Annotated in this window: 48 protein-coding genes and 1 riboswitch (1 of these 49 running past the window's edge); of the genes, 24 read left to right on the top strand and 24 right to left on the bottom strand. The window is 68.8% G+C overall.

Annotated elements, in window-relative coordinates; translation table 11 throughout:
- Window positions 1-118: the final stretch of a DUF2242 domain-containing protein gene (locus H0X91_RS15420; RefSeq protein WP_196433123.1), read on the top strand. Its footprint begins 1,070 nt before the window's first position; only the last 118 of its 1,188 coding nucleotides appear in the window; its start codon lies beyond the left edge, outside the window; the stop codon is at window positions 116-118.
- A gap of 250 nt (window positions 119-368) precedes the next feature.
- Here H0X91_RS15420 and H0X91_RS15415 read toward each other — a convergent pair whose 3' ends face one another.
- Window positions 369-1,289, bottom strand: coding sequence for a pyridoxal-phosphate dependent enzyme (locus H0X91_RS15415; RefSeq protein ID WP_062910853.1), 921 nt, complete (start codon window positions 1,287-1,289; stop codon window positions 369-371).
- A gap of 160 nt (window positions 1,290-1,449) precedes the next feature.
- On the opposite strand from H0X91_RS15415, the gene H0X91_RS15410 reads away from it, so the two are divergent.
- Window positions 1,450-2,361, top strand: a complete 912-nt coding sequence (locus H0X91_RS15410) for a LysR family transcriptional regulator (protein ID WP_006481804.1) — start codon at window positions 1,450-1,452, stop codon at window positions 2,359-2,361.
- Window positions 2,362-3,114: 753 nt separating this feature from the next.
- Window positions 3,115-4,320: an MFS transporter gene (locus H0X91_RS15405; protein ID WP_006497639.1), complete on the top strand. Its 1,206-nt coding sequence runs from the start codon at window positions 3,115-3,117 to the stop codon at window positions 4,318-4,320.
- Window positions 4,321-4,426: 106 nt separating this feature from the next.
- Here the strand turns inward: H0X91_RS15405 and H0X91_RS15400 are convergent, their stop codons facing one another.
- The 3 genes from H0X91_RS15400 to H0X91_RS15390 are packed head-to-tail and all read right to left on the bottom strand — an operon-like array spanning window position 4,427 to window position 8,086.
- Window positions 4,427-5,449, bottom strand: coding sequence for a histone deacetylase family protein (locus H0X91_RS15400; RefSeq protein ID WP_006481821.1), 1,023 nt, complete (start codon window positions 5,447-5,449; stop codon window positions 4,427-4,429).
- 23 nt (window positions 5,450-5,472) lie between these two features.
- Window positions 5,473-6,744 carry a Zn-dependent hydrolase gene (locus H0X91_RS15395; RefSeq protein WP_034201844.1) on the bottom strand — a complete coding sequence of 424 codons (1,272 nt, stop codon included), beginning with the start codon at window positions 6,742-6,744 and terminating at the stop codon, window positions 5,473-5,475.
- Window positions 6,745-6,775: 31 nt separating this feature from the next.
- Window positions 6,776-8,086, bottom strand: a complete 1,311-nt coding sequence (locus H0X91_RS15390; protein WP_006481843.1) for an MFS transporter — start codon at window positions 8,084-8,086, stop codon at window positions 6,776-6,778.
- A gap of 190 nt (window positions 8,087-8,276) precedes the next feature.
- Here H0X91_RS15390 and H0X91_RS15385 point away from each other — a divergent pair, with 190 nt between their 5' ends.
- Window positions 8,277-9,233 (top strand): LysR family transcriptional regulator, encoded by a 957-nt coding sequence (locus tag H0X91_RS15385; protein WP_006481805.1) that lies wholly within the window; start codon window positions 8,277-8,279, stop codon window positions 9,231-9,233.
- A 58-nt stretch (window positions 9,234-9,291) separates the two neighbouring features.
- Here H0X91_RS15385 and H0X91_RS15380 read toward each other — a convergent pair whose 3' ends face one another.
- The 4 genes from H0X91_RS15380 to speB all read right to left on the bottom strand — a co-directional run bounded on the left by H0X91_RS15380 (window position 9,292) and on the right by speB (window position 13,879).
- Window positions 9,292-10,362: a porin gene (locus H0X91_RS15380; protein WP_060263115.1), complete on the bottom strand. Its 1,071-nt coding sequence runs from the start codon at window positions 10,360-10,362 to the stop codon at window positions 9,292-9,294.
- 156 nt (window positions 10,363-10,518) lie between these two features.
- The gene (locus tag H0X91_RS15375; protein ID WP_062910854.1) at window positions 10,519-11,949 is read right to left on the bottom strand and encodes a purine-cytosine permease family protein; all 1,431 of its coding nucleotides are present in this window, start codon (window positions 11,947-11,949) and stop codon (window positions 10,519-10,521) included.
- A 504-nt stretch (window positions 11,950-12,453) separates the two neighbouring features.
- Entirely contained in the window at window positions 12,454-12,918 is a 465-nt protein-coding gene (locus H0X91_RS15370; protein ID WP_006481835.1) for a GNAT family N-acetyltransferase, read from the bottom strand.
- Window positions 12,911-13,879: an agmatinase gene (gene speB, locus H0X91_RS15365; protein WP_006481752.1), complete on the bottom strand. Its 969-nt coding sequence runs from the start codon at window positions 13,877-13,879 to the stop codon at window positions 12,911-12,913. Before speB ends, H0X91_RS15370 begins: the two co-directional genes overlap by 8 nt.
- A gap of 128 nt (window positions 13,880-14,007) precedes the next feature.
- On the opposite strand from speB, the gene H0X91_RS15360 reads away from it, so the two are divergent.
- On the top strand, window positions 14,008-14,925 hold the full coding sequence (locus H0X91_RS15360; protein WP_062910855.1) for a LysR family transcriptional regulator: 918 nt from the start codon (window positions 14,008-14,010) through the stop codon (window positions 14,923-14,925).
- Window positions 14,926-14,952: 27 nt separating this feature from the next.
- On the opposite strand, the gene H0X91_RS15355 is transcribed toward H0X91_RS15360, so the two are convergent.
- The 7 genes from H0X91_RS15355 to H0X91_RS15325 all read right to left on the bottom strand — a co-directional run bounded on the left by H0X91_RS15355 (window position 14,953) and on the right by H0X91_RS15325 (window position 22,968).
- Entirely contained in the window at window positions 14,953-15,582 is a 630-nt protein-coding gene (locus tag H0X91_RS15355; RefSeq protein ID WP_034200781.1) for an NAD(P)H-binding protein, read from the bottom strand.
- A gap of 317 nt (window positions 15,583-15,899) precedes the next feature.
- Window positions 15,900-17,291 carry a dihydrolipoyl dehydrogenase gene (gene lpdA / locus H0X91_RS15350; protein ID WP_062910856.1) on the bottom strand — a complete coding sequence of 464 codons (1,392 nt, stop codon included), beginning with the start codon at window positions 17,289-17,291 and terminating at the stop codon, window positions 15,900-15,902.
- A 4-nt stretch (window positions 17,292-17,295) separates the two neighbouring features.
- A complete protein-coding gene (locus tag H0X91_RS15345) occupies window positions 17,296-18,609 on the bottom strand; it encodes a dihydrolipoamide acetyltransferase family protein (RefSeq protein ID WP_062910857.1) in 1,314 nt (437 codons plus the stop codon).
- Window position 18,610: 1 nt separating this feature from the next.
- The gene (locus H0X91_RS15340; RefSeq protein WP_011545040.1) at window positions 18,611-19,651 is read right to left on the bottom strand and encodes an alpha-ketoacid dehydrogenase subunit beta; all 1,041 of its coding nucleotides are present in this window, start codon (window positions 19,649-19,651) and stop codon (window positions 18,611-18,613) included.
- Between the two features lie 2 nt (window positions 19,652-19,653).
- Complete coding sequence (locus H0X91_RS15335; protein WP_006476388.1) at window positions 19,654-20,886, bottom strand: 3-methyl-2-oxobutanoate dehydrogenase (2-methylpropanoyl-transferring) subunit alpha; 1,233 nt, start codon at window positions 20,884-20,886, stop codon at window positions 19,654-19,656.
- A gap of 406 nt (window positions 20,887-21,292) precedes the next feature.
- Window positions 21,293-21,919, bottom strand: coding sequence for a flavin reductase family protein (locus H0X91_RS15330; RefSeq protein WP_006497648.1), 627 nt, complete (start codon window positions 21,917-21,919; stop codon window positions 21,293-21,295).
- A 149-nt stretch (window positions 21,920-22,068) separates the two neighbouring features.
- Window positions 22,069-22,968, bottom strand: coding sequence for a LysR family transcriptional regulator (locus H0X91_RS15325; protein ID WP_006481749.1), 900 nt, complete (start codon window positions 22,966-22,968; stop codon window positions 22,069-22,071).
- A 156-nt stretch (window positions 22,969-23,124) separates the two neighbouring features.
- Here H0X91_RS15325 and H0X91_RS15320 point away from each other — a divergent pair, with 156 nt between their 5' ends.
- From H0X91_RS15320 to H0X91_RS15270, 11 genes are all read left to right on the top strand, one after another.
- Complete coding sequence (locus tag H0X91_RS15320; protein ID WP_196433122.1) at window positions 23,125-24,246, top strand: alkene reductase; 1,122 nt, start codon at window positions 23,125-23,127, stop codon at window positions 24,244-24,246.
- A gap of 57 nt (window positions 24,247-24,303) precedes the next feature.
- On the top strand, window positions 24,304-24,732 hold the full coding sequence (locus H0X91_RS15315) for a DoxX family protein (RefSeq protein ID WP_006481794.1): 429 nt from the start codon (window positions 24,304-24,306) through the stop codon (window positions 24,730-24,732).
- Between the two features lie 103 nt (window positions 24,733-24,835).
- Window positions 24,836-25,840 carry a quinone oxidoreductase family protein gene (locus H0X91_RS15310; protein ID WP_062910859.1) on the top strand — a complete coding sequence of 335 codons (1,005 nt, stop codon included), beginning with the start codon at window positions 24,836-24,838 and terminating at the stop codon, window positions 25,838-25,840.
- Between the two features lie 154 nt (window positions 25,841-25,994).
- A complete protein-coding gene (locus tag H0X91_RS15305; protein WP_230877955.1) occupies window positions 25,995-26,981 on the top strand; it encodes an SDR family oxidoreductase in 987 nt (328 codons plus the stop codon).
- Window positions 26,982-27,763: 782 nt separating this feature from the next.
- Window positions 27,764-28,789 (top strand): LacI family DNA-binding transcriptional regulator, encoded by a 1,026-nt coding sequence (locus H0X91_RS15300; RefSeq protein ID WP_034200788.1) that lies wholly within the window; start codon window positions 27,764-27,766, stop codon window positions 28,787-28,789.
- 74 nt (window positions 28,790-28,863) lie between these two features.
- The gene (locus tag H0X91_RS15295) at window positions 28,864-29,892 is read left to right on the top strand and encodes an ABC transporter substrate-binding protein (protein WP_006481822.1); all 1,029 of its coding nucleotides are present in this window, start codon (window positions 28,864-28,866) and stop codon (window positions 29,890-29,892) included.
- A gap of 17 nt (window positions 29,893-29,909) precedes the next feature.
- The gene (locus H0X91_RS15290) at window positions 29,910-30,734 is read left to right on the top strand and encodes an ABC transporter permease (protein WP_006497654.1); all 825 of its coding nucleotides are present in this window, start codon (window positions 29,910-29,912) and stop codon (window positions 30,732-30,734) included.
- Between the two features lie 10 nt (window positions 30,735-30,744).
- Window positions 30,745-31,647 (top strand): ABC transporter permease, encoded by a 903-nt coding sequence (locus tag H0X91_RS15285; RefSeq protein WP_006481771.1) that lies wholly within the window; start codon window positions 30,745-30,747, stop codon window positions 31,645-31,647.
- Window positions 31,648-31,660: 13 nt separating this feature from the next.
- Window positions 31,661-32,692: an ABC transporter ATP-binding protein gene (locus H0X91_RS15280; RefSeq protein WP_062910861.1), complete on the top strand. Its 1,032-nt coding sequence runs from the start codon at window positions 31,661-31,663 to the stop codon at window positions 32,690-32,692.
- An 84-nt stretch (window positions 32,693-32,776) separates the two neighbouring features.
- A complete protein-coding gene (locus tag H0X91_RS15275; RefSeq protein WP_062910862.1) occupies window positions 32,777-33,601 on the top strand; it encodes a phosphodiesterase in 825 nt (274 codons plus the stop codon).
- Window positions 33,602-33,775: 174 nt separating this feature from the next.
- Window positions 33,776-34,975 (top strand): MFS transporter, encoded by a 1,200-nt coding sequence (locus H0X91_RS15270; protein ID WP_012492453.1) that lies wholly within the window; start codon window positions 33,776-33,778, stop codon window positions 34,973-34,975.
- 21 nt (window positions 34,976-34,996) lie between these two features.
- On the opposite strand, the gene H0X91_RS15265 is transcribed toward H0X91_RS15270, so the two are convergent.
- Window positions 34,997-36,172, bottom strand: coding sequence for an EamA family transporter (locus H0X91_RS15265; protein ID WP_048989211.1), 1,176 nt, complete (start codon window positions 36,170-36,172; stop codon window positions 34,997-34,999).
- 491 nt (window positions 36,173-36,663) lie between these two features.
- Between H0X91_RS15265 and H0X91_RS15260 the strand changes: the two genes are divergently transcribed.
- Both H0X91_RS15260 and H0X91_RS15255 read left to right on the top strand, forming a co-directional pair.
- The gene (locus tag H0X91_RS15260) at window positions 36,664-37,017 is read left to right on the top strand and encodes a type II toxin-antitoxin system RelE/ParE family toxin (protein WP_062910863.1); all 354 of its coding nucleotides are present in this window, start codon (window positions 36,664-36,666) and stop codon (window positions 37,015-37,017) included.
- Window positions 37,014-37,295: a helix-turn-helix domain-containing protein gene (locus H0X91_RS15255; protein ID WP_006483720.1), complete on the top strand. Its 282-nt coding sequence runs from the start codon at window positions 37,014-37,016 to the stop codon at window positions 37,293-37,295. The genes H0X91_RS15260 and H0X91_RS15255 overlap by 4 nt, the downstream gene beginning before the upstream one ends.
- Before the next feature lie 34 nt (window positions 37,296-37,329).
- Here the strand turns inward: H0X91_RS15255 and H0X91_RS15250 are convergent, their stop codons facing one another.
- The 3 genes from H0X91_RS15250 to H0X91_RS15240 all read right to left on the bottom strand — a co-directional run bounded on the left by H0X91_RS15250 (window position 37,330) and on the right by H0X91_RS15240 (window position 39,114).
- The gene (locus H0X91_RS15250) at window positions 37,330-38,118 is read right to left on the bottom strand and encodes a molybdopterin-dependent oxidoreductase (protein ID WP_062910865.1); all 789 of its coding nucleotides are present in this window, start codon (window positions 38,116-38,118) and stop codon (window positions 37,330-37,332) included.
- Between the two features lie 29 nt (window positions 38,119-38,147).
- Complete coding sequence (locus tag H0X91_RS15245) at window positions 38,148-38,780, bottom strand: cytochrome b/b6 domain-containing protein (RefSeq protein ID WP_062910866.1); 633 nt, start codon at window positions 38,778-38,780, stop codon at window positions 38,148-38,150.
- Window positions 38,781-38,856: 76 nt separating this feature from the next.
- Window positions 38,857-39,114 (bottom strand): pentapeptide MXKDX repeat protein, encoded by a 258-nt coding sequence (locus H0X91_RS15240; RefSeq protein WP_006483713.1) that lies wholly within the window; start codon window positions 39,112-39,114, stop codon window positions 38,857-38,859.
- 270 nt (window positions 39,115-39,384) lie between these two features.
- Window positions 39,385-39,501: riboswitch (TPP riboswitch) on the top strand.
- A gap of 75 nt (window positions 39,502-39,576) precedes the next feature.
- On the opposite strand from H0X91_RS15240, the gene thiC reads away from it, so the two are divergent.
- The 4 genes from thiC (at window position 39,577) to H0X91_RS15220 (ending at window position 43,513) form a co-directional block, all read left to right on the top strand.
- Window positions 39,577-41,508, top strand: coding sequence for a phosphomethylpyrimidine synthase ThiC (thiC, locus tag H0X91_RS15235; protein WP_006483722.1), 1,932 nt, complete (start codon window positions 39,577-39,579; stop codon window positions 41,506-41,508).
- A 245-nt stretch (window positions 41,509-41,753) separates the two neighbouring features.
- Window positions 41,754-41,966, top strand: a complete 213-nt coding sequence (locus tag H0X91_RS15230) for a glycine zipper 2TM domain-containing protein (protein ID WP_011545020.1) — start codon at window positions 41,754-41,756, stop codon at window positions 41,964-41,966.
- A gap of 155 nt (window positions 41,967-42,121) precedes the next feature.
- Entirely contained in the window at window positions 42,122-42,436 is a 315-nt protein-coding gene (locus tag H0X91_RS15225) for a hypothetical protein (protein WP_442859779.1), read from the top strand.
- Window positions 42,437-42,586: 150 nt separating this feature from the next.
- Window positions 42,587-43,513, top strand: coding sequence for a DMT family transporter (locus H0X91_RS15220; protein ID WP_062910867.1), 927 nt, complete (start codon window positions 42,587-42,589; stop codon window positions 43,511-43,513).
- Window positions 43,514-43,554: 41 nt separating this feature from the next.
- Here the strand turns inward: H0X91_RS15220 and H0X91_RS15215 are convergent, their stop codons facing one another.
- Window positions 43,555-43,776, bottom strand: a complete 222-nt coding sequence (locus H0X91_RS15215) for a hypothetical protein (protein ID WP_062910868.1) — start codon at window positions 43,774-43,776, stop codon at window positions 43,555-43,557.
- Between the two features lie 243 nt (window positions 43,777-44,019).
- Between H0X91_RS15215 and H0X91_RS15210 the strand changes: the two genes are divergently transcribed.
- Window positions 44,020-45,300 carry a sensor domain-containing phosphodiesterase gene (locus H0X91_RS15210; protein ID WP_006483719.1) on the top strand — a complete coding sequence of 427 codons (1,281 nt, stop codon included), beginning with the start codon at window positions 44,020-44,022 and terminating at the stop codon, window positions 45,298-45,300.
- A gap of 60 nt (window positions 45,301-45,360) precedes the next feature.
- Here H0X91_RS15210 and arfB read toward each other — a convergent pair whose 3' ends face one another.
- From arfB to recC, 4 genes are read right to left on the bottom strand one after another with little or no spacing between them, the layout of a single operon-like run.
- On the bottom strand, window positions 45,361-45,765 hold the full coding sequence (gene arfB / locus H0X91_RS15205; protein ID WP_006483724.1) for an alternative ribosome rescue aminoacyl-tRNA hydrolase ArfB: 405 nt from the start codon (window positions 45,763-45,765) through the stop codon (window positions 45,361-45,363).
- The gene (locus H0X91_RS15200; RefSeq protein WP_196433121.1) at window positions 45,762-48,071 is read right to left on the bottom strand and encodes an AAA family ATPase; all 2,310 of its coding nucleotides are present in this window, start codon (window positions 48,069-48,071) and stop codon (window positions 45,762-45,764) included. Before H0X91_RS15200 ends, arfB begins: the two co-directional genes overlap by 4 nt.
- Complete coding sequence (recB, locus tag H0X91_RS15195; RefSeq protein ID WP_196433120.1) at window positions 48,068-51,775, bottom strand: exodeoxyribonuclease V subunit beta; 3,708 nt, start codon at window positions 51,773-51,775, stop codon at window positions 48,068-48,070. Before recB ends, H0X91_RS15200 begins: the two co-directional genes overlap by 4 nt.
- A complete protein-coding gene (recC, locus tag H0X91_RS15190; protein ID WP_080331438.1) occupies window positions 51,772-55,110 on the bottom strand; it encodes an exodeoxyribonuclease V subunit gamma in 3,339 nt (1,112 codons plus the stop codon). The genes recB and recC overlap by 4 nt, the downstream gene beginning before the upstream one ends.
- Window positions 55,111-55,291: 181 nt before the next feature.
- Here recC and H0X91_RS15185 point away from each other — a divergent pair, with 181 nt between their 5' ends.
- A complete protein-coding gene (locus H0X91_RS15185) occupies window positions 55,292-57,583 on the top strand; it encodes an FUSC family protein (protein ID WP_006493074.1) in 2,292 nt (763 codons plus the stop codon).
- Window positions 57,584-57,671: the final 88 nt, after the last annotated feature.

Raw genomic sequence — 57,671 nt, 5'->3', positions numbered from 1 at the left:
ATCGGCACCCGCCTCCGCGTCCGCACCGGCACCATCGAGCGCATCGCCTGCGCCGGCTGCCGCCAACCCGGTCGCATCGTCCACACCGTCCGGCGCGAGCGCACCCGCCGCGAACTGACTACGCGCCCCAACCGTCGCGCCTGCCCATAGGCGGCGGAGCGCGCCGGTACGTCCCCCGCCGCATCCTTCCCGGGAGTCGTTTCCGCCTATCCAGCCGTGCGCAGGCCGACACGTGGCCGCGCGAGATTGACGGGCACGCAACGTCGACGCGTCGCGGTTGACCACGCACGCCCAAACCCGCCGCCACCAAACGCGAAATCTCGGGCGACCCGCCGTCTCGCGACTGCATTGCTTGCCGGCGCCCTCACCTACCGCAACGTCGCGCGCAGCGTCTGCAGATGCTCGACGGTCGCGGTCACGCCGCCGCAGACGATCACGGCGAGGTCGGACGCCGACGCAAGCACCGGCACCGGCCGCTCCAGCGCGGCCAACGCCGCGCCGCACGCGGGCTCGACGACGATCCGGTGTTCATCGACAAACCGCAGCGACGCGGCCACCGCGTCGGCATCGGACACGACGACCGGATGGATCGCGTGACGCGTCGCCCATTCGACCGCCGCGTCACACGGCCGCTTCGCGCCCAACGACGTCGCGATGCTCGCGATGGCCGGCAATTCGACTGGACGCCCCTGCGCGACCGAGCGCGCATAGCAGTCGGCGCCTGCCGTTTCAGCCGCGACGACGGGCACGTCGTGCCAGCCGTTGCGCACCAGCCCTTCCAGCACGCCGCACAGCAGACCGCCGCCGCCGACCGCGAGCACGATCGCGTCGGGCTTCGGGCCGACGGCCGCCATCTCGTCGATCATCGTCGCGTGCCCCTGCCACAGCACGCGGTCGTCGAACGGATGCACGAACACGTCGTGCTCGTCGAGCGTCGACTGCGCGAACGCATTCGCCTCGGCCCAGCTTGCCCCGTGCACGACGAGTTCCGCGCCTTCGACGCGGATCAGTTCGCGCGCCCGGGCCGACGCGCTTTCCGGTACGACGACGCGCACCGGCACGCCGAGCTCGCGGCCGCAATACGCGACCGCGATGCCCGCGTTCCCGCCCGACGACGACACGAACCGCCGGGCGCCGTCTGCATGACGCGCCTCGCAGACGGCGCCGATGCCGCGCAGCTTGAACGAGCCCGACGGCTGCAACGCATCGAGCTTCAGCCGGATGGTTTTGCCGAGCCGGCGGGACGCGATGTGCGAACGGATATAGGGGGTCGGGATATGAAGCGGCATGGGACGGAACGCAGTGGGAAAGAAGGAAACGCATGCGGCGCACGACGAAGCGCGGGAGCAACGAAGGTCATCGTACGGCAGGCCGGTCATGCTTTCCAATACCATCGAATGGTGTCTGCTATGCTTCACAGGCATATCTACCCGACCGCATCGACACCACATGCGCCAGATCGAACTGCGTCACCTGCGCTACTTCGTCGCCGTCGCCCAGGCCGGCAGCGTGATGGCCGGCGCCCGCGCGGCCGGCATCGTGCAGCCCGCGCTGTCGCGGCAGATCCGCGAGCTCGAGGATGCGATCGGCACGCCGCTGCTGATCCGTCGCGCGACCGGCGTCACGCTCACGGCGGCCGGCACGAGCTTCCTGCAGGATGCGACCGGCCTGCTCGCCATGCTGCAGGACAGCCGCGAACGCGCGTTGCGCAGCGCGGCCGGCCAGCTCGGCGAACTGCGGCTCGGCGCGCTGCCGAACTGCCTGCCGTTGCCGATCGTCGCGAACGTCCTCAAGACGTTTCGCGATGCGTGCCCGGACGTGAAACTGTCGATCGCGCCGATGCTGTCGGCCGAACAGGCGAGCGCGCTGATGCGCGGTCAGCTCGACGCCGGGATCATGGCGTGGCGTCGCGAGGAAGCGCCGCACCTGACGGGTGTGCGGCTGCTGAGCGACCGCTTCGTGCTCGCGATGCCCGCGCCGCCGGGCGGCCGCTTCGTCGCGCCGCGCACGCTGGCCGATGTCGCCGACGCCCCGTTCGTGTGGTTCGATGCGCAGCGCTCCGCCGCGCACCACCGGTTCCTGATGACGCAGTGCCAGCAGGCCGGTTTCACGCCGCGCATCGCGCAGGTCGGCAGCGACATCCCGACGCTGATCGGCCTCGTCGCGGCCGGCATGGGCTGCGCGTTCGTGCCGGAAAGCGCGTCGCCGACCTGCCCGCGCACGGTCCGGCTCGTCGCGCTCGACGAGCTTGCGAGCCGCTTCGACATCGAGTTCGTGTTCGACGGCGCGGCGGCGGCGCCGTCGCCCGTCGTCGCGCGGTTTCTCGCGGCGGTCCGCGATGCGGCCGGCGAACCGGGCTGAACGCGGGCCAGACGCAGCGGCGCAGAATCGGTCGATGCGACTGGCGCCGCCAAACGCGACGTACGGAAAATCCGCTCCGCGATCTCGTCGGTTTCGATGCTTTTGCACACGGAATGACACCGCCGTGTCATCGAAGAATCTTTCAGAACACCGACAGCCGACGCGACGACATCGCAATCTTCAAATTGACACCAAAAACGGCCGTTTAACACCGGTTCGAATCGTCATGGCCCGAAATATACTGCGCGCGCATCCAACCCTCGTGCCAAAGAGAGGATGCGTTTCCGCCCCGGCCATGGTCCCCCTGTGGTCGGGGCTTTTTTGTCGATGCGCGTTGTAGCGAAGCGTTTCCGGCCATTTCGCGACGCGGGCTGCACGCCATCCTCTATCTCGAAGCCATGCGTGCCGACCACGCAGCCGCATGTCGCCGCCCCAGCCGCCGGACGCCTTCCCGAGCGTCGCGCAGGCCAACTCGCCCGGCGACGACGAAGCGCCCGAGCCACCGCTGCCTGTCCGGAAATCGCGGTCTCATGCTTGACGAAGATCTTTCGAAAAATCCCCGCCGTTCGCCTGTCCCGCCGAAGCCCCGCTCACGCGTCACGCCACGCGCATCGCGCCGCCGCTGCATTGTTGACATGAAATCAAGATAATTTCGTCCGGATGCGGCTTTTTCCGCAAAAGTAATGCAGGCACACTTCGCGCTGTCCTCAATGGCTTCGTGCCGTTGTTCCCCGCTTACAAGGAGCCCACTGCGTGAACACCACGACTTCCTCTCCGTCCCGCCCCGGCGGCAGCGCCACGCTGCCGCTGCTGGCGCTCGCCGCCGGCGCGTTCGGCATCGGCACGACCGAGTTCTCGCCGATGGGCCTGCTGCCCGTGATCGCCGACGGCGTGCACGTATCGATTCCGCAAGCCGGCATGCTGATCAGCGCGTATGCGATCGGCGTGATGGTCGGCGCGCCGCTGATGACGCTGCTGCTCGCGCGCTGGTCGCGCCGCTCCGCGCTGATCGCGCTGATGTCGATCTTCACGATCGGCAACCTGCTGTCGGCCGTCGCACCGGACTACACGACGCTGCTGCTCGCCCGCCTCGTGACGAGCCTCAACCACGGCGCGTTCTTCGGGCTCGGCTCGGTGGTCGCGGCAAGCCTCGTGCCGCGCGAAAAGCAGGCCAGCGCGGTCGCGACGATGTTCATGGGCCTGACGATCGCGAACGTCGGCGGCGTGCCGGCCGCGACCTGGCTCGGCCAGATCATCGGCTGGCGCATGTCGTTCGCGGCGACTGCCGGCCTTGGCCTGATCGCGATCGCCGGCCTGTTCGCCGCGCTGCCGAAGGGTGAAGCCGGCAAGATGCCCGACCTGCGTGCCGAGCTGTCCGTGCTGACGCGCCCGGTCGTGCTCGGCGCGCTCGGGACGACGGTGCTCGGCGCCGGCGCGATGTTCACGCTCTATACGTACGTCGCACCGACGCTCGAACACTTGACGGGCGCGACGCCCGGCTTCGTGACCGCGATGCTGGTGCTGATCGGCGTCGGCTTCTCGATCGGCAACATCGCGGGCGGCCGTCTGGCCGACCGCTCGCTCGACGGCACGCTGATCGGCTTCCTGTTGCTGCTGATCGCGACGATGGCCGCGTTCCCGCTGCTCGCCACCACCCATGCGGGCGCCGGCGTCACGCTGCTGGTCTGGGGGATCGCGACGTTCGCGGTCGTGCCGCCGCTGCAGATGCGCGTGATGCGCGCGGCCCACGAAGCGCCGGGCCTCGCGTCGGCCGTCAACATCGGCGCGTTCAACCTCGGCAACGCGGTCGGCGCCGCCGCCGGCGGGGCAGCGATCTCGGCCGGGTTCGGCTACGCGGCGGTGCCGCTCGTCGGCGCGCTGATCGCCGCCGCCGGGCTCGCACTCGTGATGCTGCAGGTCACGCAGCGCCGCCGCTCGCCGGCCGCCGCGAATTCATAAGGGCACGCAACGCCCGGACTGCCCGGGCTCGTTCCGCATGCATTTTTACGGCCGCGCAATGCGGCCGTTGTCATTTTCAGCGTGCAATCCGGTTCCGACGGTTCAGTCAGCGCCCCGCGGCAAACCCGCCGAAAAACGCGCGCGCGTTCGCGTCGAGACTCGCGAGGTGATAACCGCCCTCCTGCACGATCACCGTCGGCAACCCGAGCGCGCCGATCGCACCGCCGAGCCGTCCGAACCCGTCGGTCGTGACCGCTACCTGCGACTGCGGGTCGTCCTTGTAGATGTCGAAGCCGAGCGCGAGCACGAGCGCATCGGGCTGGAACCGGTCGAGCGCGCGCAGCGCGTCGTCGAGCCGCTCGAAGAACGCCGACTCGGGCGCGCCGTGCGGCATCGGCAGGTTGAGGTTGAAGCCGTCGCCGGCGCCCGCCCCCGTCTCTTCCTCGTAACCGGCGACGACCGGGTAGAAGTTGGTCGGGTCGCCGTGGATCGACACGTACAGCACATCGTCGCGGCCGTAGAAAATCTCCTGCACGCCCTGCCCGTGATGCATGTCGGTATCGAGGATCGCGACGCGGCGATGGCGGCCGAGCAGCGCCTGCGCGGCAATCGCCGCGTTGTTCAGGTAGCAGAAGCCGCCCGCCGCGTCGCGGCGCGCATGATGGCCGGGCGGCCGGCACAGCGCATAGGCTTCGCGGGCGCCGTCGTTGACGTCGGCCGCGGCCGCCAGCGCGCCCTGCGCGGACCAGTACGCCGCGCGCCACGTGTTCGCGCCCACCGGGCAACTGCCGTCGGCGAGATAACGCGCGGCTTTCGCGAGCACGCCGCGCAGCGGGTTCGGATCGCGCACGAACACGTTCGACATCACTTCGTCGCCCCAGTCGTCGGGCATCTGCTTCCAGTCGCGGTGCGCGTCCTCGAGAAAGCGCAGGTAGTTCATGTCGTGCACGGCCGCGATCGGCGCGGTGCCGCGGTCGGCCGGCTCGCGCACGTCGAAGTCGAGCGACCGGACGGCCGCGACGAGCCGCGCCGCGCGCTCGGGCACTTCCTGCGGTTCGCGCATCTGGCCGCGCGACAGGTAGCTGCGCGGATGGTGCAGCAGTTGTTCGGGATGGAAATAGGTTTTCATGGGGTCCTCGTCGATTCGCCGGATCAGGCGCCGTGCGCGGCAGCCGCCGCGTCGACGCGCGCCGCGATGCCGGCCCGCGCCAGCACCGCATGGAGCAGCACGTTCGTGCCGCGCGTCACGTCGTCGGGCAACGCATCCTCGGCTTCGTTGTGCGACAGGCCGTCGACGCACGGAATGAACACCATCGCGGTCGGGAAGCGGCGTGCGAGCAGGATCGCGTCGTGGCCGGCGCCGCTCACGATCCGTTCGTGCGTGTAGCCGAATGCGGCCGCCGCCTGCGCGACCAGCCCGACGCAAGCGCGGTCGAACGGCGTCGCCGGGCTGCGCCAGCAGGTTTCGACCGCCACCTGCACGCCGCGCGCGGCGGCGACGCGTGCGCAGGCGTCGCGCAGGTCGCGCTCCATCGCATCGACTTCCGCATCGTCGTGATGACGCAGGTCGACCGTGAACGTCAGGTCGCCGGCAATCGTGTTGCGCGACGCATTGCGGATGCCGACCTGGCCGATCGTCGCGAGCCCGCGCGGCGCATAAGCGGCGACGATCCGTTCGAGTTCGAGCGCGATCTGCGCGCTCGCGAAATACGCGTCCTTGCGATACGGCATCGGCGTCGTGCCCGCGTGCGCGGCCACGCCCGTCACCGTCACGTCGAGCCAGCGGATCGCCTGGCCGCCCGTGACGATGCCGATCGTCGTGCCGTTCGCCTCGAGCACGGGGCCCTGTTCGATATGCGCCTCGAAATACGCGTCGACCGCACCGCCCGTCGCACGCGTGCCGCGATAGCCGCACGCGTCGAGCGCCGCGCCGAGCGTGACGCCGTCGGCGTCCTGCTTCGCGAGCGCGTCGTCGAGCGGCAACGCGCCCGTGAACACCGCCGAACCGAGCATCGCGGGCGCGAAGCGCGCCCCTTCCTCGTTGGTCCACGACACGATCTCGAGCGGCTTGTCGGTCCCGATGCCGGCGTCGTTCAGCGTGCGCACGAGTTCGAGCGCGGCGAGCACGCCATAGACGCCGTCGAAGCGGCCGCCTTCGGGCTGCGTGTCGAGATGGCTGCCGATCAGCACCGGCGCGGCGTGCGCATCGGCGCCGTCACGCCGGGCGAACAGGTTGCCGACCGTGTCGACGCTCACCGTCATCCCCGCGTCGCGGCACCATTGCGCGAACAGGTCGCGCCCGCGCCGGTCGTCATCGGTGAGGGCGAGACGCCGCACGCCGCCGCGCGGCGTCGCGCCGACGCGCGCCATGTCGGCCAGGCTCTGCCACAGGCGGGCGCCGTCGATTTCCAGCAGATCGTTCATATGCATTCCGGATCAATTCGTTCGTTGAGGGTCAATGCGAGCCGAGCGCTTCGGCGGCAGCCGGCTGCGCGGCGCGGCGCGCATCGAGCGCGACGATGCAGAGCAGCGAAATGCCGGCGAGACACGTGTAGAACACCGCGAGCGGCCACCACTGGCCCGCGAAGCGATGCGCGAGCCACGTGCCGACGAGCGGCGTCAGGCCACCCGCGATCGCGCCGCAAATCTGATAGGCGAGCGAGATCGCCGAATAACGCACGTGCGCGGGAAACACGTCGCTGACGAAGCCCGCGATCACCGAATAGAAGCCCGCCATGCACACCACGGCGAGCGCGATGCCGGCGACCAGCGACGCGGACGTGCCGCCCTGCACGAGCATGAACATCGGATACGGCGACAGCATCGCGAGCAGCGCCGCGAGCTTGAGGAAGCGCGCGCCGCCGATACGCTCGGCGATCCAGGCCGCGAGCGGCTGCGCGAAGAACTGGATGATCGCGACCGCGAACAGGCTGTCGAGGATCAGCGAACGCGAGACGCCGACGTACTGCGTCGTGTACGCGATCATGAACGTGTTCGTGAAATAGACGCCCGCGATGCCGATCGTGTTCGCGCCGATGCAGAGCAGCACGAGCCCCGACGCGGAACGGAACACTTCCGCGACCGGCAGCTTCACCGTGCGGTTGGCTTCCTTCACCCGCGCGAATTCCGGCGACTCGTTCACGCCGAGCCGGATCAGGATGCCGACCACGAGCAGCACCGAACTCGCGAGAAACGGCAGGCGCCAGCCCCATGCGAGGAAATCGGCCTTGTCCATCGACGTGACCGCGCGGAACGCGATCAACGACAAGATCAACCCGGCCGGACTGCCGAGCTGCGCGAACGACGCGAAAAACGTGCGGCGCCCCTGCGGCGCATGCTCGCCCGCCATCAGCACCGCGCCGCCCCATTCGCCGCCGACCGCGATCCCCTGCACGACGCGCAGCGCGACGAGCAACACCGGCGCGAGGATGCCGACCTTCGAATAATCGGGCAGCAGCCCGACGCACACGGTCGCGACGCCCATCATCATCAGCGTCGTCATCAGCGCCTTCTTGCGGCCGATGCGGTCGCCGAGATGGCCGAAGATCACGCCGCCGAGCGGACGCGCGAAGAAACCGACCGCGAACGTCGCGAACGACGCCATCGTGCTGACGAAGCGGTCATGCGACGGGAAATACAGTTCGCCGAACACGAGCGCGGCGGCGGTCGCGTAGATGTAGAAGTCGTACCACTCGATCATCGTGCCGATGAACGCGGCCGTCGCGGCGCGTCCCGGCTGGCGGGCGGAAGGAAGGGACTGGGTCATGCGGGCTCCTGACGCGCGCCGCGGCGGGGCGGCGCGCAATATCGTGATGACGGCCGTCTGTCGCGGCCTCGCGCCGCACGCTGCGGCGCCCCTCCTTTATCGGTGACCGCAAATCATTAGTCAAATTTCAAGTTATTATTCGCCGTATAAATTCAACTAATGCCCTACCCGCCGCCCGTCCGGAGACCCGATGCGCCCCGACCTCGCCCCGTTCCTGAACGACCGTCTCGACTGGAACCTGCTGCGCACTTACCTGGTGATCATGCAGGAGCGCAGCGTGAGCCGCGCGGCCGCCCGCCTGCACGTCACGCAGCCGGCCGTGAGCCAGGCGTTGCGGCGGCTCGAGGAGACGCTCGAGCGCCGGCTGATCGAGCGGCGCGGCGCGCACTTCGCGCCGACGCCGGCGGGCGAGGCCGTGTACCGGATCGCGAGCGACATCTACGGCGGCATCTCGCGCCTCGAAACCGAAATCGACGACAGCACGGCCGATCTGACCGGTTCGATCCGGCTGCTGACGGTGAGCCGCATCGAATCGCCCGTCTACGACGAGTTCCTCGCGGATTTCCATCGCGCGTATCCGCGTATCGACCTGCAGATCGAGGTGATGCGTTCGTCGGACATCCTGTCGTCGCTGCTGCAGAAGACGGCCACGGCCGGGCTCGGCCTGTGCCGCACGCCGCACGACAAGCTGGAAATGCGCTGCTTCCTGCGCCAGCGCTATGCGATCTACTGCGGCCGCCATCACCGGTTGTTCGGGCAGACGCAGTTACGGATGGACGACCTGCTCGCGGAGAATTTCGTGTCGTTCACGAGCGACCAGATCGGCGACAGCCTGTCGCCACTCACCGTGTTCCGCGACCAGAAGGGTTTCACGGGGCGCATCGTCGCGTCGTCGCCGAGCCTGGAGGAAGTGCGGCGGCTGATCTTCGCGGGCTACGGGATCGGCTGCCTGCCCGAGCACATCGTGCGCGACGACATCGCGCAGCAACGGCTGTGGCGGCTGCCGCCCGACGACGGGCTCGTCGACGTCGACGTGTTCCTGCTGTGGCATCGCGACCGCAAGATGAATGCGGCCGAGCACGCGTTTCTCGACGCGATGGAGCGCTGCATGCAGCGCTACTCGCTCGCGGAGCGGCTCGGCAAATGACGGCGCGGGCGCGCCCGGTGCACGCGCCGGGCACACGCGGCCCGGCGCGTTGCGTGCGTCAGAAGCGATGCACGATGCCGAGTTGCACGCCGCGCGCATTCGCGCCCGGGTACGCGAGCGGCAGGCCGGGATTCGCCGCACCGGCGAGCGTGTAGCCGGCCTGGTTGCGGTTGCGCAGGTACGACAGCGCGCCGTAGAAGCTCGTGCGCTTCGACAGGTCGTATTCGTACATCAGCCCGAGCTGGTCCGCATGATTGCCTTGCGACGACTGGTCGTGCAGGTATGCATAACCGAGCGCGATGATGTTGGCAGGATTGAACTGGTATTTGACCGACACTCCGTATACGCGCGAATCGATCCCGAGGTCGGCCCGCTTCACCGCGGAAAAACCGCCATACACGGTGGCCTTGCCGATCGCGTACGACGCGCCGGCCATGATCGTGCGATCGGTCGTGGTGGCCGCGGCGTTCTTCAACCACTGCCCCGCGACGAATGCGCCGAACGGGCCGTGTTCGTAGGTCAGGTCGAACTGCCGGCTGGAGCCGGCCGAGCGCACGCCGCCCGCGTCGCCGAACCCGACGTACAGCCCGCCCTGGAAACCGGCGATCTCCGGGCTCTGGTACGACAGCGTATTGCTCGTGCGGAAGGCGAACACGGTCAGGTTGTCCATGCCGGACGCCTGCGTGACGCCGCCGAACGCATCCTGCCCGCCTTGGTCGTTGAACAGCGGCGAGTTCTGCCGGCCCGCGCGCACCTTGCCCCACTGCCCCGCGATGCCGACCCACGCCTGCCGGTTGAACATCGTGCCGGCACTCGCGAGCGAGCCGTCGTTCGGGTTGAAGCCGTTTTCCAGCGCGAACTCGATCTTCTGCCCGCCGCCGATATCCTCGCCGCCCTTCAAGCCAAACCGGCTGCCCCACTGCCCGCCCGAGTCGATCGCCGCCGTATAGCCGTTGCCCGTATTCACGACCTGCGCGAACTCGTCGATCACGCCATACAGCGTGACGCCATCCTGCGCGAGCGAAGCACCCGAAGCCGCGAGGCAGGCGACCGCCACCGTGAAACGAAGACCGGCGTGCGCCGGCCGCGCACGGCAACCGCTGCCGTGCGCTTCATTTTTCTTAGTCATACTATTCAATAGGTCGAGATTGAAGCGATGCCGGACGCGGCGTGATGCCGCTCCGGTATCGCGGGATACGGAATCGTGTTGACGGAGCCGGCGCAGGCCGCGCCCGGCTCGGCGCTCACGCCGGCGGCTTGCCGGCCCGATGCGCGAGACGTGTGGTCAGTGGTGAACTTCGCCGCGTTCGAGCGGCAGGATCAGGCGTTCCGGAATGCTGCGTCGCGACGCGCGGGCACCGACGTAATACAGCACGGCCGGCACGACGAGGCCGAGAATCCACGAGATGTCGGTGCCGCCGAGCGCATCGACGAGCGGCCCGGTGTAGATGTGCGTCGACATGAACGGCAGTTGCACCAGGATGCCGACCACGTAGATCGTGATGGCCATCACGTTCCAGCGGCCATAGCGGCCGTCCGGATCGGACAGCGCCGGCACGTCGTAGCGCGAACGCGTGAAGCAGTAGTAATCGACCAGGTTGATCGCGCTCCACGGCGTGAAGAACGCGAGCAGGAACAGGATGAACGCGGTGAATTCCTTCAGGAACGAATGACGGCCCGCGAGCGCGATCAGCGTCGACACGCAGATCATCCCGAAAATGTACACGAGGCGGCTCTTCGACGATACCGCGCCCTTGCCGCGAAAGCCGCTGACGATCGTCGCCATCGACATGAAGCTGCCGTACGCGTTGAGCGCCGTCACCGTCACCTTGCCGAACGCGATGCTGAAATACAGGAGCGCGGCCACGGCGCCCGTCGAACCCAGGCCGACGATGTACGACACCTCATGGTGCGCGAACTGGCTGCCGGCCAACGCGGCCGCGAACACGCCGAACACCATCGCCGCCTGTGCGCCGATCACCGAGCCGAGGCCGACCGCGACAAACGTCGCGACCGACGACGTCGAGCGCGGCAGGTAGCGCGAATAGTCGGCCACGTACGGGCCGAACGCGATCTGCCACGACGCGGACAGCGACATCGCGAGCAGGAAGCTCGCCAGCGAGAAATGCCGGTTCGCGAGCAGCGCGCCGATGTCGTGGTTCGCGAACAACTGCGCGAACATGTAGACGAACGCGACGATGCCGATCACGCTCGCGATCCGGCCGACGAAATGGATCGCGCGATAGCCGAACACGGTCAGCACGACGATCACGGCAGCGAACAGCAGGATGCCGGCCGCGTCGTCGACGTGCAGCAGTTGCGCGACGGCCTGCCCGGCCAGCACCGAGCCGCTGGAGGAAAAGCCGATGTACATCAGGCACACCAGCACGATCGGGATCATCGCGCCGTACACGCCGAACTGCACGCGGCTCGAGATCATCTGCGGCAACCCGAGCTGCGGCCCCTGCGCGCCGTGCAGCGCCATCACCGCGCCGCCGACGAACTGGCCGAGCAGCAGCGCGACCAGCGACCAGAACACGTCGCCGCCGAGCACGACCGCGAGCGCGCCCGTGACGATGGCGGTGATCTGCATGTTGGCCGACAGCCACAGCGTGAACTGGCTCAGCAGGCCGCCGTGGCGCTCGGCGTCGGGAATGAAGTCGATCGAGCGTACCTCGATCAGTCCGCCGGCTTTTCCACTGGAATTCGTTGACACGGGTCAATCTCCAAAATACTCAGGACCACACATGGTTTGAACGGGACAGGAAGCTGCGAGCCGCCCTTTCGGCTCTGCGGGTGCGGGGCGCCGTGGATCGCCGGCATGCGCCACGCACGCACGGTCTGCACGCTGGCGCGCAACCGGCACGACGCGTGCCGACATTGCCAGCGGATGATCTTGTATATACAACTTGCGAGATATCGGTGATTACCCGGTATCGATCGACTTTCGAAATTGTCCGAGCAATCGCGGTACACCCGCGCAGTATTGCCGCAAGCCGGATGTCGGAAAAATGAAAGCCCGATCGGCGAAAGTCGCCGATCGGGCGTAGACGTCATGGCGTCGGCGGAGGGAGCCCGGCCGGTATGCGCGGCCTCGATGTCGACACGCAGCGTCACGACGTCGCGTCGTCGGCGCGTATGCTGCAATGCCGCGCGTGCGTGGTCTGGCCAGGCAGTCGTCCGGACCGGGCAGACGCCGAGATCCGAACCACACATGCGATCAACCGCGCTGCCCGACCTGAAACGTGAGAATCTCGTCCCCCGCGTCGTCCAGTTCCCCGGTCGGTATCCAGCCGAGATGGCGATAAAACCCGTACGAACGCGATGCGGGATCGGTCGAGCAGCCGAGAAACAGCGACGTGAAGCCGTTCGCCGCGAAATCGTCGATCACGCGCCGCAGCAGCCGCTTGCCGATCCCCGCTCCTTCATACTCGGGCAGCATCGCGAGCACGACGATCTCGCCGGAACCGGTGTCGCCGAAGCAGTAGCCGACCATGCGTCCACGCACCCGGCAGACATGGCCCGAGAACAGGCCGTCGCGGATACCGTCGTCCCAGCTTTCGACGGTGATGCCGAGCGCGCGCAACTGCGCTTCGGTGAACGCGTTCTCGCGCGTGCGCGCCCGCAGCGCGATGCATTCGGCCGCGTCGCCGGGAACGGCCTTGCGCCAGGTGAGGTCATCCATCGATCGACGCTTCCTTTTTCTGCCGCCGGCGCGACGCATACAGGCAGATCAGTTCCAGCGCGATCGTCGCACCGGCCAGCGACGTGATTTCCGCATGATCGTACGGCGGCGACACTTCGACCACGTCCATGCCGACCAGGTTGATGCCGTCGAGGTGGCGCAGGATCTCGAACGCCTGATGGCTCGACAGGCCGCCCGAGACCGGCGTCCCGGTGCCCGGCGCGAACGCCGGATCGAGACAGTCGATATCGAACGTCAGGTACACCGGGTGATCGCCGACGCGCTCGCGAATGCGCGCGGCGACCGCGGCGGGCGTCGACCCATGCACGTGGCGCGCATCCTGGATGTCGAAGCCCATCGGATCGTCGTTGGTCGTGCGAATGCCGATCTGGGCGGATCGTTCGGGCACGACCCACCCTTCCCGCGCCGCGTGATAGAACATCGTCCCGTGATCGATGCGCTTCACGTCGCGGTCGGGCCACGTATCGGTGTGCGCGTCGAAATGCACGAGCGACAGCGGCCCGTGCACCTTCGCATGCGCCTTGAGCAGCGGATACGTGATGAAGTGATCGCCGCCGAGCGTCAGCATCGCGCAGCCGCGCGCGAGGATCGCATCGGCATGCCGCTCGATCGCGCCCGGCACCGCTTCGGGCTGCCCGAGATCGAACGCGCAATCGCCGTAGTCGACCGCGGCCAGCACGTCGAACGGATCGAACGACCACGGCCACGGGCGCTCCCACGCGATGCCCGTCGACGCGATCCGCAACCCGCGCGGGCCGAACCGCGTGCCGGGCCGGTGCGAGGCGGCGGAATCGAACGGCACGCCGGTGATCGCGAGATCGACGCCGTCGAGATCACGGCTGAAACGCCGGCGCATGAAGCTCGTCGCGCCCGCGAAACTGGGTTCGGCCTGGGTGCCGTAGAGGCTGTCGCGCGTGAACGCGAAATCGTTCTGGCTCATCGTCGGATTCCTGTCTGAAGGGGACACGGTCGCACGGCCGGCGACCTCGTGCCCGATTCTGCCGTCGCCGCACGCAACGAAAAATATGAACTAACATAAGCCAACTTCACAAACTGCGATATATCGCCATGCTGACCCGACTCAGAGACATGGATGTGCAGTTGCTGCGGCTCTTTCTGACGATCGTCGAAAGCGGCGGCTTCAGCGCCGCGCAGGGCACGCTCGGCATGGCGCCGTCGACGATCAGCACGCACATGGCCAAGCTCGAGACGCGGCTCGGATTCCGGCTGTGCGATCGCGGCAAAAGCGGCTTCCGGTTGACGCCGAAGGGGGAACGCGTGCTGCAGTCGACGCGCCGCCTCCTGCACGCGATGGACGTGTTCACGCGCGACACGCAGCACGTATCGGGCACGTTGCTTGGCGAATTGCGCATCGGCCTGTCCGAGCGGCTCTCGCCGGACGTCGTCGAGTCGATCGCGGTGGCCGTCGGCCGCTTTCGCGAGCGCGCGCCGGACGTGCTGATCGAAATGATCGCGGTGCCGCCCGACGAGCTGGAGCGCCGGCTGCTGAAAGGCGAACTGCAACTCGCGATCGGCTATTTCTCCGGCCATCAGGCCGGCCTGCACTACGCGCCGCTGTTCGTCGAGCACCAGTCGCTGCATTGCGGCGCCCGCCATCCGTTGTTCGCGAAGAAAACCGTGTCGGTCAACGACATCGCACGCGCGAGCAACGTCGCGCGGCTCTACAAGACGAATACGTCGGGGGCGGCGCTGCGCAATGCGCAGCCGACCGCGTTTTCGGAAAACGTCGATGCCGACGTGATCTTCATCCTGTCGGGCGCGCATGTCGGCTTCCTGCCCGACCACGTCGCGGCGCCGTGGGTCGCTGCCGGGAAGATGCGTCGGCTGCTGGCGAGCAAGCTGAGCCACACGGTCGAGTTCCAGCTCGCGACGCCGCGGAATTCCGACGGGAGCGAAGCGCTGGAGGCGTTCACGGCGGCGCTCGCCGAGCAGTTCGGCGCGCTCGACGCGAACGCGGACGAATAGCCTGGCGGGCGCGCCGCCCGCGCGGCGTCAGACGAGCTGGTCGGACGCGACGACCTGCACACCCGGCCGTGCGTCGATCGCCGCGTCGAGCATCGCACGCGCAATCCGCGACGCGGGATTCACGCGCCATTTCGCCGGCAGCACCGGCCCGACGGCGCTCAGCGCGAACACGAACAGCCGCTCGCCGAACCGGAACTCGTCGCGGCTGCCGCCGATCAGGCCCGGTCGCACGTACGTGAGCGAATCGAAGCCGACACCGGCGAGCGCCTGTTCGACCTCGCCCTTCACACGGTTGTAGAAGATGCGCGACGCAGCGTCCGCGCCGAGGGCGGAATTCAGCACGTAGGTCGGCGTGCCGTGCCGGTGCGCGCGCCGCGCGACCGCGAGCGGATAGTCGTGATCGACGCGCCGAAAGGCCGCCTGCGAGCCGGCCGCCCGCATCGTGGTGCCGAGCGTGCAGATCACGGCGTCCGCGCGCCACCAGTCGGCCGCATCGGGCAACTGGTCGAAGTCGACTTCCAGCGCACGCATCTTCGGATGCGGCGACAACGGCCGGCGCGCGAGGACGATCACCTGATCGACCCGCGCATCGGCCAGCGCGACGTCGAGGACGTGGCGCCCGACGAGCCCGGTCGCGCCGACGAGCAGCAGTTTCATGTCCGGTTCTTCCGTATGGAGCCTGCGTTGGCGGGCCCGAGGCGGCCCGGTTTCCGGCTATCGACATGATCGCCGGCCAACGCGGTGCCGACAACCCTCCGCTCGTCTCGAAAAATTACGGCCTTGTCAGGTGGGGTTCCGGGCGATTCGATGCACGGCCCGGCCGCGCCATGCCGTCGCGCCCGTTCCGCACGAGCATGCGGAACGCCGGCATTGCATCATTCCGGATCGAATGAAACGACATGACGTACCTCCGCCGCCGCAAGCGCCGCCGATGCGCGCATCCCGCACCGGCGGCGCCCTGTCGGGCTCGCACGTCAGACATGCAGCGCGTGTCCGAGCGCGCGCAACGCCGCTTCCTGAAGCGCTTCGCCGAGCGTCGGATGCGCGTGGATCGTGCCGCCGATGTCTTCCAGCCGCGCGCCCATCTCCAGCGACTGCGAGAACGCCGCGGCCAGCTCCGACACGCCGCGCCCGACCGCCTGCCAGCCGACGATCAGGTGATTGTCGCGCCGCGCGACGACGCGCACGAATCCGTCGGTCGCCTGCAACGTCATCGCGCGACCGTTCGCCGCGAACGGGAACGATGCGCTCAGACAATCGACGCCGGCCGCGTGTGCATCGTCCGGCGACCAGCCGGCCGTCACGATCTCGGGATCGGTGAAGCACACGGCCGGAATCGCCGCGGGCATGAACTGGCGGCGCCGGCCGGCGATCAGCTCGGCCACCATCTCGCCCTGCGCCATCGCGCGATGCGCGAGCATCGGCTCGCCCGCGACGTCGCCGATCGCCCAGACGTTGCGCATCGAGGTCCGGCATGTGTCGTCGATCCGCAGCGCGCGGCCGTTGCGATCGAGCATCAGCGTCTCGAGCCCGAAGCCGTCGACGCGCGGCCGGCGGCCGACGGCAACCAGCACGCGATCGGCCGGCAGCGTCTGCTCGGCGCCGTCGGCCGCCTGCACGCGCACCGCGCCATGCTTGTCGAGCCCGAGCACCTTGTGGCCGAGCCACAGCCGCACGCCGAGCCGCGCCAGCGAATCGGCAACCGGCCGCACGAGTTCGGCATCGTACGCAGGCAACACGCGCTCGGCCGCTTCGACGACGCTGACGTCGACGCCGAGCTTGCGATAGACGATCCCGAGTTCGAGCCCGATATACCCGGCCCCGACGACGACCAGCCGCTTCGGCAGCGTCGCGGGCGACAGCGCGTCGGTGGACGACACGACGTGCCCGCCGAACGGCATCGACGGCAATTCGACCGGTTCGGAACCGGTCGCGAGCAACAGGTGTTCGCAACCGATCCGCACCGCGTGGCCGGCGCTGACGACTTCGACGGTCTTGCCGTCGATCACGCGCGCTTCGCCGTGCAGCACGCGCACGCCGTTCTTCTTGAGCAGTGCGCCGACGCCGCGCGTCAGCCGGTCGACGATGCCGTCCTTCCACGCGACGCTTTTCGCGATGTCGATCTCGGGCGCGCGCACGCGGATCCCGAGCGCGCCTTCGCCGGCATGGCCGCACGCCTGTTCGAATGCGTCGGCCACATGGATCAACGCCTTCGAAGGAATGCAGCCGATGTTCAGGCAGGTGCCGCCGAGCCGGTCGCGTTCGACGAGCACGGTCGGAATGCCGAGCTGGCCGGCGCGGATCGCGGCGACGTAGCCGCCCGGGCCGCCGCCGATGACGAGCAGTGTGGTGTGTTCGTTCTTCATCGGCTCACTCCACGAACAGCAGTGCCGGGCGTTCGAGCACCGCGCGCACGGCCTGGATGAATTCGGCCGCATCCGCGCCGTCGACGACGCGATGATCGAACGACGACGACAGGTTCATCATCTTGCGCGCGACGATCGCGCCGTCGCGAATCATCGGCCGCTCGACGATCCGGTTGACGCCGACGATGCCCACCTCCGGATGATTGATCACCGGCGTCGACACGATGCCGCCGAGCGCGCCGAGGCTCGAGATCGTGATCGTCGACCCGCTCAGCTCGTCGCGCTGCGCCCGGTTCGCGCGCACCGCGTCGGCAAGCCGCGCGATTTCCGCCGAGATCGACCACACGTCACGCGCCTCCGCATGACGCAGCACGGGCACCGTGAGGCCGCCGTCCGTCTGCGTCGCGACGCCCATGTGCACCGCGCCGTAGCGCGTGACGATGCCCGCTTCGTCGTCGAACCGCGCGTTGATCTGCGGGAAGTCGCGCAGCGCGATCACCATCGCGCGGATCAGCAGCGGCAGCGGCGTGAGCTTGCCGCGCGTGTCGCCGTGGCGGCGGTTCAGCTCCGTGCGCAACGATTCGAGCTCGGTGACGTCGATTTCCTCGACGTAGCTGAAGTGCGGGATGCGGCGCTTCGCTTCCTGCATCTTGCGCGCGATCGCGCGCCGCAAGCCGATCACCGGCACTTCGGTTTCGTCGTGGCGTTCGTCGTAGCCGCGCGGTTGTGCCCCGTGCGCCGAGCCGCCGCCGGTGCGCGCATATGCATCGAGATCCGCATGCAGGATCCGCCCGGCTTCACCGGTGCCGCGCACGTAGCGCAGCTCGATACCCATGTCCCACGCACGCTGACGCACGGCCGGCGACGCGAGCGGCCGTTCGCCCGGTGCCAGCGCCGCGCGCGGCTGCGCGACCGGTTCCTCGCGGCGCGGTTTCGCCGGTGCACGAGGCGCCGCGGGCTGCGCAGACGACCCGGCCGATGCGTCGGCTACCGGTTTCGACGGTGCCGCCACCGCGACCGGTGCGGTTTCTACCTTTGTTTCCCGCACCGGCGCCCCGGCCTTCAGGTTGCCGTCGCCTTCGACTTCCAGCCGAATCAGCTCGCTGCCGACCGCCATCATCTCGCCGATCCGGCCGCCCAGCTCGATCACCTTGCCCGTCACCGGCGACGGAATCTCGACCGCCGCCTTGTCGGTCATCACGTCGGCGAGCGGCTGGTCTTCCTTGATCGTCTGCCCGACTTCCACATGCCAGGCCACCAGCTCGACCTCGGCGATCCCTTCGCCGATATCCGGCATCTTGATGACATGAATCCCCATCTCACGCCTCCATCACGCGTCGCAACGCTTCACCGACCCGGGTCGGCCCCGGAAAATACGCCCATTCCTGCGCATGCGGATACGGCGTGTCCCAGCCCGTCGTGCGCTCGACCGGCGCCTCGAGGTGGTAGAAGCAGTGTTCCTGGACCAGCGACACGAGCTCCGCGCCATAGCCGCAGGTGCGCGTCGCCTCGTGCACCACGACGCAGCGCCCGGTCTTGCGCACCGACGCGACAATCGTGTCGAGGTCGAGCGGCCACAGCGTGCGCAGGTCGATCACTTCCGCGTCGATGCCGGTCTCCTCGGCGGCGGCGAGCGATACGTGCACCGTCGTGCCGTACGTGAGCACCGTCACGTCGTTGCCGGGCCGCACGACGGCGGCCGTATCGAGCGGCACCGTGTAGTAGCCTTCGGGCACCGCGCTCGCCGGATGCTTGAGCCACGACGTGACGGGCCGTTCGTGATGGCCGTCGAACGGGCCGTTGTACAGCCGTTTCGGTTCGAGGAAGATCACCGGATCGTCGTTCTCGATCGACGCGATCAGCAGCCCTTTCGCGTCGTACGGATTCGACGGCATCACGGTGCGCAGCCCGCACACCTGCGTGAACATCGCCTCCGGGCTCTGGCTGTGCGTCTGCCCGCCGTAGATCCCGCCGCCGCACGGCATCCGGATCGTCATCGGCGCGGTGAACTGGCCGGCCGAGCGGTAGCGCAGCCGCGCGCCTTCCGACACGATCTGGTCGGATGCCGGATAGAAATAGTCGGCGAACTGGATTTCGCAGACGGGGCGCAAGCCGTACGCGCCCATCCCGACCGCCGCGCCGACGATCCCGCCTTCCGAGATCGGCGCATCGAACACGCGCGACTTGCCGTACTTGTTCTGCAGTCCTTCGGTACAGCGGAACACGCCGCCGAAATAGCCGACGTCCTGCCCGAACACGACCACGTCGCTGTCGCGCCCGAGCATCACGTCCATCGCGGAGCGCAGCGCCTGGATCATCGTCATCGGCTGCGTCGCCGTCCCTGTCTCGTGTTGCGCCATGATCACGCTCCCAGTTCCTGGCGCTGACGGCGCAGGTGCGCGGGCAGCTCCTTGTACACGTCGTCGAACATCGAGGCCGGCGACGGAATCCGGTCGTCGGCGAGCGTCCCGTACTTCTCCGCTTCCTTCTGCGCGGCGATCACCTCGGCCTCGAGCTCGGCCGTCAACGCGTCGTGCGCGCTGTCCGACCAGATGCCCTTCACGATCAGGTGGCGCTTGAAACGCTCGATCGGATCGCCGAGCGGGAAATGCGACCAGTCGTCGCTCGGCCGGTACTTGGTCGGATCGTCCGACGTCGAATGCGCGCCCGCGCGGTAGGTCACCCACTCGATCAGCGTCGGGCCGAGATTGCGGCGTGCGCGTTCGGCCGCCCAGCTCGACGCCGCGTAGATCGCGAGGAAGTCGTTGCCGTCGACGCGCAGCGATGCGATCCCGCAGCCGACGCCGCGCCCGGCGAAGGTCGTCCCCTCGCCGCCCGCGATCGCCTGGAACGTCGAGATCGCCCACTGGTTGTTGACGACGTTCAGCACGACCGGCGCGCGGTACACGTGCGCGAACGTGAGCGCGGTGTGGAAATCGGCTTCGGCCGTCGCGCCGTCGCCGATCCACGCGGACGCGATCTTCGTGTCGCCCTTGATCGCCGACGCCATCGCCCAGCCGACCGCCTGGATGAACTGCGTCGCGAGGTTGCCGGAAATCGAGAAGAAGCCGGCTTCGCGGTCCGAGTACATCACCGGGAGCTGGCGGCCCTTCAGCGGATCGCCTTCGTTCGACATCAGCTGGCAGATCATCCGCTCGAGCGGCACGTCGCGCGCGATCAGGATGCTCTGCTGCCGGTAGGTCGGAAAGCACATGTCGCCGTCGCGCAGCGCCATCGCGTGCGCGGTGCCGATCGCCTCTTCGCCGAGGCTCAACATGTAGAAGGAGATTTTCTTCTGGCGCTGCGCGATCATCATGCGCGCGTCGAAAATGCGGGTCTTGAGCATCGCGCGCAGCCCGGCGATGAGTCGCGCATCGTCGAGATCGGGCGCCCACGGGCCAACGGCCTTGCCGTTGTCGTCGAGCACGCGCACGAGGCTGCGGGCGAGATCGGCGGTATCCGCCGCGGCAACGTCGATCGGCGGGCGGCGAACGGCGCCGGCCGGCGATAGATGCAGATAGGAAAAGTCCGTCTTGCAGCCCGGGCGCCCGGTGGGCTCCGGCACATGCAGACGCAATGGCTCTGACAGGCTCATCGTGTCGTCTCCACGCTCGATTGTGTCTCACGCTGTTTGGGAACGCGCGGGCCGGTTGCCGGCCTGCGCGCGAGCTGACGCGCGGATAAGCACGTCAACCTTGGAAATTTATGCCTGGCGGCGGCGGGCGTCGATGCCCAAGCCGCTCGTTCGTGGTGAGCAGATTTGCCATGGCGGAGGGAGGCGGCGTGTGAGTGCGGCGCACGGTGGCGGCGCGGGAGAGGTCTGCTGCGGTGCGGGGTCGCCGAGCCAGCGGCGATCGGGCATCGGGGGACGGACGAACGGCGCGCCCGCTTCCTCTGAGGGTACGAAGCAAAAGACCCCGCGAAATCCTCGATCTCCGCGGGGTCTTTTCGGATTCGGGCGCTTCCGCGCCGATTGCCGGCCTACTGCGGCGCGCGATCGATCATGCGTCGGGCCGGAAGATGTCGAAGCGGCTGTCGGGCGTCACGTGCGCATAGGCCGACGGCCCACCCGCACGAAGAATGATGCCCGCGCCGAACGTGTCGAACACGCCGTCCTTCAGCAGGTCATGGCGGATATGGACCGCGACGACCTCGCCCAGCACCAGCGTAGCCGGCGTCTCGACGCCGCGATGATCGCGCAGCCGGATCACGTCGGTCACCTTGCATTCGAAGTTGACGCCGCTTTCCGCGACGCGCGGCACGTCGACGAGGCGCGACGGCACGGCGGTCAAGCCGCCGAGTTCGAATTCGTTCACGTCGTACGGCACGGCGGCGCAGGTCTGGTTCATCCGCTCGGCAAGATCGCGCGTCGCGAGGTTCCACACGAACTCGCCGGTTTCCTGCACGTTGCGCAGGCTGTCCTTCGCGGCGGTGCTCGAAAAGCCGATGATCGGCGGGCGATAGTTGAACGCGTTGAAGAAGCTGTACGGCGCGAGATTCAGCGTGCCGTCGCTGCCGCGGGATGAAATCCAGCCGATCGGGCGCGGGCCGATGATCGCGTTCAACGGATCGTGCGGCAGGCCGTGGCCTTGCGACGGTTCGTAATAGTGGTGGGTCGAGTCGGTCATGACGGATGGTCTTGCGAGAGGCGAACGATGACGGAAGCGGTCGGCGGCACGCGTTTGCCGGGGGCGACGAAGGTGTCCGCTGCGACGTGCGTGCCAGTATCACATGGCGCCGTTTTCGGCGCAGTGAAGCGCAGAGACGGTGCAGCGCTTCAGGCCTCCAGTTCGCCCGGACGCGTCAGATGGTCGATCAGCCACTGCGTCGCGGGCCCGCTCGCGCGATCGGCCCGCCGGATCAACGACATGCCGTATCGAAACACATCGCGATCCGACAAGCGCACGACGGCCAGTCGGCCTTGCCGCAGATCGTCCTCGATCAAATGCATCGGCATCGATCCCCAGCCGAGCCCTTCGAGCAACAGTCGATGCTTCGCGCCGAGGTCCGCGGTCCTCCATGTGCGCGTCGCATACACGCCGAACGACTGCCCTTCGGTCAGTTTGCTTCGGTCGGTCAGCACGAGCTGCGTATATTCGCGCGCGTCGGACAGCGGCACACGCCCGCGGCGCTGCGCGAGCGGATGTGTGGGCGCGGCGACGGTGACCAGTTCGATCGCGCCCATGGACGTCGCATCGATCACGTCCGGCCAGTTTTGCACGGGCCCGCTGATGCCGAGCGCGCAGCCGCCATCGACCACCAGCTTCATCACCCCGCCGAGCGCTTCGATGGTCAGGTTGAGCGCGACCGTGGGAAATTCGTCGGCGAACGCACGCAGCCCCTCGACGAGTCTGGCCAGCGGAAACATCACGTCCACCGCCAGCGACAGCTCGGCTTCCACCCCGCCGCGCAGCCCGGCGGTTTTCGCCAGCAACTGGCCCGTCAGCATGTCGAGCCGCCGTGCGTCGGCCAGGACGATTTCGCCGGCCGCCGTCAGCGTCGGCCGCCGTTTGCCCCGTTCGAAAAGCGGCACGCCCAGCAAGGACTCCAGATTGGCGATCGCGTAGCTGACGACGGATTGCGCGCGCTCGAGCCGCCGTGCCGCGCCGGAAAAGCTGCCGGCTTCGACCACCGCGATGAACGCGCGCAGTTGCTCCAGATTGGGGCTTCGCTCCATGATCCATCAAGAAAATCGATTTTAACGATCCATTTTAGACGATTGTTTCGATCACGGCATTCTCCTAAATTCGTGTTCAGCAGCGTTCGACGCGTGCACGCCGGGCATCCCGGCTCGCGCGTCGACGACCCATGAACACGACAGAAAAATGGAATCATGACGATCGACCACGCTTCACCCGACCGGGCGGCATCGACCCGCGCCACGTTGTTCGACCCGCTCGAATTCGGCGGGATCACACTCGGCAACCGCATCGTGATGGCGCCGATGACGCGCAGCCGGGCCGGCGCCGGCGATGCACCGGGCGCGATCAACGCCGCCTACTACGCCCAACGCGCGTCGGCTGGCCTGATCGTCACGGAGGGCACGCAGATCTCGCCGCTCGGCAAGGGCTATCCGTTCACGCCGGGGATCTACAGCGATGCGCAAATCGACGGCTGGAAACGCGTGACCGATGCCGTGCATCGCGCAGGCGGCCGGATTTTCGTCCAACTCGCGCACGTCGGCCGCATCGGCCATCCCGATCTGCAGCCTGACGGCGCGCTGCCCGTCGCGCCGTCGGCCATTCAGCCTGACGGGCAGGCATTCACGCCGGACGGGCCGAAGCCGCACCCCGTGCCAAGCGCACTCGACACCGATGAAATCCCCGGCATCGTCGAGCAATACGCACATGCGGCGCAGGCCGCGTTGCAGGCCGGTTTCGACGGTGTCGAGATTCACGCGGGGAACGGCTATCTGCTCGATCAGTTCCTGCGCGACGGTACCAACCGGCGCACCGACCCGTACGGCGGGGAGATCGACAACCGGATCCGGCTGCCGCTCGACGTCGTGCGGGCGGTCGGACGCGTCGTGAGTCCCGCGCGCGTGGGCGTCCGCATTTCGCCGGTCACGCCGCATTTCGGCGGCATCGCGGACAGCCAGCCGCAGGCGCTGTTCGAGCGGTTCGCCGACCGGCTGACCGGGCTCGCCACCTATCTTCACGTCGTCGAAGGCATTCCGCAGGTCGCGGCCGATCAGGCGCCGCCGTTCGACTACCGCGCATTGCGCCGTGCCTTCGGCGGGTTCTACATCGCGAACGGCGGCTACACGAAAGCACGCGCGCAACAGGCACTCGCCGACGGCCATGCCGACCTCGTGTCGTTTGGCTACCCGTTCATCGCGAACCCCGATTTCGTCACGCGCATTCGACACGATCGCCCGCTCGCGCACGCGGACATGTCCACCGCTTACGGCGGCGGTGAAGCCGGCTACACCGACTACCCGACGCTCGACGCGTAAGCAGGCCGTTACCCGGCCGGCTCGACGGCCCGCCCACTCATTCATTATGGATTCCAAATGATCAATTCGATCAACCGCGCACTGTACAAGACGACCGTGCGGACGCCCGTCGTCAACCTCGTGCTGTCCGTCCTCGTGCGCCTCCTCATCGCCGGCGTGTATCTCGGCGCCGGGATCAGCAAGATCTTCAACTATGCGGGTACCCAGCAGTACATGGAACACATGGGCGTATCGGGCGCGCTGCTTCCGCTCGTGATCGTCGTCGAGATCGCCGGCGGCCTGGCCTTGATCACCGGCTTCATGACGCGGCTCGCGGCGCTCGGGCTCGCGATCTTCTCGATCATCGCCGCGGTGATCTTCCACGGCGGCGGCGACCAGACGCAGCAGACATTCTTCATGATGAACCTGTCGATGGCAGGCGGCCTGCTCGCGCTGTTCCTGCATGGCGCCGGCCGTCTCGCGCTCGACCGCGCGCAACCGGACTGATCCGTCACGTCTGCGGCAACACCCCCACTTGCGCGGCCGCATCGCGTCCGCGCTTCATTCATCCCCCCGGGGCGAACGCCCCCTTTTCAAGCGAGATGTTTCCATGAGCAGCATGCATGCCATCCAGATCGAGCGGGTCGGCGATCCTTCCGTCCTGCGTCCCGTCGTGATCGAGCGTCCGACGCCTGCCGCGGACGAGGTCCTCGTCCGCGTCACGCGCGTCGGGCTGAATTTCGCGGAAACGCTGCAACGCGCCGGCACCTATCCGGGCCCGGCGCTGACGCTGCCCGCGGTGCCCGGCTCGGAAGTCGTCGGCACCGTCGCCGCGGTGGGCGCGAACGTCCGCGACATCCGGATCGGCGCACGCGTCGCGGCGCCGCTGTTCGGCGCGATGCGCGCGACCGGCGGCTACGCCGAATACGTGACGCTCGGCGCCGCGCTGATTACCGCGATTCCCGACGAAGTCTCCGACGACGATGCGGTCGCCGTGATGCTGCAGGGGCTGGTGGCCCGCGTGCTGCTGCGCGAGACGCCGGTGGCCGCACGCACGGTCGCGATCACCGCCGCGGCCGGCGGTGTCGGGTCGATGCTGATCCAGCTGGCGAGACTCGACGGAGCACGCTCGATCACGGGCCTCGCCGGCGCGCCGGCCAAACTGCATGCGGTGCGAACGCTGGGCGCCGATCGGGCCATCAGCTATCGCGACGCGCACTGGGCCGATCAATTGAGCGACGCCACCGGCCGGGAGGGCCCGGACGTCGTGTTCGATTCGATCGGCGGGACGGTCGCGCGCACATTGGTATCGGGCCTTGCGATATACGGCCGGTTCGTCAGCTACGGTGCCGCGAGCGGTCAACTCCTGACGGTCGACGACGCGCTGATGAATGCGTTGATCTTCGGCTGCCGATCGGTGTCCGGCTTCGCGCTGCACGCGTTCCTCAACGACGACGTCGTGCGCCGGACACTCGTCGAACTGTTCGGACTGCTCGCGACTGGCAAGCTGAAGCCGCTGATCGGCGGCAGCTACGGATTCGACGCGATTGCCGACGCGCATCACGCGCTCGAAACCGGCCAGACGACCGGCAAGCTGATCCTGCGCGTCGAATGAACGCGATGTACCGGCGCGTGACGGCACCGTCGTCGCGCGCCGACGATCTCGCCGGCCGTACGGCGATCATCCACTTTCGCGCGGACGGCACGGAACGCGACGCGCGATTTCGCTCACGGAGCATCTGTTGAAAGACGACGATAACGAAGCAGGCATGCGCGTGTCGCGCCGACAGGTCATCGGCAATCTTGGCGCACTGGCCGCGATGTCCGCACTCGGCCCGTCCACCGCGCATGCCGTCGACGCGCCGCCCGCCGCGCAGGGCCTGACGAATCCGGTCGATCTGTACCCGAAGCCGCCGTTCCCGCATCAGGTCCAGGCGCCGCCGGGACTCGCGAGCCGGATGCAGCCGCGCCCTGACCACGGCGAGCAAAGCTATCGCGGCCGTGGCCGGCTCGTCGGCCGCAAGGCGCTCGTCACCGGCGGCGACTCCGGCATCGGCCGGGCAGCGGCCATCGCGTTCGCACGCGAAGGGGCGGATGTCGCGATCGGCTACCTGCCTGTGGAGGAATCCGACGCGCGGGAAGTCGTTGCGCTGATCCGGGCAGCGGGACGCCAAGCCGTCGCGCTGCCGGGCGACATCCGCGACGAAACGTTCTGCCAGCGACTGGTCGCACGCGCGGCGGAAGCACTCGGCGGCCTCGACATTCTCGTCAACAACGCCGCCCGACAACAGGCGCTCGATTCGATCGGCGAGATAACGACCGAGCACTTCGATGCGACGGTCAAGACCAATCTTTACGGGATGTTCTGGATCACGAAGGCGGCGATCCCGCATCTTCCGCCCGGCGCGTCGATCATCAACACCACGTCGGTCCAGGCGGTCAGGGCGAGCGCCAACCTGCTCGACTATGCGACGACGAAAGCCGGCATCATCGCGTTCACGCGATCGCTCGCGAAACAGCTCGGGCCGCGCGGCATTCGCGTCAATGCGGTCGCGCCCGGCCCTTACTGGACGCCGCTGCAATCGAGCGGCGGTCAGCCACCGGAGACGGTCGTCAACTATGCGGCGGGCTCGCCGTACGGCAGGCCCGGGCAACCGGCGGAAATCGCCCCGCTGTATGTCGCGCTCGCGGCGTCGGAAACGAGCTATGCGAACGGGCAGGTCTGGGGCGCGGACGGCGGGCTGGGGATTTTCTGACACGCGACAAGCAGCGACATTCTTCACGTCCCGGCCAGCGGCGCAGCCCTGCGTCGATGGCGACGCCGGACCAATAAAAAACCCGCGAGCGCTGTATTTCTCGCGGGTTTTTCACACCTTCATCGAATCGCATCAACGCAATCGATGGTGCCGGGGACCGGACTCGAACCGGCAAGCCAGTTAAGGCGGCGGATTTTCGTCACACTGCTTCTTTCAAAGCCGGCGTCGCGTGCGCGAACCGTTCGTGCGCTGGACTATGCCTTCACCGTCGCGCGCGGGCGTGACCGCTGCCCGTGCGCCTTAGGCGCCCCCCGTCTAGTCTCTACACCTTCCTCGCGGATGCCGCGAGGCTTGGCTCGGCGTTGCCTCGATGCGCACATCAGGGGTTTCGCCGAATTTGAAGGGTTCTGCACCGACCGTTTCCGACCGGGCACTCAATCGTTTAAGTCCGCTATGTTTACCAATTTCATCACCCCGGCAAGAGGGCGGACGCGATTCTACCATTGCTTGCGCATGCGTTCCCTCATTCCGCCGCGCCGCATCGCGACACCCTCATCGTCGCATTGCGTCTACCCGCGCATTCGACACCGATACGACACGGCCGACGATTTCGTCCCGCGCCGCAACATCCCCCGATACAATCGACCGCACGTCGTCCGACGGCCCCAACCGTCTGACGTTTGTGTCGTGCTTGTCGCGAAACAAGCGTCGCGTGCGTCATCGCGAAGTCACAAACGTTTTCGATAATTCCCCGGCCGAAAACGTTTACATCGCGTTATTTCATGACCTCGACCATCAAGGACGTCGCTGCCCTCGCGGGCTTCTCGATCGCCACCGTCTCGCGTGCGATCAACGCGCCGCATACCGTCAGCCCCGCCACGCTGCAGACGATCCGCACCGCGATCGATACGCTGCAGTTCCGCCCGAGCCCGCTCGGCCGGCAACTGCGCGGCGAGCGCACGCGGCTCGTCGGCGTCGTCGTGCCGACGCTGTCGAACCCGGTGTTCGCCGACTGCCTGCAAGGCATCGACGCGCTCGCGACCGCGGCCGGTTTCAAGCTGATCCTGATGACGACCGAATACGACGCGGCGCGCGAGCGTCATGCGATCGAGACGCTGCGCGAGCAGCGCGTCGAAGGGCTGATCCTCACCGTCGCCGATGCGGACACGCACCCGCTGCTCGACATGCTCGACCGCGACGGCTCGCACTACGTGCTGATGCACAACGACACGCAGCGCCGTCCGTCGGTGTCGGTCGACAACCGCCGCGCCGCGTACGACGGCGTGCAGTTGCTGACCGCGCGCGGCCATCGCCGCGTGCTGATGCTGGCCGGTTCGCTCGCCGCGTCGGATCGCGCCCGCCATCGCCATCTCGGTTATGCGCAGGCACTCGAGGAAAGCGGCGTGGCCACGCTGCCGCCCGTCGAAGTCGACTTCAACGCGCCCGAGTTGCCCGATGCGGTGCTCGCGCATCTCACCGCGCACGCCACGCGGCCGACCGCCCTGTTCTGCAGCAACGACCTGCTCGCGATGGTCGTGATGCGCGGCCTGCGCCGCGCGGGCTTCTCGATCCCCGACGACCTGTCGGTGCTCGGCTTCGACGGCATCGCGATCGGCGAGTTGCTCGCGCCGCCGCTCGCGAGCGTCGCGACGCCGAACCGCGACATCGGCCGCCACGCATGGCAGCGTCTCGTCGAATCCATCGGCGGCGCGGCGATCGAGCGCACGTCGATGATCCTGCCGCACGCGGTGCGCGACGGTGCGACGATCGCACCGCCGGCCACCGAGCTGCAACTGCGCAAGGCGTGATCGCAGAACGCACGCGTCACGCCCGCCGATCACCCCGCTACCCCAGCGCTACCCCACTCGTCCGGAGACCCACCGTGTCCTTTCGCCTGACCTCGCTGCTGCGCGCGCTCGCCGCGCCGCTCGCCGTTGCCGCGCTCGTCGCCGGCGCCCCCGCGGCCCACGCCGACGAAACGGCGATCTGCTACAACTGCCCGCCCGAATGGGCCGACTGGGCCGCGCAGATCGCGGCGATCAAGCAGAAGACCGGCATCCGCGTGCCGTTCGACAACAAGAACTCCGGCCAGTCGATCGCGCAGCTGATCGCCGAGCAGAAAAGCCCGGTGGCCGACGTCGTCTACCTCGGCGTGTCGTCGGCGTTCCAGGCGAAGGACAAGGGCGTGATCGCGCCGTACAAGCCCGCGCACTGGAACGACATTCCCGCGAACTTGAAGGACCCGCAAGGCTACTGGTTCGCGATCCACTCGGGCACGCTCGGCTTCTTCGTGAACAAGGACGCACTCGACGGCAAGCCCGTGCCGCGCTCGTGGGCCGATCTGCTGAAGCCCGAATACAAGGGCATGGTCGGCTATCTCGATCCGTCGAGCGCGTTCGTCGGCTACGCGGGCGCGGTCGCCGTCAACCAGGCGCTCGGCGGCAGTCTCGACAACTTCAAGCCGGCGCTCGACTGGTTCCGCAAGCTGAAGGCGAACGCGCCGATCGTGCCGAAGCAGACGGCCTATGCGCGCGTGCTGTCCGGCGAGATTCCGATCCTGCTCGACTACGACTTCGACGCGTATCGCGCGAAATACAAGGACAACGCGAACGTCGAGTTCGTGATTCCGAAGGAAGGCACGATCGCGGTGCCGTACGTGATGAGCCTCGTGAAGGGTGCGCCGCACGATGCGAACGGCAAGAAGGTGCTCGATTTCGTGCTGTCCGACGAAGGCCAGAAGCTGTGGGCCAACGCGTACCTGCGTCCGGTGCGCGCACAGACGCTCGGCGCCGACGTCGCCGCGAAGTTCCTGCCGGCGAGCGAATACGCGCGGGCGAAGTCGGTCGACTTCGGCAAGATGGCGGCCGGGCAGCAGGCGTTCGGCCAGCAATACCTGCAGGTGATGCAGTAAGCGGCCGGCCCCACGTCATGCTCGACCTGACTTTTCCGCTGCGCTGGCGCGTCGCGCTCGTCGCGCCGGCGCTGGCGGTATTCGCCGCGTTCTGGCTGTTGCCGATGGCGTCGCTCGTGCAGGTGTCCGCCGACGGCGCGTTCTTCTCGCACTATGCGGCGCTGCTCGGCAATGCGCGCTACATGAAGAGCCTCGGCGAGACGGTCGCGCTGTCCGCGGGCGTCACGCTCGCGACGCTCGCGCTGTCGACGATCTCGGGCCTGCTGCTCGCGCGCCGCGAATTCGCCGGCAAGCGCGTGCTGCTCGCGCTGCTCACGTTTCCGCTCGCGTTCCCGGGCGTCGTCGTCGGCTTCATGGTGATCATGCTCGCCGGGCGCCAGGGGCTGATCGGCATGCTGTCGGCGAAGCTCACGGGCGACAAGTGGGTCTTCGCATACTCGGTGGCGGGCCTGTTCATCGGCTACCTGTACTTCTCGATCCCGCGCGTGATCGTCACCGTGATCGCGGCCGCGTCGAAGCTCGACGCGTCGCTCGAGGAAGCCGCGCGTTCGCTCGGCGCGTCGCCGTGGCGCATCTTCGTCGACATCGTGCTGCCGGCGCTCGCGCCGGGCCTGATCGCGGCCGGCGCGATCTGCTTCGCGACCGCGATGGGCGCGTTCGGCACGGCGTTTACGCTCGCCACCGACCTGAACGTGTTGCCGATGACGATCTATACCGAATTCACGCTGAACGCGAACATCGCGACGGCGGCCGGGCTGTCGATCGTGCTCGGCATCGTCACCTGGGCCGTGCTCGCGCTCGCGCGGCGCTTCACCGGCCATACCGCCGCCGCCGCGGCCTGAGGATTTCCGCATGCCATCGCTTTCCGGCTCGTCCGCGCCCGCCCCGGCCCCTGTTCCGGCTTCCTTGCCCGCGAAGCCTGCCGCCCGCCACGCACCGCGCGTCGCGGGAGCACGCGCGATCGCCGCGCTGCAATGGGGCGTCACGCTGCTGCTGTGCGCGTTCCTGATCGTGCCCGTCGTGATGTCGGTGCTCGCGGGGCTGACCGTCAACTATTTCCGCGGCCTGTCGAGCGGCCTCACGCTGCGCTGGCTCGAGCAGGTGTGGCAGCAGTATCACGGCTCGGTCGCGCTGTCGCTCTACGTCGCGTTCGCGACGCTCGCGATCGTGCTCGCGGTCGGCGTGCCGGCCGGCTATGCGCTCGCGCGCAGCAAGCACCGCATCGCGCGTGCGATCGAGGAAGCGCTGGTGCTGCCGGTCGCGCTGCCGGGGCTGGCTTCGGCGCTCGCGCTGCTGGTCGTGTACGGCGGCTTCACCGCGTTCCGGATGAGCCTGTGGTTCATCGTCGTCGGCCACGTCGTGTTCACGCTGCCGTTCATGGTGCGCGCGGTCGCGGCCGTCGCGGCCGGCGCCGACCTGCGCACGCTCGAGGAAGGCGCGGCGAGCCTCGGCGCGTCGTTCGTCACGCGCTTCGTCACGATCGTGCTGCCGAACCTGCGGCCCGGCATCGTCGCGGGCGCGCTCGCGGTGCTCACGCTGTCGATCGGCGAATTCAACCTCACGTGGATGCTGCACACGCCCGACACCAAGACGCTGCCGGTCGGGCTCGCCGATACGTATGCGTCGCTGCGGCTCGAAGTCGGCAGCGCGTACACGATCCTGTTCCTGCTGATGACGCTGCCGCTGCTCGTCGCGATGCAGTGGCTCGGCGTCGATCCGTCCGGTACGCGCGCGCCGAAGCAGCGCCCGCGCTGATTTTTTCGCAGACATGAAACTCGATTCCACTCCCATCACCCTGACCGGCTGCGCGAAGACCTTCTGCGGCACACGCGTGCTCGAACCGCTCGACCTGTCGATCGGCGCCGGCGAAACGCTCGTGCTGCTCGGGCCGTCGGGCTGCGGCAAGACGACCACGCTGCGCCTGATCGCGGGCCTCGACACACCCGATGCCGGCGGCACCATCGCGTTCGGCGACGACGACGTCACCCTGCTTCCGATCGAGCGCCGGCAGGTCGGCATGGTGTTCCAGAACTACGCGCTGTTTCCGAACCTGACGGTGCGCGGCAACGTCGGCTACGGGCTGAAGATCCGCAAGACCGAGCCGCGTGCGTTGCGCGAACGCGTCGACGAACTGCTCGCGATGATGCGGCTCGACGCGCACGCGGACAAACCGGTCGATCAACTGTCGGGCGGCCAGCGTCAGCGCGTCGCGCTGGCGCGCGCGCTCGCGGTGCGGCCGCGCGTGCTGCTGCTCGACGAACCGCTGACCGCGCTCGACGCGAAGCTGCGCGACGTGCTGCGCCGCGACATGAACACGCTGCTGCGCACGCTCGGCGTGACGACCGTCTACGTCACGCACGACCAGGCCGAAGCGATGGAACTCGGCGACCGGATCGTCGTGATGGGTGCGGGCCGCATCGAGCAGATCGGCACGCCGCGCGAGATCTACTACCACCCCGCGAACCGCACGGTCGCGCAGTTCATCGGCACGCTGAACCGGCTGGCGGGCCAGTGGCGCGACGGCGCGCTCGAAACGACCGGCGGCGCGATCGTCACGCCGCATGCGGCCGACGAATGGTTCTTCCGTCCCGAGGACGCGCAGCTCGCCGATCCCGCGCATGCGCCGCTGCGCGGCGCGGTCGGCGCGTGCGCGTTCCTCGGCGAGCGCACGCGCCTCACGATCGAGCATGCGGCACCCGACGCGCTCGTGATCGATGTGCCGGGCCGCATCGCGCTCGCACGCGGCACGGCGGTCGGCCTCACGATCGCGCCGGAAGGTCTGATCGCGCTCGGCGCGTAAGGCGTCGATCGGGCATCATTCATGCAGCACCCCACGGCGGCGCACACCGCCGCGACAACAACCAGACGATTCCGAGGAACGACGATGCTGCTTGCTCAAATCAGCGATCTCCACATCAAGCGTCCGGGCCAGCTCGCGTACCGGCGCGTCGACACGGCGGCCGCGCTCGCGCGCTGCATCGCGAAGCTGAATGCGCTCGTGCCGCGGCCCGACGCCGTGCTCGTCACCGGCGACCTGACCGACTTCGGCCATGACGACGAATACGGCAACCTGCGCGGGCTGCTCGCGGCGCTCAAGATCCCGTACTACCTGATGATCGGCAATCACGACGACCGCGCCGGATTGCGCCGCGCGTTCGCCGATCGCGCCGAGTTGCAGGACGGCGAATTCGTGCAATACGCGCTCGACGTCGGCGCGGTGCGCGTGCTCGCGCTCGATTCGCAGGTGCCGGGCGCGAGCCATGGCGACCTGTGCGACGCACGGCTCGCGTGGCTTGCCGCACAGCTCGACGCCGCACGCGAGCGGCCGGTGATCGTCGCGCTGCATCACCCGCCGTTCGTGTCGGGCATCGGCCACATGGACAAGCTGCGTCTCGCGCCCGCCGCCGCCGCGAAACTCGACGCGCTGCTGCGCGGTCATCCGAACGTCGAGCGCGTACTGTGCGGTCACGTGCACCGCACGATGTTCACGCGCTTCGGCGGCACGCTCGCGTCCGCGGTGCCGTCGCCCGCGCACCAGGTCGCCTTCGACCTGCGGGCCGATGGGCCATCCGCGTTCCGGCTCGAACCGCCGGCGTTCGCGGTCCACCACCATGCACCCGATACGGGAATGACGTCGCATCACGTCTATGTGGACGAAGGCGCGGGGCCGTATCCGTTCTACGAGCCGACGGGCGAGCTGGTCGACTGACCACGGGACGCGCGGCGCGTGCCGTGACGGGCGGTAGCTGGCCCGTCGCGCCGGCTGCCGCCGGCAGGATTCACGTCGCTCCGGTATGATCGGCAGCCTCGACCGGCGCCCGGCTCGCCGGCGCACCTGATGCGTGCGCCGCCTGCCGGGCCGCCCAACTCCGTGCCTGCCGCCATGTCCACTTCCTCCACCGACCGTCCGACCGACGCCGCCTCGCCCCACTACTCGCGCAGCCTGCTGTTGCTGCTCGCGACGATCGCGGGCGTGTCGGTCGCGAACATCTACTACAACCAGCCGCTGCTCGACAGCTTCCGTTCGGCCTTTCCGGACGGCGCATCGTGGATCGGCGCGGTACCGACCGCGACGCAGCTGGGTTACGCGGCCGGCATGTTCCTGCTCGCGCCGCTCGGCGACCGTTTCGATCGCCGCGGGCTGATCCTGCTGCAGATCGCCGGGCTCTCGATCGCGCTGATCGTGGCGGCCGCCGCGCCGTCGCTGGCCGTGCTCGCGGTCGCCAGCCTCGCGATCGGCATCCTCGCGACCATCGCGCAGCAGGCCGTGCCGTTCGCCGCCGAAATCGCGCCGCCGGCCGAACGCGGCCACGCGGTCGGCACCGTGATGAGCGGCCTGCTGCTCGGCATCCTGCTCGCGCGTACCGCCGCCGGCTTCGTCGCCGAGTATTTCGGCTGGCGCGCGGTGTTCGCCGCGTCGGTCGCGGCGCTCGTCGCACTCGCCGTCGTGATCGTGCTGCGGCTGCCGCGCAGTTCGCCGACGTCGACGCTGTCGTACGGCAAGCTGCTCGGCTCGATGTGGCATCTGGCCGTCGAACTGCGCGGGCTGCGCGAGGCGTCGCTGACGGGCGCCGCGCTGTTCGCGGCGTTCAGCGCGTTCTGGCCGGTGCTCACGCTGCTGCTCGCCGGCGCGCCGTTCCATCTCGGCCCGCAGGCGGCCGGCCTGTTCGGGATCGTCGGCGCCGCGGGCGCGCTCGCCGCGCCGTATGCGGGCCGCTTCGCGGACCGGCGCGGCCCGCGCGCGATCATCTCGCTCGCGATCGCGCTGCTCGCGCTGTCGTTCGTGATCTTCGCGCTGTCGGGATCGAGCCTCGTCGGGCTCGTGATCGGCGTGATCGTGCTGGACGTGGGCGTACAGGCCGCGCAGATCTCGAACCAGTCGCGCATCTATGCGCTGAAGCCCGAGGCGCGCAGCCGCGTCAACACGGTGTACATGGTGTGCTATTTCATCGGCGGCGCGCTCGGCTCGTCGGCCGGCGTCGCCGCATGGCGCGCGTTCGGCTGGACCGGCATGTGCGCGGCCGGCCTGCTGTTTACGGCGCTCGCCGGCTGGTTCCACCATCGCGGCGGCCGGCGCGGCTGAGCGCGACCGGCCACGGCGGCGTCACGCGTCGGTGCGCGACGCGGCCGGCTCGACGGCGGCGGGCGGCGGCGCGAACGCCGGGGCCGGATCGATCACCGCGGCGGGATCCATCACCGCTGCGGGCGTCGGCACCGCGAGCGGAACAGCGGAAGGCGCGAGGATCGGCGCCGCCTCCGGCGCGGCGATCGGCTCGACGACGGGCGAAGCGTCCGCCGTCGGCGCCTGCTCGGCCGCCACGGCCGGCGAACTGGTCGCCGCCGCCGCGGGCCGGCGCGCCGGATCGAACACGAACGACAACCCGACGCTGCCGAGGATCGCGACGGTCGCGACCACGGTCGCCATCGTCACCGGCTCGCCCAGCAGCAGCGCGCCGAGCGCGACCGCGACGATCGGGTTCACGTACATGCAGCTGCTCGCGATGATCGGGCTCGTGTGGCGGATCAGGTAGCCGTACGCGACGTACGCGGCCATCGTGCAGAACACCATCAGGTACGCGAACGCGAACACGGGCCCGACGGCCAGTTGCTCGACGCGTTCGCCGAGCAGCCACGCGACGATCGTCGACATCAGCCCGCCGAGGCCGATCTGCAGCGACGTCGACAGGAACAGGTCGGACGGCAGCTTGAGGCGCGTCGCGAGATGCGCGCCGCCCGCCCAGAACAGTGCGCCGGCCAGCACGCAGATCGTGCCGAGCGCCGAATTCGCGGCGGCCGCGCCGCCCGAATTCAGCACGACGATGCCGACCATCCCGAGCGCGACGGCCGCCCATTCGCCCTTCGTCACCGGCCGCCCCGCCACCGCCGCGATCACGGTCGCGAACAGCGGCACCGTGGCCACCATCACCGCGGCCGAACCGCTGCTGACCGTGCGCATGCCGAGCGCGATCGTGCCGGACGACAGCGCGACGAGCATCGTGCCGACGATCGCCGAGTTGCGGATTTCCAGCAGCGTCGGCCATTCGGGCTTGCGCCGCAGCGCGAAGATGAACAGGCCGATCCCGCCGAGCAGGTTGCGCAGCCCCGACAGCAGCAGCGGCGGGAACGACTGCAGCGCGAAATGCAGCCCGCTGTAGGTCGAGCCCCAGACGAAATAGATGAAGACGAGCGCGAGCGCCACGCGGCCGCCGCGGCTTTGCGGCAGGCGGATCCGGAACGAAAAGCGGGCAAGGAAATCGAGGAGGCGGTCGAGCGGCGTCATCGAGCCACCTGCCCGCACGTCACGCCGCGTGCTCCGCTGAAAGACGCCGGCGATGCCGGCAAACGGTCCACGCGGGACCGGGAAGGCAGAGCGAACGTGCGGAACGACATGGCAGTGCGAACGGCGACGAAAGAGAACCGGCAAGCGGCGGCAAAGGGACAAAAACGGGCAAAAAAAACGTGCGCACCCGCGTCGGCTGCACACGCTCGGCATTATGGCATCAAGGATTCGAAAGCATCGTCGGACCTGTCTGAAAGCCTATCGACTGATGTTTCGGCGCGACATTTTTCGCGCGGCGGTGCGGCGAAATCCGGGGCCGGATACGCAAGGCGCGGAGCGCCGGCGCCGCCATTCGCCCCCCTTGATCCAGCATCGGCCTGACGACCAGTTTGTGCGTCGGCGCGTCGTGACGCGCCTATCGTGACGGACGGCGCGCGCCCCTGGTGGCGCCCGCGGCTTCTTTCCGACACCTGCACAGACCATACAAAACTTTGTATAGTCCAGACATTCTTCCGCCGAAGCCCGTCGTTTTCGTCGGCAGCGCGCTGGCCGATCTCCGCGGCTTTCCGTTGCCTGCGCGACGCGAAGCCGGCCACCCGATCGATCAGGTGCAGCGCGGCCTCGCACCCGACGACTGGAAACCGATGCGCACGATCGGCGTCGGCGTGCGGGAAATTCGCCTGCGCGATGCAAGCGGCGCATTCCGGATCGTCTACGTCGCGACTTTCACCGAGGCCGTCTACGTCCTGCACTGCTTGCGCAAGCAATCGACGCGCACGAACAAGACCGATATCGACCTCGCCGCCCGCCGCTATCGGACGCTGATGATGGAGTTGAAACGATGACCGATGAACGTTACGCGAACGTCTGGGACGCAATCGAGCGCGAGCCGGCGGAAGCCGCGAACATGAAGCTGCGCTCCGAACTGATGATCGCGCTCAAGCAGCGCATCGCGCGGCTCGAACTGAGTCAGGCCGAGGCCGCGAAGCAGCTGGGCGTTACGCAGCCGCGCGTCTCCGACCTGATGCGCGGCAAGATCAACCTGTTCGGGCTCGACGCGCTCGTGAACATGGCCTCGGCAGTCGGCCTGCGCGTCGATCTGCAGGTGCGCGATTCCGCGTGACGCATACGCACGCGGTGCACGCCGCGCGCACCGCTCACGATCCGCCGAACCAGTTGTAGCCCTGATCGACCCAGTAGCCGCCCGGGAACGTATCGGTCACGAAGATTTCCATGATGTGCTTCGGGTTCTTGTAGCCGAGCTTGGTCGGCATCCGCAGCTTCATCGGAAACCCGTATTCCGGCGGCAGCCGACGGCCGTCGTAATCGAACGCGAGCAGCGTCTGCGGATGCAGCGCGGTCGGCATGTCGATGCTTTCGTAGTAGTCGTCCGCGCACTTGAAGCCGACGTATTTCGCCCGCGTGTCGGCGCCGGCGCGCGCGAGGAATGCGCCGAACGGCGTGCCGCCCCAGCGGCCGATCGCACTCCACCCTTCCACGCAGATGTGCCGCGTGATCTGTTCCGCGTGCGGCAGCGCGCGAAGCTCGTCGAGCGTCCACACGCGCTTGCCCGTTACACGGCCGGACAGCACAAGCCGATACGTCGATTCGTCGACGTGCGGCACGTCGTCGATCCCGTAGTACGCGTTGAACGGAAACGGTCGTGTGATATCGGCTTCGGCATAGGTCGGCGCGAGCCGGTCGGGATTGAACAGCCACGCCTGCACGCGATCGTTCATGCGCGACACTTTCTCGAGGAACGTGTTGACCGACGCGTCGTCCTGCAGCGTGCAGCCGGTCAGCATCGCGAGGCCGCCGAGCGTCAGCACGCGCCGGTTGAAGAGGCGTCGCGACGGCATCTCGAGCGTGCGGCGCACGTCGATTTCGAGCGATTGCCGATCGAGCGTCCAGCGCGGCGCGCTCCGGTTTTTTTCGGATTCCGACATGATGATTTCCTTCGCCCGCGACGCGCGGGTCAGCGGCCGCGCAGCATCGCGAGCAGCGAGCGCGGCACCAGCAACGCCATCGCGACGTGGACGACCACGAATGCGACCAGCAGCGCCATCGCCCAGAAGTGCACGATGCGCGCGTTGTCGTAACCGCCGAACAATTCGCGCAACAGCGGGAACTGCACGGACTTCCAGATCGTGAGCCCCGACAGCACCAGCACGACGAGATCGACGATCGCGGTCAGGTATGCGGCACGCTGCACTGCGTTGTAGACGCTCAGGTCGTCGTGCGACAGCCGTCCGCCGAGCGCGGCGCGTACGTCGCGCCACACCGACGCGGGCGTCACGGGCAGCAACTTGCGCGCGAAGCGCCCGGTCGCGATCGACATCGCGAGATAGAACAGCCCGTTGCCGACCAGCAGCCACATCGCCGCGAAATGCCATTGCAGCGCGCCGCCGAGCCAGCCGCCCAGCGTGATGCCGTGCGCGAACGTGAACGACGGATAGATCGGCGACGCGTCGTAGATCCGCCAGCCGGACAACGCCATCAGGACCGCCGCGAGCGCGTTGAGCCAATGGCTCGCGCGCACCCAGCGCGGATGGATCGTCGGTGCGGGCGGCGGCGCGCCCGCGCGATCCGTGACAGGAACCGTTTGCATGATGAAGACTCCCGGGATGATGCAGCGGGACGCGACGCGCGCCGGTAACCGGGCGGCCGCGCCCCGCCCGCATTCGTCAGTTCGACGGGCTCATCGCGTCCTTCTTCATCGCGTCGCCCTTCTTCATCGCGTCGTGGCCCATCGCATCCTTCTTCATCGCATGCTTCTTCATGCCGTCCTTCTTCATCGCGCCGTCCTTCGCCATCGCGTCGTGGCCCATCGCGTCCTTCGACATCGACATGCCGTCCTTCGACATCGCATCGTTCTGCGCGTAGGCCCCCGTGGCAATCGTGGCGAGTGCGGCGACACAGGCGGCGACGAATACGTTTTTCATGACATCTCTCCGATACATGGGTTTAGGAGTCGAATAGACGGAGCACGCGGCCGGAAATGACAGCGCTTGCGAAAATTTTTTCGAAGCCGGGAATAAGGGAAGGAAATGCTGCACTGCGCGCCGCTTGTGTCCGGGGCCGCGTGGCGGGTCGACGGCAACGCTTGCTGCGGCGCACCGTGCGCACGGCGGCGGCCACGAGCGGGCCATCGCCCGGCGGCATCCGCGCCGCACCCGGTTGAAACCGCCGCCAAGCCGGTGTATCGTGTGCCCTTGCTAACGCGGGGGTCCTGCAATGCGTTCGGTCAAACAACCGGCATTGCGGGTGAGAAATACCCTTTGAACCTGATCTGGATAATGCCAGCGCAGGGAAGCGTACGGATTTCGCCGCCATCCCTCTGACGAAACCCGCCGCCTCACGAATCTCGTCTCCTGCTTAGCTAGCGCCCCACATCAGGAGATTGCATGAACGCCAATCCGAAGTTTCTGTCCGCCGACGCCCACGTCGATGCCGCTGCTGTCGCGCCGCTGCCCAATTCGCGCAAGGTGTATGTGACCGGTTCGCAACCCGACATCCGCGTGCCGATGCGCGAAATCACGCAGGCCGACACGCCGACCGGCTTCGGCGGCGAGAAGAATCCGCCGATCTACGTGTACGACACGTCGGGCCCGTACACCGATCCGGACGCGAAGATCGACATCCGCGCGGGCCTGCCGGCGCTGCGCCAGCGCTGGATCGAAGCGCGCGGCGACACCGAAGTGCTCCCCGGCCTGTCGAGCCAGTACGGCCTCGAGCGCGCGGCCGATCCGGCCACGGCCGAGCTGCGTTTCCCGGGCCTGCACCGCAACCCGCGCCGCGCGCAGGCCGGCAAGAACGTCACGCAGATGCACTATGCGCGCCAGGGCATCATCACGCCGGAAATGGAATACATCGCGATCCGCGAGAACCAGCGCCGCGCCGAGTACATCGAGAGCCTGAAGTCGAGCGGCCCGAACGGCGCGAAGCTCGCCGCGATGATGGGCCGCCAGCATCCGGGCCAGGCGTTCGGCGCCGCGGCCTTCGGCGCGAACGCGCTGGCCGAGATCACGCCGGAATTCGTGCGCGACGAAGTCGCGCGCGGCCGCGCGATCATCCCGGCGAACATCAACCACCCGGAATCCGAGCCGATGATCATCGGCCGCAACTTCCTCGTGAAGATCAACGCGAACATCGGCAACTCGGCCGTCACGTCGTCGATCGGCGAGGAAGTCGACAAGATGACGTGGGCGATCCGCTGGGGCGGCGACACGGTGATGGACCTGTCGACCGGCAAGCACATCCATGAAACGCGCGAGTGGATCATCCGCAACAGCCCGGTGCCGATCGGCACGGTGCCGATCTACCAGGCGCTCGAAAAGGTCAACGGCAAGGCCGAAGATCTCACCTGGGAAATCTTCCGCGACACGCTGATCGAGCAGGCCGAGCAAGGCGTCGACTACTTCACGATCCATGCGGGCGTGCGCCTGCAGTACGTGCCGCTCACCGCGAACCGGATGACGGGCATCGTGTCGCGCGGCGGCTCGATCATGGCGAAGTGGTGTCTCGCGCATCACAAGGAAAGCTTCCTGTACGAACACTTCGAAGAGATCTGCGAGATCATGAAGGCGTACGACGTGAGCTTCTCGCTCGGCGACGGCCTGCGTCCCGGCTCGATCTACGACGCGAACGACGAAGCGCAGCTCGGCGAACTGAAGACGCTCGGCGAACTCACGCAGATCGCGTGGAAGCACGACGTGCAGGTGATGATCGAAGGCCCCGGCCATGTGCCGATGCAGTTGATCAAGGAGAACATGGATCTCCAGCTCGACTGGTGCAAGGAAGCGCCGTTCTACACGCTCGGGCCGCTCACCACCGACATCGCGCCGGGTTACGACCACATCACGTCCGGCATCGGCGCCGCGATGATCGGCTGGTTCGGCACCGCGATGCTGTGCTACGTGACGCCGAAGGAACACCTCGGCCTGCCGAACAAGGACGACGTGAAGGAAGGCATCATCACGTACAAGCTCGCCGCGCACGCCGCCGACCTCGCGAAGGGTCACCCGGGCGCGCAGGTGCGCGACAACGCGCTGTCGAAGGCGCGCTTCGAGTTCCGCTGGGAAGACCAGTTCAACATCGGTCTCGACCCGGACAAGGCGCGCGAATTCCACGACGAGACGCTGCCGAAGGACTCGGCCAAGGTCGCGCACTTCTGCTCGATGTGCGGCCCGCATTTCTGCTCGATGAAGATCACGCAGGACGTGCGCGAATTCGCGGCGCAGCAAGGCGTGTCGGAAACCGAAGCGCTGAAGAAGGGGATGGAGGTCAAGGCGGTCGAGTTCGTGAAGACCGGCGCCGAGATCTACCACCGTCAGTAAGCGCGCGCGGCGAGCCGCACCGGCTTGCATCGCGATGCACGGAGCCCGCTTTCGAGCGGGCTTTTTTGCGCATGTCGTTTGCGCATGCCGTGTGCCTGCGGGGCCGTGCGAAACAATTGATTACGAAACCGCGCGAGCCTTAACAAGTCCTTACAGCAGCGTCATGGGACGGCGCGTAGATTGGGGACATGCGCGGCCGCCAGCCGGTCGTGCGCCTTCCGTTCACTACCACAAGGACAACGATCATGAACTCGATTCGGCGTTTTGGGGTATGCGCGCTGCTCGTCGCGACCGTGGCCAGCCTGTCGGCTTGCGATTCGATGTCGCGACGCCAGCGCGATACGGCAATCGGTGCGGGTGTCGGCGGCGTCGCCGGCGCGGCGATCGGCGGCAACGCGCTGTCGACGCTGGGCGGCGCGGCGGCCGGCGGCATCATCGGTAACCAGGTCGGCAAGTAACGAGCGCGACACCGGCCGGTTGGGCGTCGCCCACCTGCAGGCCGGTCGGTTCAACGGCGTTTCCGCGGTGCGGAAGCGCCGTTTTCGTATGTGTGCCGCAACAGGCGCTGCCGCTCTGCCCGGAAATGATCGGTTACCGTTTTTCATACCGTGTCATCGGGACTCGGCCTAAGCTTGAAGCATCTGCCGATGGCCGGCTTCCGCCGGAGACACATCATGACAGGACCTTCGTCGCCGCGGCGCTTGCCTGCACGACGCTTGCCGGCTGCTACTACCCCTACGGCTACTATCCGGGCGGCTATTACACGGCGGCGCCGGTGCCGGTCCAGCCCGCGCCCGTGTATGTCGATCCGGCCCCCGCCTATTACTATCCGGCGCCAGCGTATGCGCCTGCATGGGGCGGTTATTGGGGGCCGGCGCTGTCGCTCAATTTCGGTTTCGGCGGACGCGGCGGCTGGCGTCATCACTGATCTGATCGGCCGCGCCACGCGCGGCCGGCTATCCGGCCCCCCCGGGAAGCGGCGACATTCCCGTTTCTTGTTGTTTCATCCGATCGTGAAACGACGATGCGGTAACGCGGTGTAAGATTCCTCGCATCCCGTCCCCGCCCCCGCCGATCGATGTCGCCCAAGAACGCTTTCCTGCTGACCGTGCTCGCCGCCCTGTGGGGCGCCTCCTTCCTGTTCATCCGGATCGGCGTGGTCGATTTCGGCGTCGCGCCACTGATGGCACTGCGCGTGGGTATCGGCGCGCTGTTTCTCGCGGGCTCCGCGCTGACGCGCTTCAAACCGGCCGATCTCGGCGCCCGGTTGCGCCGCCATGCGTGGCCGCTGTTTGTCGTCGGCGCGCTGAATTCCGGCATCCCGTTCTGCCTGTTTGCGTTCGCCGAGCTGACGCTGTCGGCTGGCGTCACGTCGGTGATCAATGCGACCACGCCGCTGTGGGGCGCGCTCGTCGCCTACCTGTGGCTGAAGGACAAGCTGTCGCTGCCGCGCGCGCTCGGTCTCGTCATCGGGTTTGCGGGCGTGCTCACGCTCGTGTGGAACCAGATCGCGAATGCGCACGGCGACACGGGCGCCGGCGCGACCGCGCTCGCCGCCGCGGCCGCCCTCGGCGCGACGCTGCTGTACGGCATCGCGGCCAACTATACGAAACGCAAGCTCAGCGGCGTCGATCCGCTCGTCAACGCGGCCGGCAGCATGATCGGCTCGACCATCCTGCTGCTGCCGTTCGCGATCGCGACGTGGCCGGCCGCGCCGGTCGGCGTGCACGCATGGGGCGCGGTGCTCGCCCTCGGCGTCGCGTGCACGGGCATCGCGTATTTCATCTTCTTCTACCTGATCGCGCATATCGGGCCGGCCCGCGCGATTACCGTGACGTTCGTGATCCCCGTGTTCGGGCTGCTGTGGGGGGCGCTGTTCCTCGGCGAACACGTGTCGGCCGTGATGATCGAAGGCTGTGCGATCGTGCTCGTCGGCACCGCGCTCGCAACCGGCGTGATCAAGCGGATCCCCGGCGTGCGCCCGCGCGGCGGCGAAGCGGCCTGACGATCGGCGCGCCGGGCGCACGAACTGCCGCCGGCCGCCCGTCACGCGGTAATGCCGGCGGCGAAGCGACGCGGGTGTGCCGACGGGCTGCGAATCGCATCGTGACGCGCGGACATTCGCCCCATTCGTCTGACGGCGGCGGCCACCGCCGGGATTTCCCGCATCAGCCTGCGCGTCGCGCCGCGGCGACGCACGGTCATGCCGACGCCCTGTCGCGCGATTGTCATCTGCCGCGGCGGCGCGCTTCGTTTCGCGACGGTCATGCACCGCGCGCATGCACGCGGCGCCCCTCGCTGCACCGCCGGGCACGTGCCGGAATCGCGGTGTACCGTTTGCGTCTGGAGTTACCCTGATACGCGCGCCGCGGCAATCCCGTTACACTCGGAAAACTCATCCGCAGAAGGCGGTCTCGATGCCCCACGTTCTTTTGCGTCCGCCTGCGCATGCGGCTGCATCGGCGTGGCGATGCGCCGCCGCCCCGCCGCCCGCTCCCGGGCACCGTTGACATGAAGTCCACCCGCGACCTGTCGCTCGACGCCCTGCTCGAACGCCTCACGCCGACACCCCAGGGCTGGCTCGCCACCTATCGCACCACGACCTTGCGCAGCGTGTTCCAGCCCGTGCTCTCGATCACGCACAAGCGCGTCGTCGGCTACGAGGCGCTGCTGCGCGTCGTCGACGGGAACGGCACGCTGGTGTCGCCCACCGCGCTGTTCGACAAGACGCGCGGCGACGCCGACGCGCTGCTGCTCGACCGGCTCGCGCGCTGCCTGCACACGGCCAACTTCGTCGCGCAAGGCATCGGCGACGGCTGGCTGTTCCTGAACGTGACGCCGCGCGTGCTCGATACGGGCCTCGTGCAGCGCGAGTTCGTCGAAGCGCTATGCCGGCATTTCGCGCTGCCGCCGAATCGCATCGTACTGGAAGTGGTCGAGCAGCCGGCGCGCGACGAAGCCGCGCTCGCCCGCACGATCGACATGATCCAGCATCGCGATTTCCTGATCGCGATCGACGACTTCGGCACCGGCTTCTCGAACTTCGACCGCGTGTGGCGCGCACGGCCCGACATCGTGAAGCTCGACCGCTCGCTGGTCGAGCGTTCGACCGGCTCGGCCGACGATCGCCGCATCATGCATCACCTCGTGTCGATGCTGCACCAGGCCGGCGCGATGGTGCTGGCCGAAGGCGTCGAAAGCGACGACGCACTGCAGGCGCTGATGGAAGCCGACATCGATTTCGTGCAGGGTTTCCAGTTCGGCCAGCCCGATGCGTCGATCGCGCACGCGAGCGCGGCGGCGCCCGCGATGCTCGACGCCGCGTGGCGACGCTTCATCGCGCGCCGGCACACGCCGGCGGTCGCCGAACAGCCCGGCTTCGACGCGATCGAACGGCTGGTGCTCGGCGGCGCAGCCGCGTTTTCGGCAAGCGGCAACCTGCACGACGCCGCGCAACGCGTGTTCGCGGTGCCGGCCGCGCGCCGCGTGTTCGTCACGGACGAGACCGGCGAACAGTTCCTGCCGTCGATCGGCGCCCCGCTCGACGACAGCCAGGCGAGCGTCACCCGTCTCGCGCCGCTGTTCCCGGAAACCCACAGCAACTGGTCGCGGCGCCCGTATTTCCAGCGTGCGATCGCCGCGCCGGGACGCGTCGCGCTGATGGGCCCGCACTTCTCGCTGACGGAAGGCCGCGACTGCTATACGGCCGCCGTCGCGATCCGCGCGCAGAGCCGGCTCGTCGTGTTCTGCGTCGATTTCGTGCTCGACAGCGCGGGAACCGTGATGCGCTAGCCGGCGCACTTAGCGCGCGCGTCGCAGGGTCGCCGGCGACTGGCACTGGCCCCTCGCTCGTCAGTCGATCACCTTCCCGCGTCCCGACTTCACCACGCTGCGGCGTGACTTGTGCTCGAGCCGCCGCTCCTTCGACGCGCGCGTCGGCCGCGTGGCGACCCGGGCGCGCGGCGTGTACGCGACGCTGCCGATCAGCGTATCGAGCCGGGCCAGCGCGGCCTCGCGGTTTTTCTCCTGGGTCCGGTATTCCTGCGACTTGATCACGACGATGCCATCGCGCGTGATGCGCTGGTCCGACAGCGCGAGCAACCGCTCCTTGAGGACCGGCGGCAGCGACGACGCGCGAATGTCGAAGCGCAGGTGAATCGCGCTCGATACCTTGTTCACGTTCTGGCCGCCCGCGCCCTGCGCGCGCACGGCCGTCCATTCGACCTCGGCCGGATCGAGCGTGTAGCGGATCATCATCGCGAAGCCTCCGTGCGGCGCCGGGCGAGCGCCTCGTCGACGCGGGCCGCGAGCCCCGAATCGCGCTGCGTGCGCGTCGCGACCGCCTGCGCCAGCACGCGCCGCGGCCCGATTACCTGCACGCGCGTGCGGGCGCGCGTGACGGCCGTATAGACCAGCTCGCGCGTGAGCACCCGGCCGAACGACGCGGGCAACACGAGCGCCGCTTCGTCGAATTCCGAGCCCTGCGACTTGTGCACCGTCAGCGCGAACGCCGTTTCGTGCGGCGGCAGCGCGGCCGGCGACACCGCGCGCGCGGTGCCGTCCGCGCGCCGGAACCACACGCGCAGCACACCGTGTGCGTCGGGCAATGCAATGCCGATGTCGCCGTTGAACAGCCCGAGCGCATAGTCGTTGCGCGTGACCATGATCGGCCGCCCGGTGAACCAGTGCGCACCGACCGCGAGCGGCACGCGCGCCGCATGCCTGACGTGCGCGGCCACCAGCGCATTGACGTGCTCCGCGCCGCGTGAACCGCTGCGGGTCGCGCACAGGATCCGGAACCGGTTGAGCGCGTCGAACAGCGGCAACGGATCGGGCACCGGTGCGGCCAGCGCGTCGCGCAATGCGTCGAGGTATGCGCCGAAGCGCCGGGCGAGCCGCTCGACCGTCGACGACGCCAGCGTGTCGCCCGCATCGTCGTGAAACGATGCGGCCGCCGAATCGTCGGCGGGCAGCGCATCGAGCGCCGCCTGCACGTCGCCGCGGCGGATCGCGAGCGACAGCCGTCCGATCGGCGAATCGAGCCCGAAGCGGTAATTGCGTTCGAGCCACACGACGCAGTCCGCGAGCGGCGCCGCAGCGGGCGTGATGGCGGACGCGGCAGCCGCGGCGGCTTCGCCTGCCGACGGCGATGCAGCAGTCACCGATGCGAGCGCCGCGTCGCCCGCATCGAACGGCGGCAGCTCGACGGCGTCGAGCCACGCGAGTTCGTCGGCCTCGATCCAGGCGGGCGTATCGTCCGATGCGCCGGCATCGAGGAGCGGTGCCGACTCGGTGGGTGGCGGCGGCGCGATGTCGGTCGACGACACTTCATCGTCCTGCGGTTCGTCGTCGAACAGCGATGCCTGCCGCGTATCGATTTTCGACCGAGATGCCGATCTGCGCGAAACAGGAGCGGATGCCGATGGCGGCGCCGGTGCCCGTGCGGCAGCGGGCACCGGATTCGCAACGGGAGCCGCTGCCGGCGCCGCTTCGTCCGGCACCGGCAACGCGGCGACGAACGCCGCCTCGTCGACGCCCAGCGCCTGCGCGATGCGCGTGCGCGCCGTGGCGGTGAACGCCGGCCGCGCGCTCAGCTCCGCGAATACGGCGCCGGCCTCGACCGCGGCCAGTTGGTCCTTGTCGCCCAGCAATACGAGCCGCGCACCCGGCGCGAGCGCGTCGAGCAGATGCGCGGCGAGCGCGACGTCGATCATCGACGCCTCGTCGACGACGATCAGGTCGTACGGCAACGGATTGTCGCGATGATGCCGGAAGCCGGCCGCCCCGCCGCCACCCAGCAACCGATGCAGCGTGTACGACGTGTCGGGCAGGCGCGCCGCGAGCTCGGGCGGTAGATCGCCCGCACGCGCGTGCAGCGCCTCCTGCATCCGCTGCGCGGCCTTGCCGGTCGGTGCGGCCAGCGCGATGCGCAGCCCCGGATGCGCGTCGAGCAGACAGGCGAGCACGCCGACGACGGTCGTCGTCTTGCCCGTGCCCGGCCCGCCGCTGACGATCGTCACGCGGCCGGTCAGCGCGACGATCGCCGCGACGCGCTGCCAGTCGACTTCGCCGGTAGCCGGCCCGAAGTAACGGGCGAGACTGTCGCGCAACCGGTCGGGCGACAGGCCTTCGTCCGGCGCGGCGACGCCCGCCTGCGCGACGAGCGCATCGGCGAGCCGCCGTTCGTAATCGAAATAGCGCGACAGGTACAGATGATCGTGCCGGTCGACGATCAGCGGCCGTTCGTCGCCGCGTGCCAGTGTGCCGAACGCGACCACGCCGCTCGCGGCAAGCGCCGCGCGGACCTCGTCGAGCGGCGCTTCGTAACGCTGCGCGAGCGCAGCAAGCGCGACGCACACGTGGCCACCGGCGGTCGCGCGGCTCGTCGCGAACGCGGCGCGCGCCGCCCAGCGTGCCGATGCGGACGGCGCACCGGCACGCCGCGCGAGATCGCCGATGCGGCGCGCGAAGCCTTCCGCGAGCGCGATGCCGAAATCGGCCGGCTCGGGCAACCGCGCGACGAGGCCGCCGGTAAATTCGAGCATGTCGTCGGATGCGGTCATGCGCGGCCCCCTTCCATCATCCGGTCGAGTGCGTCGACCAGCCCGCGGGCGGGCCGCCGCGCATGCACGCCCGCCGGTTCGCCGCCGCTGCGCCAGCCGGGCCGCACGCCGCGCACGAACAGGTACAGGTAACCCGCGATGTGCGTGTCGTAGTCGTAATCGGGCAGCCGGCCGCGCAGGTAGCGATGCAGCGCGACCGTATAGAGCAGCGCCTGCAGGTGATACGCGTGATCGGCCATCGCAATGTCGAGCGCGCGGGGGCCATAGGCGTCCGGCGTCGTGCCGAGGTGGTTCGACTTCCAGTCGACGATCCAGAAACGGCCGTCGTGTTCGACGATCATGTCGATGAAACCCTTGATGAAACCGGCGAGCGTGCCCGCCTCCAGTGCAACGTCCGGATAGCCGTGCGCGACCAGCAGCCGGCGCAGCGCCATCAGGTCGAGCGACGGCGCCGGAAACAGGAAACCCATTTCGTCGAGCCGCTTCGCCGGATCGAGATCGACGAGCCGCATGCCCGGCACCAGCTCGGTATGCACGACGTCGTCGACGAGCCGCGCCATCATCGCCGGCAGGCGCGCGGCAAGCGCCGGCTCGGCCTCGACCGGCCGGTCGTGCAGCGCGCCGAGCGCGGCCTTGTGCCACGACTCGGGCTCCGTGAACCGGCTGAGCTCGAACAGGCGGTGCAGGCATTCGCCGGCCGCCGCGCCGCGCGGGAACACGAGGATGTCGTCATCCGGCGGCTCGGCCGCGACCGTATCGGCCAATATCAGTTCGCCGTCCGGCGTCACCGCGGCCAGCGCATCGTGATCGGGCCGCAGTTCGTCGTCGGGCACGGCCGCGACGCCCGCCTCCTCGCGCGCCATCGATGCGGTCAACGAACTGAAGCTCGCCATCCGCCACGCATCGCGCAGCACGCGCGTCGCATGACGCGCGGCGAGCGTCTGCGATGCGTCGTGCCCGGCCGCGACACGCTCGCGGCGCGCCGGCACGGGAAGCGGCGCGACGCACACGGAGCCGCCGGCGAGCGCGCGCCATGCCGCCTCGAGCGCGGCTTCGTCGGGCGGCTCGTCGAGCCACGCGTCGAACGCATGGCCGGCACCGGCGACGAGCCAGTTGAGCACGCTGCGCCGCGCTTCGCGCGTCGAGCGCGACGACAGGTACGGCCCGGCGACGACATAGCAGCGATACACGGCGCGCGTGAGCGCGACGTAGACGAGCCGTGCGCGTTCCGCGGCCTGCTCGCGCAATGCCTGCCGCGCCGCGTGCGCGGCCGCTTCGTCATCGCACCCATAATGCAGCACCGCATCGCCCGCCTCGTCGTGATACTCGCGCGCATCGGGCAACGCGGACGACGGCGGCTCACGCAGCGCACCGTCGTTCAGGAACGGACAGAATACGATCGCGTACTCGAGCCCCTTCGACTTGTGCACCGTGACGATCTGCACGAGATTGCGATCGGATTCGAGCCGCAATTGCGCTTCCTCGCCGCCGCCGTCGAGCCGTTGCGCGGCGAGCCAGCGCAGCGTCGGTGCGATGCCGGGCTGCGCGGACGCACGCGCCTGCGTCAACTCGGCCAGATGGTTGATGTCGGTCACGCGGCGCTCGCCGTCCGCGCCGGCCATCAGCCGTTCGGCGATCCGCAGCTCGCGCGTGAACGTGCGCCACATCACCGCGAAGCCGCGTTCGCGCCACAGCAACCGATACCGCGAGAAGCGCTCGACCCAGCTCATCGCATCGGCACTGTCGGCCGCCGACGCGCCGGGTGGCGCGCCGCCGTCGCCCTGCTCCATGCGCCACAGCGCGCCGGCATCGAGGCCGAACCAGTCGGAGGCGAGCGCCGCGCGCAGACGCCGCAGGTCGCCCGGCGCATCGATCGCCGCCAGCACGCGTTCGAGCTGCTCGGCGTCGCCGGTCGAGAACACCGACGCCTGCGCGAGCTCGACGCTGCCGATGCCCCACGTCGCCAGCACGCGCTTCACGAGGCTACCCTGCCGGTGCGTCTGCACGAGCACTGCGATATCGCCCGGCGACAACGGCGTGTCGCCCAACCGCACGCGCCCTTCGCGTGCGCCGCGCATCAGCCGCGCGATCTCGGCCGCGCAAGCCTGCGCGGCCTGCGCCTGCACTTCGCGCTTGAGCAGCGTGCCTTCGCCGCCCGGCAGCGCCCACACCCGGAAATCGCCGGCCGGGCCCGGATCGGTTTCGTCGACGAACGGCGCGCGCACGCGCGTGCCGGCGCGCACCGCGTAGTAGTCGAGCCCGTCGAGCACGAACGCGCGCGGATTCGACAGGAAGAAGCGGTTGCACGCGTCGACGATCGCAGGCGTCGAGCGCTGGTTGACCGCGAGCGTGTAGCACGCGCTCGCCCGTGCGCGCGCGGCGAGATAGGTATGCAGATCGGCCGCGCGGAAACTGTAGATCGCCTGCTTCGGATCGCCGACGAGGAACAGCGGGCCGCCCGGCGCGAAGATCCGGTCGAAGATCGCGAACTGCAGCGGATCGGTATCCTGGAACTCGTCGATCAGCGCGGCCGGATAGCGCGCGCGCAGCGTCTCGGCAAGCCACGGATGCGCGTGCAGTGCGTGATACAGGTTCGCGAGCAGATCGTCGAACGACACGACGCGTCGCGTGCGCTTGCGCTCGGCCAGCTCGGCCGGCGCCATGTCGAGCCATTCGGCGATCAGCGCGAGCCAGCGGGCGCGCTGCGCGGCCTCGGCCGCGGCCACGGCCGCTTCGAGCGCGTCGGCCACGTCGAAGAACGCGTGCGCGGGCGTCGTGCCGCCTTTCTTGGTCGCCTTCGTCAGCGCGGTTTGCGTGAGCTTCAGCGCGGCCTTCGGCAGCGCGGCCGTCGCGTCGCCCTGCTCGAAATGCACCGTCCACGCGGCGAGCGCGTCAGCGACCGCGTCCGGCTTGTGCGAGCGTTGATTCAGCACGGGCTGCGCGGCGCGCAGCAACGCATCGATCGCGTCACGCTCGGCCGCCCACATCCGCGCGGCCTCCGCGAAGCATTCGGCTGCGGCCGCTTCCGCCGCTTCGTCCGGCTCGGCCACGCCGTCCCAGCGCAGCGCGGCGAGCGGCTTCTTCAGCCGGCGTGCGAGCTGCGCATCGAGCGCGGCCGGGCCGGCCCCCGATTCGACGAGCCAGGTCGCGAAGCCCGGCCAGCGCGCGGCCGCCGGTTCGACACGCGTGCGCCAGAAATCCGCCGCGAGCTCGAAGCGCAGCGACGCATCGTCGGCCTCCATGTCGAACGCGAACGGCATCGCCGCCGCGAACGGCGCTTCCTGCAGCGCGCGCTGGCAGAACGCGTGGATCGTATGGATCGCGGCCTGGTCGAACGCGCGCAGCGCGCGCCGGATTCGCTTCGCGGCCGTCTCGGGATCGAGCGCGCCGCCGTCGCCGAGCGTGGTCTCGAGCAGGCGCGCGATGAACGGATCGCCGCCGTCGTCGCCCGTATCGAGCGCATGCGCGAGCTGCGCGAGCCGGCCGCGAATCCGCTCGTGCAGTTCGGCCGTCGCCGCTTTCGTGAAGGTCACGACAAGGATTTCGTCGGCACCGAGATCCTTTTCGAGCAGCAGGCGCACATACAGCGCGCAGATGTTCCAGGTCTTGCCGGTGCCGGCCGACGCCTCGATCTGATTGACGCCGTCGAGCGGACACGCGAACACGTCGAGTTCGAGCGCCTGCGGCTGCGACACGGCGCTCATGCGACCTCCTTCAGATGCTCGACGAGCGGCTCGAACACGAGCCGCGCGAGCGTGCCGAACGGTTCGTCGAGCGACGGATGCGCGCCACGCCACGCGATCGCGATGGCCGGATCGTCGGCTTCGCTCACGACCCGCTCGTTGATCCACACGCTCGCGGCCTTCGCCTCGCCGTCGGACACCCGCGCCCATGCACTGCGCGGGAAAAACCGCAGCGGCATGCGCCGCCCCGCGCGAAACAGCGCGGCAAGCGGCGCGAGCCGCTCGAGCGGCGCCGCGACGGGCGTCAGCTCGAACGCACCGCCGCTGCCGAACCACAGCGTGCGGCGCGGGCCGCCCGGCTCGATCGCACAGTAGACGAGATGCGCGAGCCACGCGGACAGGTAGTCGCGCGCACTCGGCCGCGCATAGCGATAGATGACCTGCCCGGCCGGCGTCAGCCGGTTCAGCGTGCCGTGCAGTTCAAGCGGCGCACTCACCGCGTCGGCCGCCAGCATCGCGTCGTCGGCGCCGAACAGCGCCTGTTCGGCGTCGGGCCACTTCGGCACGACGGTGAGCGAGAACGGCCGCCGCTCGATGCCGTCGGCCAGCGCACGACGCACGTTCGACGCAAGCTGCGTCATCGAACCGAGCGCCTGGTCGCGCCACACCGCGCCCGTCGCGCCGCCGGGCAGTTCGGGGCTCGCGTCCGCGATGCGCAGCGCGTGATCGTACACGCCGCCGTCGCCCGCTTCGATCAGCAGCGGCAGCACACGCTCGGCCAGCGCGTCGCTGCCGGCAAAATCCAGCGCGAACGGCTCGGTATCGAGCAGTTCGGCCTGCGCGTCGGCCAGCACGATGCCGAGCCGGCCGCGCAGCAATGCGCGTGCCGGATGCCGCCAGAAACGTTCGAATTCGCTGAACGCAACGGGCTCGACCGGTTCGGCCGGCAGCGGCTGCGCGAAGAACGGCTGCTCGCGTGGCCCATCGCGCGATGCTTCGGCGGCCAGCAGCGACGCGAGCGTGGCCCGCTCGGCGTCGTACGAAACGAGTTCGCTGCCCGGCTGGAAATACGCGGCCGCGAACGGTTGCAGCGGATGCTCGACGATGAACGCGCGCCGCGCGGCTTCGACCGCATCCGGTGCGGCGTCGGGCCCGGCCGTGACGAGCGCCAGATGATCGAGCAGCTCGTCGACGAGCGCCGCGGGCGGCAACGGCGCGTTGTCGCGGATGCTGCGGCCCGTATAGGCGATCAGCAACCGGTCGCGGGCAGCCAGCAGCAGGTCGAGGAACAGATTGCGCTCGTCGTCGCGGCGCTGCCGGTCGCCCAGCTTCGGCAGCACGGCCATCAGGTCGAATTCGTCCGCGCGCGCGAGACTCGGCAGCACGCCGTCGTCCATCCCGAGCAGGCAGACGACGCGATACGGCAGCCCGCGCAAGCTCGTCAGCGACGAGAACGTGACGCCGCCCCACGGCACCCCGCCGCGGGCCGGATCGTCGAGCGCCGCGGCGAGCCCCGCGCGGACGACGGCCGCCGGCAACGCCTCGTCGGGCGCGCCCTCCGTCATCGCGGCCAGCATCGCATCGAGCGCGTCGCGCACGCCGGCCAGCGCGTCGGCATACGCGGCGCCCGAATCGAAGAAGCGCGCGAGCGTGTCGGCAAACAGTTCGCTCCAGCCGCGCGGCGTGTGCGACTCCTCGAGCCGCCGCGCGAAGCCGTCGAGATCATCGGTGAACCGTGCAAGCCGGCCGAGCAGTTCGGCCTCGCTGCCCGTGGCCGCCTCGATCGGCAACCACGCACCGATCGGCGCCGCGCCTTCGGGCATCGCATAGCCGAGAAAGAGCCGCGCGAGCGCATCGGAGAACGTATGGCGCGGCGCGGGCACGGCCGCGTCGTCGCTCGCGCGCGGCGACAGCCCCCGCCGTGCGCCGGCGGCCGCGAGCCAGGTCTGCACCGTTTCGAGCGCGGCCGCATCGATGTCGTAGCGCGCGGCCACCGCATCCACGCGCAGCCATTCGACCAGCTCCGGCGCGCCGACCTGCCGCTCCGGCAATGCGAGCCAGTCGAGCAGCACGCGCGCGACCGGGTTCGCCTGCGACGGCGGCAGGCCGGTGATCCGGTAAGGCACCCGCGCGCCGCCGGCGCCGGCCGTGCCGAACACCGCGTCGATCAGCGGCCCGGCCGCGGCCAGATCGGCCACCGCGACGAGCACGTCGGACGGCTGCAGGCTCGCATCGGCGTCGAACCACGCGAGCAGCCGGTCGTGCAGCACCTCGAGCTGGCGCGCGAGGCTGTGGCACACATGCACCTCGATCCCGCGCTCGACCGGCGTGTCGCCGGTTTCGGCCTCCGGCTGCAATTCGAGGATCGCGTTCTGCACGCGCGCGAGCCAGGTGGGCGCGGGATTCTCGACGAACCGCGACGCATCGCCCGACGCCGCGCTTTCAGTCAGCTCGTGCAGCATGTGCAATTGCGCCTGTGTCTGCCTGCCCCATTCGGCGAGCAGCGGATGACCGACTTCCTGATAGTCGAGCCGCCCGGCCGCATCGAGCGCCTCGGCATGCGCGGCGGTCACGATGTCGAACCAGAATTCGCGGCACGGGTTCAGCGCATAGACGCGCACGTCGATCCAGCGCGACAGTTCGCGCAACAGCGCGACGTGCAGCGGCGGCATCGTCGGCAGCGCGAACACGCTGACCGATTCGGGCCAGTCGGCGCGCGCAACCGCATCGGCATCGAGATGGCGCGCTTCGACGAGGAAGCGGTGCGCCGGCGGCGTGCCGCTGTCGCTCAGCTCGGCGAGCAGCGCGCGCCACAGCGCGGCCTGCCAGCGCTCGTCGTCGCGCGCGGCATCGCTGATCCCGCGCGGCGCGCCGTCGCCCGCGAGCACCGACTCGCCGGCCTGCCACGCGGCCAGCCATTCGGGGCGATAGGTCAGGTAGTGATCGAGCACGGCCGCGACACGATGGGCCAGCTCGTAGCGCATCGCGTCGTCGGACGCCGACAGATAGGCGGCGAGCCGCGGCGATGCGAGCCACGGCGCACCATCGGCCGCCTGCGCGAACAGCCGGTAGCAGCGCCACACCAGCCGGTCGGGCGCGAACGGGGAGCGCGCGGGCACCGTCAGCACGCGGCCGATCTGCGCCCACAGCCACTGCGCGAGATAGGTGAACTCGACGTTCGCGCACACGCCATTGCGCGCGGCGATGTCGAGCTCGAGGCGGCGACGCAGCGCCGCGCTCGGCACGATGACCTGTTGCGGCGCCCACGGGCCGTTGCGGGCCGGGAACGCGGCCAGATCCTCGAGCAGCGCGTCGGCCAGCGTTTCGTGACGGTTCGAATAGAAGAGATGGAGCATGAGGCGGGCGTCGGAACCTCGCACCGACGGGGCCGGGCGAACACAATGACCAAGGATAGCAAAGGGCTGCAGCCGCGACCATCGTCCGGAAAGCCAGCTTTTGCGAGCCGCGAAATACGATAGACTCGTCGCCAGTCAATACGCCGCCCCCGGGCGTCTTCGTCTGCCATTCAGCCCATCGATGCGCTATTCGGTCGAAATCAGAAAGTTTTTCTACAGCCAGTACTTTTTCGGCGGCCTGCGGATCGCGGTCGGCGTGTCGCTGCCGGCCGTGTTGTGCCTGATCGTGTTTCACAACCGGGAGCTCGGCTTCACGATCTCGACGGGCGCGCTCGGCGCATGCGTCGTCGACATGCCGGGCCCGCTGAAGTACAAACACAACGAAATGCTCGCGTGCAGCGTGATCGGCTTCCTGGCCGCGCTCGCCACCGGCCTCGCGACACCGAACATCTTCGCGCTGTGGCTCACGATCGTGCCGCTTACGTTCGTGCTGTCGCTGATCGTCGTCTACGGCAACCGCTGGCCGCAGATCAGCTTCGCGACGCTGTTCATGATGGTGATGACGCTCGAGGAGAAGTTCACGCCGCTGCAGGCGTTCGTCAACGCCGGCTGGATTCTCGCGGGCGGCCTCTGGTACACGTACTGGGCCACGCTCGTGTCGCAATGGCAGGCGCGCCGGATCGAGCAGCAGGCGCTGGCCGAAAGCCTGTTCGCGTGCGCCGACTACCTGCTCGCCCGCGCGCAGTTCTACGATCTCGACGCCGATCTCGACGAGTGCTACCGCAATCTCGTCGCCCGGCAGATCACCGCGGTCGAAACGCAGGAAACCGCGCGCGACATCGTGCTGCGCAACCTGCCGAAGCTGCGGCGCGGCAAGCTCGATCCCGGCCGCACGACGATGTACAACCTGTTCATCAACAGCGTCGACCTGCACGAGCTGTTCGTCGGCGCGCACACCGATTACCCGCTGGTGCGCAACACGTTCGGCGGCACGGACCTGATCATTTTCTACCGCGACCTGATCCGCAAGGCCGCCGCCGATCTCGAGGAAATCGGCCTCGCGGTGCTCGAAAACCGCGCGCCGCATTCGCGCATCAGCGTGAAGGCCGAACTGCGCGCGATCGAGTACGAGATCGAGCTGATGCGCAAGAAGAACTTCGCGGCCACCAACGCGGAAGCGTATGCGGCCGTGCTCGCGACGTTCCGGCGCATCTGGAGCGCGACGCGCCTGATCGACCGGATGCGCCGCAACCTGTCGGGCCACGCCGATCCGCAGCAGACCGAACTGAAGATCGACAAGGCGCTCACGCGCTTCCTGCAGCGCCGCCGCATGTCGCCGCTGCTGATTTTCTCGAACCTGAACATGCGTTCGCCGAGCTTTCGCCATGCGCTGCGCGTGACGATCGCCGTCGCGGTCGGCTTCTGGATCGGCCGGCTGCTGCCGCTCACGAACGCCTACTGGATCGTGATGACCACCATCATCATCCTGAAGCCCGGCTACTCGCTGACCAAGCAGCGCAACGCGCAGCGGATCATCGGCACGCTGATCGGCTGCGCGGCGAGCATCGCGCTGATCTACACGGTGAAGGAGCCGCACCTGCTGATCGCGATCATGTTCGGATCGATGGTGATGAGCTACAGCCTGCTGCTGTTCAACTACGCGGCGAGCGTCGTGTTCACGTCGTCGTACGTGCTGCTGATGTTCCACCTGCTCGCGCCGGGCAGCATGCGGATCATCGGCGAGCGCGCGATCGACACGGTGGTCGGCTGCATGATCGCGATCGCCGCGAGCCGGCTGTTCCCGTACTGGGAATACCGGCTGATGGGCAAGCTCGTCACCGACATGCTGACGTCCACGCGCAAGTATTTCGAGGCCGTGTGGCGCGCGGGGCGCGGCATGTCGCCGCCGCCGGTGCCGGCCGCCGACGGCGCGGCCGTCGTCGCGGGCGTGGCCGCCGCGGTCGAGGCGCCCGTGACCAGCCTCGACGACGACTACCGCTACCGCCTCGCCCGCAAGGACGTGCACATCGCGTTCGCGAACCTCGGGCAGGCATTCCAGCGAATGATGATCGAGCCGAAGGCGCACCAGCGCTTCGTGCCCGAACTGAACGACCTGCTCGTGCAGACGCACGTGCTCGGCGCGCAGATCACGGCCGCCGCGCCGCTGATCCGCAGCGCATGCGCGGCCGATGGCGGCCTGGTGCACGACGACGCATTGCAGCGCGGCCTCGCCGCCGTGCTCGACAATCTCGAGAAGGCGGAAGCCGGCGAGCCGCCGCCGGCCGATCAGCTCGAAGCGTCGAAGCAGATCACGCGCGATCTCGATGCGATGGTCGTGTCCGCGGAGCAATCCGACGCGGTCGGCGCGGAGCTCACGCACGACCTGAAGGTGCTCGCGCACCAGTGCAAGCAGATGCTCGCGTCGTCGCTGCTGATCCGCAAGGATGCGAGCGTGATCCGCCTGCCCGCCTGACCCCGCATCCCCGCGCCGCCAGGCCGACCCGCGCGCCGCGGATCGGCCACCGGCGCACTCCGGTTCAACGATTCCCCGAAGCATGCCC

It is taken from the genome of Burkholderia sp. 9777_1386, assembly GCF_015712265.1.
Lineage (GTDB): Bacteria > Pseudomonadota > Gammaproteobacteria > Burkholderiales > Burkholderiaceae > Burkholderia > Burkholderia cenocepacia.
Note: the sequence above shows the minus strand (reverse complement) of the source record. Positions and strands in the feature narration are given on the sequence as shown.

Bases quoted from the DNA above. Each gene is read 5' to 3' on its own strand.
- H0X91_RS15310 (WP_062910859.1), top strand. From the start codon at position 24,836: ATGAGCAGCATGCATGCCATCCAGATCGAGCGGGTCGGCGATCCTTCC.
- H0X91_RS15315 (WP_006481794.1), top strand. From the start codon at position 24,304: ATGATCAATTCGATCAACCGCGCACTGTACAAGACGACCGTGCGGACG.
- H0X91_RS15270 (WP_012492453.1), top strand. From the start codon at position 33,776: ATGTCCACTTCCTCCACCGACCGTCCGACCGACGCCGCCTCGCCCCAC.
- arfB (WP_006483724.1), bottom strand. From the start codon at position 45,765: ATGATGATCCGCTACACGCTCGATCCGGCCGAGGTCGAATGGACGGCC.
- H0X91_RS15340 (WP_011545040.1), bottom strand. From the start codon at position 19,651: ATGGCGCAACACGAGACAGGGACGGCGACGCAGCCGATGACGATGATC.
- H0X91_RS15410 (WP_006481804.1), top strand. From the start codon at position 1,450: ATGCGCCAGATCGAACTGCGTCACCTGCGCTACTTCGTCGCCGTCGCC.
- thiC (WP_006483722.1), top strand. From the start codon at position 39,577: ATGAACGCCAATCCGAAGTTTCTGTCCGCCGACGCCCACGTCGATGCC.
- H0X91_RS15415 (WP_062910853.1), bottom strand. From the start codon at position 1,289: ATGCCGCTTCATATCCCGACCCCCTATATCCGTTCGCACATCGCGTCC.
- H0X91_RS15250 (WP_062910865.1), bottom strand. From the start codon at position 38,118: ATGTCGGAATCCGAAAAAAACCGGAGCGCGCCGCGCTGGACGCTCGAT.
- H0X91_RS15255 (WP_006483720.1), top strand. From the start codon at position 37,014: ATGACCGATGAACGTTACGCGAACGTCTGGGACGCAATCGAGCGCGAG.
- H0X91_RS15370 (WP_006481835.1), bottom strand. From the start codon at position 12,918: ATGGATGACCTCACCTGGCGCAAGGCCGTTCCCGGCGACGCGGCCGAA.
- H0X91_RS15215 (WP_062910868.1), bottom strand. From the start codon at position 43,776: ATGACCGTCGCGAAACGAAGCGCGCCGCCGCGGCAGATGACAATCGCG.
- H0X91_RS15325 (WP_006481749.1), bottom strand. From the start codon at position 22,968: ATGGAGCGAAGCCCCAATCTGGAGCAACTGCGCGCGTTCATCGCGGTG.
- recB (WP_196433120.1), bottom strand. From the start codon at position 51,775: ATGAGCGCCGTGTCGCAGCCGCAGGCGCTCGAACTCGACGTGTTCGCG.
- H0X91_RS15220 (WP_062910867.1), top strand. From the start codon at position 42,587: ATGTCGCCCAAGAACGCTTTCCTGCTGACCGTGCTCGCCGCCCTGTGG.
- speB (WP_006481752.1), bottom strand. From the start codon at position 13,879: ATGAGCCAGAACGATTTCGCGTTCACGCGCGACAGCCTCTACGGCACC.
- H0X91_RS15385 (WP_006481805.1), top strand. From the start codon at position 8,277: ATGCGCCCCGACCTCGCCCCGTTCCTGAACGACCGTCTCGACTGGAAC.
- H0X91_RS15200 (WP_196433121.1), bottom strand. From the start codon at position 48,071: ATGACCGCATCCGACGACATGCTCGAATTTACCGGCGGCCTCGTCGCG.
- H0X91_RS15320 (WP_196433122.1), top strand. From the start codon at position 23,125: ATGACGATCGACCACGCTTCACCCGACCGGGCGGCATCGACCCGCGCC.
- H0X91_RS15280 (WP_062910861.1), top strand. From the start codon at position 31,661: ATGAAACTCGATTCCACTCCCATCACCCTGACCGGCTGCGCGAAGACC.
- H0X91_RS15245 (WP_062910866.1), bottom strand. From the start codon at position 38,780: ATGCAAACGGTTCCTGTCACGGATCGCGCGGGCGCGCCGCCGCCCGCA.
- H0X91_RS15305 (WP_230877955.1), top strand. From the start codon at position 25,995: ATGCGCGTGTCGCGCCGACAGGTCATCGGCAATCTTGGCGCACTGGCC.
- H0X91_RS15390 (WP_006481843.1), bottom strand. From the start codon at position 8,086: ATGACCCAGTCCCTTCCTTCCGCCCGCCAGCCGGGACGCGCCGCGACG.
- H0X91_RS15330 (WP_006497648.1), bottom strand. From the start codon at position 21,919: ATGACCGACTCGACCCACCACTATTACGAACCGTCGCAAGGCCACGGC.
- H0X91_RS15230 (WP_011545020.1), top strand. From the start codon at position 41,754: ATGAACTCGATTCGGCGTTTTGGGGTATGCGCGCTGCTCGTCGCGACC.
- H0X91_RS15300 (WP_034200788.1), top strand. From the start codon at position 27,764: ATGACCTCGACCATCAAGGACGTCGCTGCCCTCGCGGGCTTCTCGATC.
- H0X91_RS15360 (WP_062910855.1), top strand. From the start codon at position 14,008: ATGCTGACCCGACTCAGAGACATGGATGTGCAGTTGCTGCGGCTCTTT.
- H0X91_RS15355 (WP_034200781.1), bottom strand. From the start codon at position 15,582: ATGAAACTGCTGCTCGTCGGCGCGACCGGGCTCGTCGGGCGCCACGTC.
- H0X91_RS15290 (WP_006497654.1), top strand. From the start codon at position 29,910: ATGCTCGACCTGACTTTTCCGCTGCGCTGGCGCGTCGCGCTCGTCGCG.
- recC (WP_080331438.1), bottom strand. From the start codon at position 55,110: ATGCTCCATCTCTTCTATTCGAACCGTCACGAAACGCTGGCCGACGCG.
- H0X91_RS15185 (WP_006493074.1), top strand. From the start codon at position 55,292: ATGCGCTATTCGGTCGAAATCAGAAAGTTTTTCTACAGCCAGTACTTT.
- H0X91_RS15345 (WP_062910857.1), bottom strand. From the start codon at position 18,609: ATGGGGATTCATGTCATCAAGATGCCGGATATCGGCGAAGGGATCGCC.
- H0X91_RS15210 (WP_006483719.1), top strand. From the start codon at position 44,020: ATGAAGTCCACCCGCGACCTGTCGCTCGACGCCCTGCTCGAACGCCTC.
- H0X91_RS15400 (WP_006481821.1), bottom strand. From the start codon at position 5,449: ATGAAAACCTATTTCCATCCCGAACAACTGCTGCACCATCCGCGCAGC.
- H0X91_RS15335 (WP_006476388.1), bottom strand. From the start codon at position 20,886: ATGAGCCTGTCAGAGCCATTGCGTCTGCATGTGCCGGAGCCCACCGGG.
- H0X91_RS15395 (WP_034201844.1), bottom strand. From the start codon at position 6,744: ATGAACGATCTGCTGGAAATCGACGGCGCCCGCCTGTGGCAGAGCCTG.
- H0X91_RS15275 (WP_062910862.1), top strand. From the start codon at position 32,777: ATGCTGCTTGCTCAAATCAGCGATCTCCACATCAAGCGTCCGGGCCAG.
- lpdA (WP_062910856.1), bottom strand. From the start codon at position 17,291: ATGAAGAACGAACACACCACACTGCTCGTCATCGGCGGCGGCCCGGGC.
- H0X91_RS15240 (WP_006483713.1), bottom strand. From the start codon at position 39,114: ATGAAAAACGTATTCGTCGCCGCCTGTGTCGCCGCACTCGCCACGATT.
- H0X91_RS15265 (WP_048989211.1), bottom strand. From the start codon at position 36,172: ATGACGCCGCTCGACCGCCTCCTCGATTTCCTTGCCCGCTTTTCGTTC.
- H0X91_RS15380 (WP_060263115.1), bottom strand. From the start codon at position 10,362: ATGACTAAGAAAAATGAAGCGCACGGCAGCGGTTGCCGTGCGCGGCCG.
- H0X91_RS15285 (WP_006481771.1), top strand. From the start codon at position 30,745: ATGCCATCGCTTTCCGGCTCGTCCGCGCCCGCCCCGGCCCCTGTTCCG.